The following is a 55,362-nucleotide window of genomic DNA, read 5'->3' as shown; positions in this document are numbered from 1 at the left end:
CTGCCGCAGGACTCCGTCCTGCATACCGGTCCGCTCCGCGGCCCAGAGGGCCGGCTCCGCCGTCCCCGGCTCGGATCGCTCCGCGATCCGGCCTAAAAAGCAGCTAGCTAGGGGTGAAGGGGGCCAGTCTCCTGGTCTGGAGTCGGTGGCTTTCTGATAAACCATCAAACAAATCTGATGGTTTATCAGAAATGATGAGCAGCGCCCCCAATTCCGCAAAGTGACGATCCACCCCAACCTACGCTTCAAAATAAGTAGAAGCTAGCTTCTGGGATCACAGCATCCACCCTCTCGACAGCAGACCCAGTCCGCTCGTCGCGAACCAGTGAAACTGCACAGTGCTCCACCAACCCACGCAGACACAACGAGCCAGCACGACCATCACTCCACCCAGCCAACCCGCACAACCCGCACAACCCGCACAACCCCAGGTAACCAGCATGACGACTACTCAGCTCCACCGACCGGCGACACCTCGCCCGAGCGAAGGACTCTTCCACTGGATGCGTCCTCTTCAGCGTGGGCCGTAGGGTTGTCTGTGTGATCGACACGGTTGTCTTCGATGTGGGTGAGACGGTCACCCGTGATGACCGGTACTGGTCTTCGTGGGCCGACTGGCTCGGCCAGTCACGGCATACGGAGCGTTTTCCAACCTCGGGGTGTTGGCCGCGAGTTGGATGGCTCGGCGAAACAGCGAAGCTCCTGGTAGACGGGTTCTCGACCAAGATCACCCGTGTCCACCAGGAGCTTCGCGTGCTTGTCTACCCGTCCTCTATCGATCTGTCCAGCCACACCCTGCGATACCTGAGCAGGCAACTCGCCGCTCGGCAGCGTGAGATCGGGACGCGATGGCAGAGCCTGCCGACGGGCCGCCAGGCTCTGCTGGCCCTGGCTCATCTGCGATGCGGTGACACCTACGCTCAGCTCGCCGCCGGGTTCGGCATCGGGATCGCGACCGCCTTCCGCTACATAAGAGAGGCCGTCGAGGTACTGGCGCCGCGGCGCCGCCCCTGGCCGAAGCGATGGAGCACACATCCGGACCAAGGCATTCGTCATTCTCGACGGCACCCTGCTGCCGATCGACTGCGTCGCCGCCGACACCCCGTACTACTCAGGAAAGCACAAACGTCATGGCATGAACGTCCAGGTCCTCACCGATCCGTTCGGACGGCTGCTCTGGGCCTCGCCGGCGCTGCCCGGCTCAACCCACGACCTGACCGCCGCCCGGCAGCATGGAATCGTCGAGGCCCTCGCCGACGCAGGGCTCAAGTGCTGGGCCGACAAGGCGTACCAAGGGGCCGGCGGGACGATTCGGGTTCCGTTCCGGGGCCGCCGACTCAAGCGGTGGAAGCGCCGGCACAACACACCACCCACGCCAAGACCCGCTGCCTTGGCGAACAGGCCATGGCCGTCTTGAAAGGCTGGCGTCTCCTTCGGAAGCTCCGGTGCAGCACCAATCGCATCACCGACATCGTGAAGGTCGTCGTCGTGCTCCACCATGCCTCAACCTGATGTTGGAAAACGCTCACTGTCGTTACCCCACTCACGCCCCCTGCCAAGACGCATCCGGCGGGGGTTCGAGTTTGCTAACACAATTCACCACAAGGGTCTCGGGATGAGTATCACTCACCCAACAACGAATGTGCGGGCGGCACGACCTCAGACGGTTTCAGAATTGGCCACATTCGACCTTTCTGAAAAAATCATGAACTACGTTGCCCTGGATGAAAAGGTAACAATAGGGCCATCTTCAGAACCAATAATCCGAACATCGAAACCCCGGTGAGGAAATTCGGCAGACAACGCAGCACTCCACGTTTTTGCAACACACGCGGCAAAGAATTCCTGCGCCCGCCAGTCCTCTTCAACATCATCCGAATCGACAATCTGCCAGACTCGCAGCTGATTCAGCGTCGCCTCGATTTTTCGAATGTTACCGGAGAGACTCTCGCGCCAGGATTTAAAATTCGACTCTTCGTAAGCACGATCCCACAGCACACATCCCTCCACTTCGACAAAACGCGGCCAGAAAATCCGAGAGAATGCCACCATAATCCCCAGATCGCCATGACCTTTCACATAGTCTAGGTAATCAACCCCCCCTCCCCACTCCTCCACCCAGGACTTAATACCAGGGTAATCCATCGGGTCATTCAAGGTTAGCTCCTCGCGTCACTTGCATAGAGGGTCAGTCATTCGAGCCACCGAGAGAGATGGTGGCAACCAATAGAGATCCAGAAATTCAGATACCTCAGGCGCCCGCCATTTTACTGCGGGCGCCTGAGGTGGTGCACTTCTACCAGTATTCAATTATTTATGACTGGCTTGCATTTCAGCCATCCATATTTGACTCAGCTTAGCGGCAGCCGCATAGCTCTTCCTCGGGGCGCAGAGGCCGCGGCAGCTTCTCCCAATTGCGAAAAACCTGGCCCGTTTTTGGATTGACATGCTTGGCCATATCGAGAATGTGTGGGGCCGGTATTCCGGCATGCGGTGCCGAGCCAGGATCAAGGTCCGCGCGCTGATAAATTGCGCCCTCCTCATCATAACGCGCATACGCAGTAACCGTCCCATCATCTTTCTGACGGAAAAGCGTTTCACCAGGGTTAGCAGTCTTGGGAAAGCGACCGCTGACCTGCCGCGCACCCGAGAGGCTCAATCCCCCTGTATCGCAGTTGTGAACCAGTACCGGCGTGGCACCCGCCAGCACATAGTACGTGTGGATTTCGCTGATGGTCAGGTCGTGGGTGCGCTGGCGCTTGTTGTACTGGTGGACGGCCGCGACGGTTACGGTGTCCGCCTTCGCGGTCCGCAGCGTCATGCCCGGCTTGAGGTCGCCGGCTTCGATCCAGGCGCCCTCCGAGACCGACCAGAACGGGTGGGTCGTGGTGGAGGTGAGTTCCTCGGCTGTGCCGTTGCCGGTGGTGAGGTTGAGGTCGACGAAGTGCTTGTCGTCCTCGGTGGTGATGGTTCCGGCTACTTCCCGGACCGTCGTTCGGCCTGTTTCCGGGTCGGTGACGATGATCCGGTCGCGGAGCTCGACCTTCTCGATCGGTTTGGTGGAGCCGTCCGCCATGAGCACCTTGGTGCCGGGCAGGAAGCTGTGTTTCTGGCCCGTCATGCATCCTGGGCCGTCCGCCGAATCGCCCTTGCGGACCATGGACTTGGCCTTGGCGCGTGCTGTCGCGAGGGCTTCCTCGGCCTTGCTGAGGGCCTTGGAGTTCTTCCGGACCGCGTTGACGCCGCCGATCAGGTCGTCGACGAGCCCGACGACGCGCTTGGCGAGTCTTGCTCCCTTGGCCCAGTTCCAGGGCGCCCCGTACTTGGCGAGGATCTTGCCTGCCAGGCCGCCCGCGAAGCTTCCGGCGACGTTGAGCAGGGTCTCACCGCACGATCCGAGGTCTCCGCTGGAGAAGCAGTCGAGGGCCGCGTCGACGCCGATCAGATCCTTGACGATCTTGATGAGTGCCTTGGCGGTGTCCTTGACCTGCTGCTTGGACTGGACGAGGTTCGCCTCGGCCCGGTTCCTGTTGTCCTGGGCGTGGTTCTGGTTCTTCTGGGCGGACGTCTCGTTCTTCTTGACTCCTCCGCCGTTGCAGGAGCTCGGGTGCGACTGGCAGTAGGAGACCTCTTCGGGGTCCCTGAGCCCGGTCGGGTCGCTGCTGGTGAAGGGGCGGTTGTGTGAATAGGCGTAGGCGTTGAGCTGCTGTGGGTCGTTGTGGTCGATGACCGGGTCTGGCGAGATGAATTTGCCGAGGAGCGGGTCGAACTGGCGGGCGCCGATCTGGGTCAGCCCGGTCGACTCGTCGATGGTGCCGCCGACGAAGCCCTTCTCGCCCGGCCAGGCGCCCTTGTCGGGCTGGGTGCCGCGCGGGGCGCCGTAGGGCTCCATGCGGCGTTGGGTGTGGGTGCCGGTGGCGGGGTCGATGGCGAGTTCTGCGGTGCCGTGGTGGTCGGAGGCGAGGTAGGTGAGCTTGTTGTCGTTGGTGCGGACGGCGATGGTCTGGCCCGCGAAGCCGTAGTAGCGGGTCGCCTCGGGAGTCGTGCTGCCCGTCGGGAGGCGTAGTTCCATGCCGGGCAGGTAGAGCGTGGTGGCGTTGGCGTCGCGGCGCAGGACGCGGCTGCCGCCGGCGTCGTAGACGTTGGTCGTGGTGGTGCCGTTGGCTTCGGTGAGCTTGACGGGCTTGCCCGTGATGTCCCACTCGATGCTCTGGGCGTCACCGCCGACGGCTCGCTTGGTGGTGTTGCCCGCCGCGTCGTAGGCGTAGGTGCGCAGTCCGTCGCCGGTGGGGGTGCTGGTTTCGACCTTGGTGACCGCGTGGGGCCCGCCGTCGCCCGGTTCGCCGGGGGTTCCGTCGCCGTCGGCGTCCGCGTAGGTGTAGGTCCGCTTGACGTCCTTGAGCGGGTCGAGTCCGGTGTCGTGGGCGGTTTCGGTGAGGCGGTTGCCGACCTTGTCGAAGGTGTAGGACTTCCAGTACGGAGCGGGGCCTCCCAGCGGGGCGCTGCCCGCGGCACTGGCGCAGGCTGCCGGGCGGGCGCCTCCGGAGACTCCGCCGACGGTGCCTTCGCCCGCTCCGGTGGTCTGGGTGGCGGCCGGGGTCCATGCCCCGGTCATCCGGTACTGGTAGTCGAGGTCCACGCACTGGACGTCGACGGCCTCGGGACGGGCGGTGTCGGCGACGGAGAGCACGTTGCCGTGCTGGTCGTAGGAGTAGCCGACCGACTTGAGCGGGCCGTTGACGCCTTCGACGTCCACGGTGGAGTGGGTCAGCCGGTCGGTGCCCTTCTCGTACCGGAAGGTCTGCTGGATCTTCTTGCCGGTCCCGGTGGACAGGTGGAGGGCCTTGAGCTGGCTGGTGGGGGTGTACTGGGTGTCGGTGACGTAGCTGGTCTTGCCGGTCATGCTGAGAGGGCGTTGCAGTTCGTCGTAGCCGAAGGCGACGGCCTCGCCGGTGAGGCCGCCGGCGGCGGGCATGCCCTGTCCCTTGACCGATCCGTCGGCGTTGTAGCTGGTGGTGAAGACGTAGGTGCCGGCGAGCTTCCCCTCGGACGCGGGCACGGTGTAGGCGGTCTTCTCCACCCGGTACAGCGCGTCCATGTCCTGGGTGATGCTGGCGAAGTACTCGGTGGCACTGGTCCAGCGCAGTGACGCCCAGGGGTGGCCGAGCCAGCCCGCCTTGTCGTAGTAGGTCTCGGTCAGCTTGGTGCCGGTGGTCGGTTCGCCCGACCAGGTGGTGACGGGGCGGCCGAGCGGGTCGTAGACCGTGGAGACCTTCTTGTCGCGGGCGTCGGTGACCGAGGCCGGCCGGTCGAGTTCGTCGTAGGTGGTCCTGGTGGTGCCGGTGTCCGGGTCGTGGCTCGCGGTCTGGCGTCCGAGCTGGTCGTAGTCGTACTTCCAGGTGTTGCCCTCGGGGTCGGTCAGCGAGGCGAGCCGGTCGGCCGCGTCGTAGGTGTACTTGGTGGCGTCGTACTGGCTTCCCGGGCCGCTCGGTTGGGGCGCCGCGGTGCGGTAGTGCCGCAGTTCTGTGACCTTGCCGCGGATGTTGGTGATGCTGGTGGTCGGTACGCCGCCCTGCGGGGGGTCGATGTGGAGCCGGTCGCCTTCGTGGGTGAAGGTGGTGCGCCACTGTTCGACGCCCGCCAGCTGGGCGATCTCCGCGGTGGTGCGTCCCAGGCCGTCGTATTCGGAGAGGGTCTGGGCGCCGACCTCGCCGTTGGCGAAGGTGTCGAGTGTGTCTCTCGGGGCTCCGGTGGCGTTGAAGGTCGCGTTGGACTTCTTGACCTTGCCGGCGCCGTCGTAGAAGACCTCGCCGACCATCCGGCTGCCGTTGGGGCCCTCGGCCTGCTTCTGGCGGGGCCTCAGGAGGCTGTCGTAGAGCTGGTACTCGACGCCGTAGGTGCCGTCGTTCTCGATCTTCTCGGTCTTGACGGAGACGGCGGCGTTCTTGCGGATGTTGTAGGTGTACTTGATGCTCGGGTTCTGGGACTTGGCCCGGTCGGCGTACCAGACCGAGGTCAGTCGGCCCAGGGGGTCGTAGGCGAGGTCCGTGCGCTTGCCGTTGGGGTCGGTCTGCCCGGTGGAGACCCCCCAGGCGGGGAGGTAGTCCGTGGTGGTGACGTGGCTGAGCGCGTTGGTGGCTTTGACCTTGGAGATCAGCCCGTTGACGTCGGTGTACTCGGTCTTCGTTCCGGGCCCCTTGGAGGCGTCCTTCTGGAGGGTGGGGCGGCCGAAGACGTCATAGGCCGTGGTGCCCGTGACCTGGTAGGTGCCGGTGGTGCCGTCGTGGGAGGTGAGCCGCTCCGTGCTGGTGGCAAGGCCGCGTTCCGGGGCGGCGCCGACGGCCTTGTTGTCGTAGGCGGTGCGTTCGTCGGCTATGACCTGGGTCTTGCGGTTCACGGGAGCGTCGCAGCCGGCGGCGACGGTCTCGCTCCGGGAGGGCAGCTCGTAGATGTTGCGGGCGGGGTTGTCCGCGTACCACAGGCGGGTGCAGGTGTTGTCGTTGTCGTCGGCGAGGTCGCCCAGCTCGTCGGTGCGCAGGAGCCGGCCGGTGGGGTTGGGCTGGGCCGTGTCGAAGGTCGAGACGGACTTGCTTCTGCGCCAGCTGCCGTCGGGCAGGTCGGTGTAGCCGCGCGACGTCTCCGTCTTGACGATGGTCGCGTTGCTGGTCTTCGTGACCGGCTTGCCGCTCTCGTCCTTCCAGGTGCGGGTCTGTGTGGCGGTGACGTGTTTCCAGGGTTCGGAGATCGTCTTGGAGACGATCTTCGTCCCGTTGTAGGTCTTCGCCTCGATCTCGAAGCCGGTGAATTCCTTGTGGCCGGTGAATTCGGCGCCGGTGGAGTCGGTGCCCTTTTCCGTTCGGGTGCCGGTGCCCGTGCCGGGGAGTTTGTCGCCGTCGAGGCCCTGGAGGTAGGTGTAGTCGACGCGGGTGGTCATCGTCTGGCCGTTGCCGCCGGTCACCGAGACCTTGCCGTAGCCCTGCCACTGTCCCCAGGTGAGGAGCTTCTCGTCGGTGATGCCGTCGGGTTCGGCGTGGCGCCAGCCGGCGTTGCCCTGGTAGGCGTACTGGGTGACCAGGTCGTCTCCGCCACCGGTCCGGTCGGTCTGCGTGACCCTTTCGACGACGTACTTGTGGAACCAGTCGGTTCTCGGTACGAGTGTGCCGGGCGGGGCCCAGACGACGGGATAGCAGCGCTTGGTGGACTCGCCGGGCTTCGGCAGCGCGGTGGCGGAACAGTCGGCGGGGGCGTAGGTGACGTCCAGCTGGGCGCCGGTCTCGCTCAGGACCGAGACCAGGCGGATGCGGTTGATCGCGTCGACGTTGTCGGTGTCGCTGTCCACGCGGTTCCGTCGGTGTTCCCCGTTCAGCTCCAACGTGGGGAGTTTCGCGCTTCCGCCGACCCTTCCTTCATGGTCGATCTTGGACAGCCACAGGGTCTTGGTGTCGTCGCCGTTGTCCGTGAAGAAGTGTTCGAACTTCCAGGCGTCGACGTCGGCCCACGCGGTGGCGGCGGGGCCGGTGCTCATGCGGGTGGTGATGCCGACCAGGCGCTTGGTGGTCCAGAAGGTCTGGCTGGACTGGGCCGGGGAGCACTTGGTGCCCGGCTTGCAGAGCCTGTCGACCGGGGTGTCGGGCCAGCGTGCGGCGTTGGCGGGGGTGAGCTTCGCCTCGTCGCAGTCGAAGCCCGTGTCGGGGATGCAGCGTTCGAGGGTGTCGAAGACGACCTGGGCGGGAGCCTTGGTGGTGTAGACGGCGTTGTCGCGCTGGCCGTAGTCGATGCGCTTGAGGTAGCCGCCTCGGTGGTAGGCGGTGCCGTTGACGTCGGTCTTGCCGTTCAGCGCGTAGTGGTTGGTCTCGGCTCCGTAGAAGTAGGACATCACGTTGCCGTGGGTGTCCTTGACGTAGTCGAGGTTCCAGCGCCACGCCTGCTTGCAGTGGGCGTTGGCGAAGGTGGCGTTGTAGCAGGGCTCACCCGGGTCGTCGCCGAAGACGGGGGCCGTCCAGGTGGAGGAGGTCCGCTCCTTGCCCTCGGTCCAGCCGGGGAGCTTGTCGCTGCCGAAGTGGTACTCGGTGCCGTCCGTGGTGGTCAGCTTCCAGTGCTCGCCGTCGTTGTCGTTGTTGTCGGCGCCGGGGAGCTTCTCGATCTTCGCACCGCTGTCGGAGGAGAGGTGCCACTTCTTGGTGGTGTCGTCCTGGACGAGCTCGCCGGACATGCCGTTGAGCATGATCGTGGCGTTGTCGAAGGCCCAGCATTGTTCCGCGGAGGTGGTGTGCCCGTCTTCGGAGCAGGGTTTGTAGGCGCGTTCGATGTAACCGGGTTCGTAGCTGAAGCCCTCGCCGAGCCATGAGCCCTGGTTGTTCGTGGCCGCGGTGCGGCCGTCTGCGGACTGGGAGGAGTAGCTGAGGCCGACGGTCGGGGTGAATCCGCCCGGGGTGGGGATCATCCGGATCGGATAGTCCCAGGAGAAGCCGCCCGAGGAATTGGCGACGGACCAGCTGGCCGACGGGGCGAGGGTGGTGGCCTTGTAGTCGCCCTTGGAGGAGGCGTCCCCCGCGGCCACGGCGTACACCGCGGGGGCGCTGCCCGCGGCCGCGGCGGACACCTCGGCGGTCAGGGTGTGCGTGCGGGGATCGTTCTGGAACGGGATTCGCTTGGCCGCGGCATCGCAGGTCTTGCCGCCGGGTGCCCGCGAGGCGGCGCACGCGGGCAGCTCGATCAGCGCGAGCCGGGAACCGTAGCCGCCGCCCGCGGCTTCCTTGAAGGCCGAGTAGTCGAGTGAGAGCTTGACGGGGGCGGCCTGGCGGGCCCGGTCCGTCCGCTCGACGGTCAGAAGAGCGGCACTGCCCCAGCGCCGCGCGGGGCCGGCCCCCAGCGAGGCGACCTTCACCCTGCCCGGGGGTGCCGCCGCCGCGGTCCGCCGCTCCGCCGCGGTCGGCGAGACGGCGATCGGCAGGTCCCCGATGCGCCCCTCGGCAGCCGTGGAACCGCCCTTGCCCGTCAGGGCGGACGCGGCGGCGGCGAGGGTGAGGTCCACGCTGCCCGCCCGCGGCCATGCGGCAGGTCCAAGCCTGTTGGCCATGGTCGTGCGCGCCTTGTCGACAGGGCGCGGCTTCGACTTCAGCTCCGTGCCCTTGATCGGGTCGGGGTTGTCGGCCACCCGCGGCAGACTTCCGCCGCCGACGGCATCGGGCAGGGCTTGGGCGGTGCTCGCCGAGAGGGCGAGCGCCAGGCCGATGACGAGGGTGCCCACCATGTGCCGGGGCAAACGCGAGGCGAGCGGGCGGCCACGCAGGGACATCACACAACTCCGCAGGGGCAGGTTCGGCTGGTTCTTCGAACGGTTGGTGCTGAGCGGTCCGGTGTGGCCGGGCGGGATTTCCTGGGCGCCCGGCCACACGGTCGTGGCATCACATGTCGGGATCCCCGGTGGCCACGTTCATGCGGGTGACCGCGATCGGGTCGACGGCTCCGGCATAGGCGCGTACTTCGTCGATCGCGCCCGCGAAGTACTCGCTGCCGCCTCCCTGGGCGGAGCGGCCGACCTGCAGGCCTCGGGTCGAGGGCCAGGTGGTGTGGTCCATGCCCGTGGCGGTCCGGGTGAGTCGGCCGTCGACGTACAGGCGTACTTCGTGGGTGAAGGCGTCGTAGGACACGGCCAGGTGCTGGCCGCCCACGTCGGTGGTGGGCAGTACCTCTTCATGGCTGATCGTGGTCACCTTGGGCGCTGTGCCGTCCGTGTCCGTGACGGCGAGCTCCCATTGCCCCGTGGTGGCCTGGTACCGGACGGTGACACGGTCGGCGTGCTGGCCCGGGAGGGAGAGCACGGTCTGGGACTTGTCCGCGCTGAGCGTGGTCAGGCGGACCCTGGCGGCCACGGTGTAGCTCTCGGCACCGCTCACGACAGGGGCGCTGGTGTCCGCCCAGGCGTCCGTGCCGTCCAGAGCCAGGTGCCCGGTGTCGGCCAGTGCCGCGTCGTCGAACGGAGTCGCCGGGGTGTAGAGCGCGGCGTCTCCGTGGAGGGTGAGCGGCAGGCCGTCCTTCTGTGTGTTGGCGGACGCCCCGTTCACGGCTTTTTCCAGCGGCCAGTACGCCTTGCGCTGCGGCTTGACGGTCATCAGCTCGGCGACCTGCGCGGCCGGAAGGACCCGGTCGAACACCCGCACCTCGGCCAGATCGCCCTGGAAGTGGTCGCGGTAGCCGCTCTTGGTCAGGGTCCGGCCGAGTTGCAGGCTGCGGAGCGACGACCAGACGGTGTGCCGCTTCGCCGTGCCCCCCAGCTTGTCGTTCACGTAGATCCGCAGCTCAGGACCGGTGGCGGCGTGGGCGTCGAAGACGCCTGTCAGCAGTACCCACTGATTGGCCGTGACCGTGCCTGTCGCGACCGCACGCCAGTCGCTCATGGCCTCGACGTCCTGGTCGGGCGTGGAGAACACCCACGCCTTGTCCACGGCGTCGTACCCCAGGACGAAGCCGGGCTCGCCCGTGCTGTCCTGACTCACCACGGCCATGTCCCGGTCCAGGGAGGCCGGCTTCACCCATGCGCTGACGGCGAAGCTGTTGCCGGTGTCGGCGATGGTGCCCCAGGAGTCCAGGTAGGCGCCTGCCGTGCCGTCGAAGCGGGCGGCGCTGTCGACGCCGCCGCCGGGACCCGGCACCTGGAAGGTGACTCCCGTGCCCACCACGGCCGGATGGCGTCCCGTCTCGTCATGGGCCTCCGTCGCACCGACCTGATCGGCGAGGTTCCATTGACCGGCGGCTTGTCTGCCGTCGGTGACCAGGAACTCGTAGTGCGCGGGGACCAGGTTGGAGTTGTTCGCCCCGTCGTACGCCTCGACCGTCACCCAGTGACGTCCCGCGGCGGTCGGCGTCCAGTCCACGGTGACCCGGGCTCCGGCGGTAGTGGTGATCTTCTTGGTGGCCTCGTCGTCGAAGGTGTAGCGGTACTCCTTCACGTCCTTGTCCGCGGCGGTGAAGGAGAACCTGCCCAGCGTGCCCACGCCGTGGTGCCACTGCTCGTCCGCCGGATACTCCGACGACGAGACGACCGGCGGTTTGGGGCGTGTGCTGTCCCAGACGAACTCGCAGGGCAGCGCCGTGCCGTCGGAGCTCCAAGGGCCCCAGGCGTCGCCGTCGAACGCCCTGGCATCCCACTGGATCGGTGAGTTCTGTGGAATCTGGGGGGTTCCCGCCGGTCTCTGCGTCACCTGGAACGTGAAGGGCGTGCCGGCATTCGGAGCCTTGTAGCCCGTGTCCCCGGTGTAGGAACGCGTCACTCCGGTCGTGTCTTTGAAGGTGACGCGGAACTGCATCTTCACCTGGTCGGTCTGCGTGCCCCCATGGTCCGGGTCGCGTGCCTCCGCCCTTAGCCTCGGCAGTACGTCCGCGTAGGGGCGCGTCGTCCCCGAGACGCACTTGCCGCCCGGGTTGGAGGTCATCAGTCGGCTGTCGACCTGGCTGGGCGGGGTGTTGTACTGGATCTGGAGGTAGGCGTTGCCGCAGACCCGCTTCCATCCGCCGTAGGTCGACTCGTCCTTGGCCCGCAGGCCCAGCGACATCGTCTTCCATCCGCCCGAGGCGGCCGTCTGCATCTCCGTGAGCAGTTCCCCGTTGCTGAAGTGGAGGTTGGCGGCGCTGCTGCAGCTGGTCGGCTGGATCTTGGTGTCCACCGTCGTGAGGTGGTCGCTCCAGTCGTCCTGCGTGTTCGACCAGTTGCTCGCCGAGGTGACCTTGTAGTCCTTGCCGCCGATCCGGTAGAGGTCCACGGGCTCGGCCTTGGCGTCGGCCCAGTACACGTGCTCGACCCGCGCCGAGAACTGCGCGCCCAGGATCTGCTTGCCGCTGTAGGGGGACGTGGGGAACGTGAAGAGCAGACGCCGCACCCCGACTCCCGCGCAGGTCACAGGGTTGTAGTCCAGCGGGCACTTTCCTGCCCCGGCGCTCCCCGTGTAGGCCCAGTCCTGTTCCGTGGGCATGCCCGACATCACCGAGGTCCACGAGGTGCGGGACACGGTCTTGGGGATGGGGTCGATGACGACGGGATAGACCGTGTCCTTGCCCCGGAGCAGCCGGACGTCCGGTGTGAGCGTGATGCGGTTCTTGGATACGGCCGTGTCCACCGGGGCCTTGCGGCCGGCCCGTGCCGCGTCGAGCGCTTCCCGCGGTGCCGTCGCGCGGCCCGCCTTCGTGGATCCCGTGGGCCAGCCGGTGTCCGAGTCCCACATCACCGCTCGTGCCGCTTCGAAGACCGTCCCGCCGACCGCGGCGTCCACGGCGCGTATACCGCCGCTCCCGGTCTCCTGGACCGTCAGCCCCTTGGCCGTCAGGTCGAGTTCGATCCGGCTCAGTTCCGGGTTGGCCGCGGCTTCGGCGCTCTTGACGATCACGTAGTGGCCGAAGCCCTCCGCCTCGGCGCGCACGGCCAGGTCCACACCGGGGCCGACTTCCTCGTACAGAGCCGTGTTGCCGCTGACCTTCGGCTTCGGAAGCGGGCCGCCCGGCCATGTCAGGGCGTATTCGCGGCCCGCCTTGCTCATCCGGGCGAAGGGGCCGCTGCCGCCGTCGGAGAACTCCACCCCGACAGTGGCGGCCCTGGGAGCCCAGCGCCCGTCGTCACGACGTACGAGGGTGTCGTCCACGGCCTGCCATGCGGTCCCCTTCCTGACCCGCACCGGCTGGGTGTACTCCCGCGCGGTGAAGGTGCCGTTGGGGTTGGCGAACACATCACGGCGTTCCTGGCGCAGCCCCGCCACTTCGACCGGCTTGCCCGTGGCTCTGGCCGCGGCTTGTGCGCTCTGCTCGGTCGCGGCCTCCCCCGGGTCGCCCGCGTCGGCCACCGCTGTCCGCGGCTGCGCCGCCGCTGTCTGCGGCTGCACCGCCGCGGTCTCGGCCCACGTTCCCGGGGCCGTACCGAGGCCGGTTGCCAGCAGCACTGTCAGTACGCCCAGTACCGTCCCCGTGTGGCGGGTGCGTCCACGGCCCACGGCTGTCTGTCCCATCACCGAATTCCCGTCGTGTCGCCGGTTCACCGGACCACCGCGCCGAAGGACACCCCGCCCGCGGGAATTCCGCCTTCACCGGGAATCAGGCTCCGGGTGGGCGCGCCACCGCTGGCCACCGACCAGTTGAACGCGTAGACCGCACCGGGCACCGCGCCCGAGGGGTTGACGACGCCGACCAGCAGTTCCTGCGGCGTCGCACCCAGGCTGGTCCCCGCGAACATCTGGTGCTCGGGCACCCCGGGAATGCCGTAGCCGGGGTCGAGCCACGCGTCGGCGGTGCCCAACACCGATTGGACCGGGAAGACCTGCACTCCTCCCTTGTCCAACTGCTCGGCTTCCGGGGAGGTCTCCTTGCCCGGTACTCCCACCGCGAGTTTGACCGTCTCGCCCGTGGCCACCACGGCCGGCGCGGTATTCACCAGGGCCACTTGCTGGCCGAAGAAATCACCGGCGGTCGCCTCGCCGTCCACGTCCGGAAGATTCTGGTGCACCACGTCGTGGATGTGTGTCAACGTCTTGTCCGGGTTGATGCGGAAGAGCCCGACGGCCCCGGCGTCGGTCACGGTGCCGATGTCCTCTCCCGGGACGCCCACGGCCAAGACGGCGCCCCGCGGGCCGTTCTCGGTGGCCGCGCGCGTGTCCGTCAGCGCTACGGACGTGCCGAACCGGTCGTACGCCTCGGCACCGGCGTCCCCGGAATCGGCAGCGGTGTTCTGCCCGAAGCCGAACACCGGGTCCGGGATCCCGTTCGTGTTGATCGAGGGCCGGAAGACCAGTACGCCCCCGGAGAACGCCAGCCGCCCTACCGCCTCACCCGGGGCACCGACAGCGATATAGCCTGACGTCGCCGCGATGGAGGCACCGAGTCTGTCGTGGGGATCGGAAACGGCCCAGACACCCGGGCTGTCCTCCGTGACCGGAACGGTGGCAAAGCCTGCCCCGTGAACGTAGAAGAACATGCCCGCATCGATGCCGGCGACGTCCTCGCCCGGGGCACCGATCACCAGGAACGGAATTCCCGTCGTCGATTTACCGGCCGCCAGCGCGTAGCCGGAAAGGTCGCCGGCCTGGGCGACGCCACCGAGTTTTTGGCCTTGGGCGAACTCCACACCCGCCTTGGCCCCGAACCCCGTGGGAGAGCCGTAGAACAGCTGCACCAGGCCCGCGTCGCGTACGGCTCCGACATCCTCGTAGGGAACTCCGACCAGCAAGTCGCTGCAGCCGTCGCTGTCGACGTCCGTCACCGCGGTCGAATAGCCGAATCTGTCATCGGCCTCAGCTGTGTCCGCGACCCAGGAAACATCCTGGTGGATCTGCGCGGTACCGGCATCGTTCCCGTACACCACCGTGACGCTTCCGGCCTCGGCGTGCCCGCTCACCACGGCATCCGGATCGGAAATCACGGTGTCCCGCGCCCCGTCTCCGTTGAAATCCGATTCCGCCCCCGCGCAAGCGGCCTGCGCCGCGCCGTGGGCCCACCCCGTGCTCAACCCGATCAGCGCGACGGCAATGCCCGTCACCGCCAACCAGGCAATCCACTCCCCTATACGGAAGTTCCGCCCCCACACCACAGTCGCCCCCGAGCCTTCACAAATATGGCGGCCCAGTGAAGACCGCCTCGGGAAGCTACTACAGATCAGCCACCGCACCCGTCGCGGAGAACACCAGGAAGCTGCACCTGCAACTTCCTGCCCCCACCATGTATCCGATATATACGCATCAGGAGCTAAATACTTACCGTGACCCGCTCGGCTGAAAATAAATCAGCACTGGCCGATAAAATTCACAGAATGGCGCATTCGCGCACGCTGCCCCATCCGGGGCTTCTCGCACGTTCGCACAGTGAAATCTTCCAGGAACCGGACATCCCTTGGTGAGGGTCGGCGAACGACGCTCGGGGCGGCTGTCGGTGGCCGGGCCCGGCGCGCTGCGGCAGTCCTGGGGTGGGACCGGCTGAACACGCACGCCTCGCACCGGGCGCGCAAGTCGATGCCCGGGTCGTGAAAGATCCCGTCCTCCTCGAACGTGTCGGCCCAGGCGTCCGCATCGCCCTACTGCGAGGCGTTGGAGAGCGGATGAGCCCCTGGACTCGTCGCCATCGGCTCCGGCCCCAAAGCCGTTCGTCCTGGCCGGACAGCATCCCAATGAGCCCGTCGGTCTGCTGGCGGCCTGGGAGCTGATCCGCCTGGGAGTAGGCGGGCAGGGCGGGGGCGGGGGCGGGGGCGGGCGGGGAGTCACTGGAAGAGTTGGGTGATTGTGCTGGTGAGGACTGCGGACAGGGCCAGGACCGCGGTGAAGGCGGCGGCGGCTCGGGTGAGGGCCGTGGGGTAGGTGGCGCCGTCCAGACGGGCCAGCTTGCCCGCGGCCGCGGCCGCCAGCACAGCGGCCGTCAGGACCAGGCCGATGACGGCCAGCAGCATCGCGATGGAGAGACCGGACACGGTCGACTTCCCTTCACTCGGGCGGTGATGACGTGGTCCAAGGTCCGCGAAACCCTGTCCGGCGGGGTCCGGACGGACGATGATGGACATCTCCGGACACCACCGCCCGGCCGGGGGATGCCGTAGCCCGGCGGGGGAAGCTCACGAAGGGTCAGGGGAGCATGGGTGCTGGGGAACTGTCGGCGCTGCGGGTCCGGCTCAAGGACGCCCTCGCCGCCTCCGGGCTGAGCGTGACCCAGCTCGCCCGCCGGGCCGGGCGTTCGCGCACGGTCGTCTACCAGGCTCTGCGCGAGGGGGATCCTCCGCCCAGTGCGGCCACCGTCGCCGCCCTCGCCCGAGCCCTGCGCCTGCCCTTGGAAGAACTGCTGGAGGAACTCCGCGCCGCCGCCAGTGCCGCTGGTGAGGACGGTGAGGGCGGTGGGGCCGGCGACGGCCCGTCCCGTGGCGGAGGTACGGAGCCCGGGGGTGCGGGGCCCCTCGGCGGCGGCGAGCCGGGCGGTTCGGGACCGGGAGGGGCGCCCGGCCAGGTCACCAACAGTGTGTCGGGGACGGTGTACGGCACCGTCGTCCAGGCCGGATCGATCGGCACCCTCATCAGCCAGGCCCCTCCCCCACCGGCCCGCGCGGACGTGTCCTGGCCGCTGCGGATCGGCGCCGTACCGGACCTGGCCACCGCCTTCCAGCCCCGGACCGTCCTGCGGGAGCAGATCGACCGGGCCCAGGGCGCCGCGGGCACGGTCGTGCTGAGCCAGGTCCTGTCGGGCGGCGGCGGAGTCGGCAAGACCCAGCTGGCCGCCGCCCTCGCCCACCGCGCCGGGCGCGACGGCACCGACGCCGTCGACGTCGTCCTGTGGGCCGATGCCACCAGGCTCGAACAGCTCCTGGGCACGTACGCGGAGGCCGCGCTCCTCGTCCGGGCGCCCGGCGCGGCAGGCAAGGACGTGGAGGCCGACGCACGGGCGTTCCTCAACTGGGCCGCCACCACCGGCCGGTCCTGGCTGATGGTCCTCGACGACGTCACCGAACCCGCCGCCCTGCGCGGCTGGTGGCCGCCCACCGGCGCCCGCGGCGACCGTGACGTGAACCGTGAGGGGCGGGCGTCGGACGCACGCGGTGGCGGGGTGCGGCACCGGGCGGTGATCACCACCCGGCTGAAGGGCGCCGACATCGGCGGCGGCGGACGCCGCGTCCTGGACGTCAGCACCTTCGCGGCCGCCGAGTCCGCGGCGTTCCTGCGCGAACGGCTCGCCGACGCGGACGCCGAGCACCTCCTGGACGAGTCGGTGGACGAGGTCGGGGCCGTACTGGGACACCTGCCGCTCGCCCTCGGGTACGCGGCCGCGTGGATGATCAACGAGGACCAGCCCTGTGGTGCGTACGTCGCGCACTTCCGCGACCAGGAGCAGCGGCTCGGTCAGGTCCTGCCCGCCGACGGGAGCGGGGAGGCGTACGACCGCGAGATCGCTGCGGCGCTGCTGCTGTCGCTGGGGGCGGCGCAGCGTGCCGAGCCGGTCGGGCTCGCCGCACCGGCTCTGGATCTGGCGGCGTTCCTCGACCCGGCCGGGCATCCCGAGGACTTCTGGCGGACCGACGCGGTGACCGGCTACCTCGCTCGCGCCCGGTCCGTCGGCGCTGCCTCCAGCGGTCCCGGCCCGGTTGTCGGCCGGGGTGACGGAGCGGTTGACGGCCGGGGTGCGGGTGATGCGGTCCTGCTGGAGCCGGGGGCCGCCGGGCGGCGGGCTGCGGAGGAGGAGGCCGATTCCGTCGGTGGTGGGGGCCCGCCGGTGGATGCGGCGACCGCGCGCAGGGCGATGCGGCTGCTGTACCGGTACGGGCTGGTCGCGACCCGGCGGGATGATCCGCAGCGTGCCGTACGGGTCCATGCGCTGACCGCGCGCGCCGCACGCGAAGCCCTTCCCGAGGAGCACGAGGGCACGGTCGTGCGGGCTGTTGCCGACGCGCTGCTGGAGCTGTGGCCCGAAGAGGACCACCACGACATGGCCCGAGCCGCGGTCCTGCGCGCGAACACCGATCACCTGTGGCCCCTGGCAGGCGACCACCTCTGGCGGTCGGACAGCTATCGCCTTCTCTACCGCGCGGGAGAGAGCCACTGGCACAACGGGCTTCCCTCGGCGGCCGCCACCTACTGGGAGCACCAGGCCGCCGCCGCGGAAAGACTGCTGGAGGCCGACCACCCCTACGCTCTGGCGGCTCGTGCCAATCTCGCTGCCAGCTACTGGAGCGTCGGGCGCACCGACGAGGCCATCGCCCTCGAAGAACACGTCCTGGCCGACCGCGTACGCGTCCTCGGCGACCAACATCCCCACACCCTCACCACCCGCGCCAACCTCGCCACCAGCTACCAGCACGCCGGACGCGTCGACGAGGCCATCGTCCTCGAAGAACACGTCCTGGCCGATCGCGTACGCGTCCTCGGCGACCGGCACCCCCGCACCCTGGCCTCCCGCGCCAACCTCGCCATCAGCTACCGGCACGCCGGACGCGTCGACGAGGCCATCGCGCTGGAAGAACACGTCCTGGCCGACAGCGAACACGTCTTCGGACCCGGGCACCCCGACACCCTGACCTCCCGCGCCAACCTCGCCACCAGTTACCGGACCGCCGGGCGCGTCGACGAGGCCATCGCCCTGGCGGAGCAGGTCCTGGCCGACCGCGTACGCGTCCTCGGCGACCAACATCCCCACACCCTCACCACCCGCGCCAACCTCGCCACCAGCTACTGGACCGCGGGGCGGCGGGAGGAGGCGGTGGGGCTGCTGGAGACGGCGGTCGAGGGCTCCCGGCAGGTCCTGGGCGACCAGCACCCCGACACGGTGGCCCGGGGGAAGTGCTTGCGGCAATGGCGGGAACAGGGCCAGTCCCTGCCGTGACCGGCGTGCGGGGGGCGTGGGGGCGTGGGGGCGTGGGGGTCATCGAGGCGGGCGAGATCCCCGCGCGCAACGGGGCGCGCGCCTTGTCGACAGCAGCGTGCTCACGTTACGTAGCGGCAGTCGGTCCGAGGCGGCGGGCCTCCATCCGTGTGGATTCCGGGACGGTAGGCCCTCAATGGGCGGTACTCGCAGCGCACGAACTCTCCACATGATCAAAAAATCTCACTATGCGTGTCCTTCCTTCGCCTCTGTACGGGGCGACAACAGTTGTGGCGCTCGCGAGTTCGCTCGTTCTGCTCGCCTCGCCCGTTTATGCCAGTCCGCAGCCGGACGAGCCGCCCTACGGCGGCCCGGACCACGGCACACCAGAGGCTCCGAAGATTCCGGGAATTGCGCAGATCTCAGGAGACCAGGGAATCGCCCAGGCCCCGGACACCTATCCGGCCCTGCCGCTGGACAACCCGTACGGCCTGGACACCAGCAACCTGCGGCCGTCGCAGATCATGGCATTCACGCAGATCGTCACGCAGATCCTCACGCAGATCACGGCGTTCCCCGAGGCACAGCCCGTGGGAATCCCCGGGATTCCGAAGCCCCCGGACGTGCAGCCCGTTGCCCTGAAGCCGCAGGACACGCCGTACGGCCCCAGCACTCCAGAGGGCCCTGGCAATCCCGACGAGCCCGGGGCAACGGCGGACGAGCCGGGGGCAGCGGAAGAGCCCGGTGCGGCGACGGACGAGCCCGGTACGTCTGCCTGCGACGAGCCCGGCGGACCGGACGATCCCGGCCTCCCCGACTGCAACACTCTTGCCTCTCCCGACGAGCCCGGCAGCCCCGACGAGCCGGGGGCCACGGCGGACGAGCCCGGCACGCCCGACGAGCCGGGCACCACCGAGCCACAGGTCGATCCCAACCAGCCCAACCAGCCCAACTTCCCCAACGAGCCCTGCGTACCCGGCAACCCCGACTGCAGCATCCCGACCCCGCTCGACGAGCCCGCCGCACCCGACGAAACCGGAACGACGGACGAACCGGCAGCCACGGAGCAGCCCAGCACGCCCGACGAGCCCAGTACGCCTGACGCACCGGCAACGCCTGACGCACCGACGACACCCGACGCGTCGGCGACACCCGACGCGCCAGCTACACCCGACGCGCCAAGCACTCCCGACGAGCCGGGAACGCCTGACGCACCGGCGACGCCTGACGCGCCAGCAGCAACGGACGAGCCCGTTGCACCCGACGAGCCCGGGACGCCCGGCTGTGACGATCCCGGCGCACCGGACGAGCCTGGTCTCCCCGACTGCGAGGCCCCGGCCTCCCCCGACGAGCCGACGGCACCCGAGACGCCGACGGCACCCGACGCGTCGACGGCACCCGACGCGCCAGCTACACCCGACGCACCGGCTACACCCGACGCACCGGCGACGCCTGACGCGCCAGCAGCATCGAGCGAGCCCGTTGCACCCGACGAGCCCGGCAGCCCCGACGAGCCCGGGACGCCCGACACGTCGACGACCCCCGACACGTCGGCGACGCCTGACGCTCCGGCAGCAGCGGACGAGCCCGGCATGCCCGGCTGTGACGATCCCGGCGCACCGGACGAGCCCGGCCTCCCCGACTGCGACGCCCCGGCCTCCCCCGACGAGCCCGGCAGCCCCGACGAGCCGGGTTCTCCCGACGAGCCGGGGGCACCTGACGCACAGGCGGCAGGGGACGAGCCCGGCACGCCCAGCAGCGCGGACGAGCCCGAAGCCTCGGCGGACGAACCGGCCGCGCCCGACGCGCCCGGCCACCACAGTGATCCGGCACCGGCTACCTCGGGTGACGAGCACGGGGAGCACAGCGGCCACGGCAACGGGCACGGGCACGAGCACGGCCTCGCGGACACCGGTACGTCCAGCGGGATGCTCGCCGCACTCGGCACGTCAGCCGCCGTACTGATCTCCGCGGGCGGCACCCTCGCCCTGCGCAAGCGCCGCAGGAGCTCGTAAGACGGGCATACGCGGAGCCGCGGAGAAAGCGACGAAGGGGCCGGGCGGCCCAACAGCCGCCCGGCCCCTTCCGTCTGCCGCCACACCCCATACGCCATACGCCACACATCGCTGTACCGCTGTGCCGCGTCCGGTTCGGCCTCGGCAGTGGCGGTGGCCGTGGCAATGGCGTTTCGAACCGGGGCAGGACACCCGCCCCCGGCCCCGGTCGGACTCTTCTGTCTACGGTCGCGGTCGCACGGTTCTCGAACCGGTGGCGCCGGGTTCGGCGGGGGCCCAGGTCGGTCTGGCCTTGGCCACCGCCTGGTCCGGTTCGGCCATGGTGACGCCCCACGTGTTGTTGTCGGCGCCGATGCGGACCTGGATGTCCTTCATCTGGCCGGTCTTCTTGAAGTAGAGCACGGCGACCTGGCGCACCGAGCCCTCGTCGTAGAAGTCGGCGGTGACCTCGCCCTTGGCGCCCTCGCCGAAGGCGTCGACCCAGTTGCGCGCGGTCTTCCTGGGCGAGCCGTCCTCCACCGCCAGGTCCGCCAGCCCGCCGACGTCACCGTCGGCGAGGCGCCACACGACCTGCTGGACCACGCGGAGGGTGTTGTGGCTGGGGTATCCGACCACGCGCAGGGGTTCGTGCTGGCTGTAGTCGGTCTGGTAGTCCAGTTCGTCCTGAGTGACGGACGAGCAGCCCGCCAGTGCGAGACACACGACTGTCACGACTGACACGGCTGGGACGACTGGGGCGAGGCCGGGCGACTTCCTGGATTTCACTTTCACCTGATTCAAGGGCGTATGACGAAGTAGATCCGGAGCATTCATCTGCCCTGGTGGAAGGGTGTGCGCGGCCCTGTGGCACCATGCCGATGACTCGTGGATTGGTCCAGACAAATCTACGTATGCACCATGTCATCACCGCAGGGGGGACCCATGACCTACTTCAAGCGCGGGCGCGTGCTCCAGCGCTCCCTCGTCACCACCGCGATCGCCGCCGCGCTCGCCACCACCGCGGGCACGGCCGTCGCCGCCGACCAGCCGGGCACCGGCGCGCAGCGCAGCGCCGCCGAGGCGGCCCGCACCGCGGGCGACGTCCAGCGGCCCGCGCAGGCGTTCAAGGGCGCACAGGCCGCCCCGCGCGTCGCCGCTGCCGCGCCCGGCCAGACGATCACCAACCCGGTGCTGTACGCGGCCCACAAGAAGAACAAGTACCTCTACCAGTACTTCGCCAACGCCCGCGGCGGTCTCAAGACCCCGGCGAAGCTCGTCAAGTCCCCCTACGACTGGGCGACCGCGGTCGCCCACAACGACTGGGACCACGACGGCTTGCGCGACGGCACCTGGAACCTCCACAAGAACGGCCAGCTGATCTACGCGTCGAGCGGCTACGCCTACACCGTCGCCACCGGCTGGCAGAACTACACCAAGGTCATGTCCCCCGGTGACCTCGGCGGCGGCGCGGGCGGCGACTTCCTGGCCGTCGACAAGGCCGGTGTGCTGTGGGTGTACTGCGGCAACCTGGTGGGCGACGTCACCCCGCGCGTGCGCGTCGGCACGGGCTGGGGCCAGTACACCGAGATCGCCGGCCAGGGCGACCTCACCGGCGACGGCAAGACCGACGTCGTGACCCGCGACAAGCAGGGCAACCTGTGGCTGCACGAGGGCACCGGCAACTACCGGGCCCCGTTCAGGCCCCGCAAGAAGGTCGGCGCGGGCTGGAACGCCCACAACCGCATCCTGAGCATCGGCGACCTGACCGGTGACGGCAAGACCGACATCCTGGCCCGTACGAAGGCCGGTGACCTCTACCGCTACTCCGGCACGGGCAGGGCGAGCGCCCCGCTCCTCAAGCCCGTGAAGATCGGCGCCGGGTTCAACGCGTTCAACCTGCTGTAACGGCTCCTCCTCCGGGGGTCCGGCCACGGGCGGGGTGCCCTCCCCCTGGCCGGGCCACCGGAACGCGCGAGCCTCCTTCCAGGGCAGTTCTGACATGGCCCTGTCCCGTGTAGTGTCGGCGCCGGGGGATGCGATGTACTTCGATGAGAACGAACCGCAGTCGGTCCGCGAGGAGCGCTTCGCCGCGCCGACATGGGCCGAACGCAGAGCGGCCCGCGGAGCCGCGCGGCTCGACCTGCGCGCGGCCCATGTCGGCGCGGCGATCGTGACCGTCGTCCTGGTCGTGCTCGGCTGGGCCGGGAAGCCGACCGCCTTGGCCGTCGTCGGCGGGATCTTCCTGCTCTGGTTCGCCATCGCCCTCACCTGGGCGCACATCGACGAGGACCGCGGTCGGCACGCGCTTCAGCGCGCGTACAACGCCACCTTCGGCTGGGCCGACAACATCTGACGTGCCGTGTGCGGGCAGCCGCGGCGGGCCGGGCCCCGCTGCCGCACCGCTGCCGTACCGCTGCCGTCCTGCGGACGCCCCGCTGCCGTCCCCGGCGGATGCTTTCAGGGCTGCCGGGCGTTCCGGAGCCCGCCGGGGGCTTCCCCCGGAAGCCTGGAGGGGGACGCCCCCGGCGGGAGGCGGGCTGGGTGGGGTCAGCCTGCCTGAGGAGACGGACCGGGTGGGGTCAGCCCGTCTGGGAAGGGAAGAGCGCTGCCATGCCGTCGATCGACTCGGGGTTGTACGCGACGGAGCAGACCGGCACGCGGGAGTCGGTGGCCTCGATGACCTTGGCCGTCCACACGGGGCCGAAGCCGCCGTACAGTTCGATGAGTTGGATGCCCTCGTCCACCAGGGCCGCCGCCACCTCGGGCGCCCGGGAGGGGTCCGCCATGCCGACCAGGACGGCACGGAACCCGTCGCGTTCGATCACGGACCGGTCCCGGTCGGGGTCGAGCCCGCGTCCGGTGAAGAGGAATCCGAACGCGTCTAGGGCCATGCTCATCGCTCCTTGATCCGCTGGGACAGCCGGGGGTCATTCGTCCTCCAGCGGGTAGGGCGCGAGGTCCGGTCCGGCGGGGGCGGCCGCGCGGTGGATGGCCGCACGGTGGATGGCAGCGCGGTGGATGGCCGCCGCTTCGAGGAGGAACGCGATCACGTCGTCCCGCTGTGCGCGGACCGCGTCTGCCACCACCTCCGCGTCGCGCTGGAAGCGGGCCTGTCCGTGGGTGGCGACCGTGCCCTGGTTGTCCCTGGTGATCAGCAGAGCCCGGTCGGCGGCGACGCCCGCGGGCCGCGTGGCCAGCGGCAGGACCAGCGCGGCCATCTGACGGCTGGCCGGGTGGAGCACGCGTACGGACACGCTGTGCCGCTCGGGGTGGATCAGGAACGGACGGACCCGGTCGGCGGGCGGTGGCACGGTCGCCGGTCGCGGCTCCGGGCGCACGGTGAACGACCGGAACACCACGTCGTGCCCGCGTCGCGGGCTGAAGCGCAGGTAGTCGAGGCGGACGGCGTCGTCGTCGAGCGTCCAGGTCGCCAGGACCCGGCTGGGGGCCGGGGTGCCGTCCGCCCGTACGCGGTACGGGTAGGCGTCGACGCTCACGCGCACCGCACCGGCGACCGCGGCCGAGCGGTCCAGACGCAGCGGTTCGCTGTGCAGGAGGTAGGGGTCGAGGACGACGACGCCGTCCGGCCCGCGGTACACGGCCGCGACGTGCCGTCCGTCGACCGGGTACTCGGCGGCGACGCCGGTCCGCCCGGCCACCATGCGTCCGGCGGCGAAGGCCTGCCGGGCGCCGGACGTTCCGAAGCACGGCGGGGCCGCCCGGGTGCCGAAGCGCTCGTGGAGCGGCGACGCGCTGTTGTACGGAATGCCGAAGAGGACCTCGTCGAGGACCTCCTCCTGCGCGGCGGCCAGCAGCGCCGCGTCGAGGGGGTTCACGTGCGGCCTCCCGGGAAGAGCGCTGCGGCCCGCTCCGGCTACGGCGACCGGTCGTCGATCCGCATGCGCTTGTGGCACGTGAACTCCCCCGTTGAAGACGGTGACGTACGCATCGGCGCTTCCGATGCGCCCGCCGCACGGCCTCCCAGACTCCGTCAGCCGGCTCCCCCGGCTCCAGTCACTTTCAAGGACTTCCAAGCGACGAAGCGACGCGAGGAACACGGGCGGCCCTGCGGGGAGGAGCGTCTGCGGCTCGGGCCGTGGTCGGCACGGGCATTCCCGGCGGCGCGGCTTCTGACGCCTCGGCTTCCGACGGCGCGGCTTCTGACGCCTCGGCTTCCGGCAGCTCGGCGCGCTCGGTCACGACAGTGCGTCCATCAGTGCCTCTCCCTTGAGCGTGCGCAGGATCCGGACCTCGCGTCCCTTGCGTTCGCGGCAGAGCAGGCCCGCCCGTTCGAGCTGTCGGCAGTGGTAGGTCACCGTGCCCGCGGTGCATTGCAGCAGGTCGGCCAGCTTCCCCATGGAAACGGGCTGGTTGCCCTTGCGCAGGATCACGGCACGCAGTTCGCCCAGCATCATCGCGAGGGTGTCCGTCGGCCCTTCCCGCCGGCTCCCGCCTCCCGCCAGGAGCGGTGCGAGTCCGGTCACCGGGTAGCCGATGCGGGCGTGTCCGTCGTCGACGCGGTAGACGCAGGCACGGGTACCGGAGACCAGCGGCATGAGCGTCAGTTTCCGTATGGCGACGCTTTCGACGCGAGGTGCGTTGTCCGGCAACCTCAGATTTCCGTCGGCAAAGGAGATGCGGGGGCTGAGGTTGGCGAGAAGCGCGTCCATGGTTCCCGTGACCGAGGCCACCCCCACGCGTTGGATTTCTCGTTCCAGCAGGGGTTCGGCTTGATTCCACAGAGGGGCGACCGAGCCCCACACCGTACGGATCAGGCCGGAATACGCGGCCAAGAAGCCGGAGGGATCATCGGCGACTTTCCGCCAGGCGGACGGCAATTCGCCGCCGAACGTCCGCTCCAGGTCGGCCGACAGGGAATCCGACGTCATGTCGGAAATCCTCTCGGTCTCGCCCCGCATCGCGTTCGCGCCGATCCCGTCCGGCGAGAGGACTTGCGGGATCCGCAGGGATCCCGTGGAGCCGAGGGGTCCCATGGCGTTCCACAGGCGCTCGGAACAGGACTTCCGCAGCAGTGCTCGGCGGCCCACCGGAACCCCTTGCGGGACCCCGAGCAGGTCCCCCATCAGCGATAGAACAGACATTCCGGGAATGAGCTGGACAAGCACCGGCATATCAAGATTTTCCCCTAAGTGAAGGGTGCCGCCGTCTTCCACTCCATCCCCCCTGTTCAAGATTCGATACGCACTCACTCCCCCGCACGCCAAGGCCGAATTGGGCTCGAAAGACTGGTTTGCACGGGCTGTACAGTAACATTTCACTGCTGCGAAGCAAGGCGGCCTCCGCCCCGAACTCACCCTGCTCCCCGCGGACTTGGGGGATCATGGAGCGCATGTGGTTACTGGGTGTCCTCGTCGGCGGCTTCTGCGTCCTCCTCCTCCCCGCCCTCACCGCCCGAAAGCTCCTCGGCATGGACGCGGGCCTCGTCCGCGTCGCCCTCTCCGGCTTCATCGGCCTCAGCGTCGGCGGCGGCATCCTCGGCCCCCAGCTCGACACCACGGACGAGCGGGCCGCGCTCTCTTCCGTGATGCTCGGGATCGGCCTGCTCACCAGCATGGTGACCCTCGTCGTACTCGACGTCCTCGTCCCGCCCGGCGGCGTCCGCCCGCTCACCTGGGCACAGTCGCTGCGCGGCCGCGTCACCCGCGTGCGCCGCTACTCCTCCATCGTCCGCATCGCGGGCCGCCACGGCCTCGGCCCGTACCTCAGCAGCCGCGGCGGCACCGCCGACGCCCGGCACGAACTCCTCGCCGTGGAGCTGCGGCAGGCGCTCCAGGCGGGCGGCACCACCTTCGTGAAGCTCGGCCAGCTGATGTCGACCAGGCGCGACCTGCTCCCCGAGGTGTACGTCGAGGAGCTGAGCCGCCTCCAGGACCAGGTGCCCGCCGCGCCCTGGCCCGAGGTCGAAAGGACGCTGCTCGACGCGCTCGGGGCGCCGCCCGACGAGGTGTTCGCCCACTTCGAGCGGCTGCCGCTCGCCGCCGCGTCCGTCGCGCAGGTGCACGCGGCCGTGCTCAAGGACGGCACCCGGGTCATCGTGAAGGTCCAGCGCCCCGGCATCCGGGAGCAGGTGGAGCGGGACCTGGACATAGTGAACCGGCTCGCGCGCTCCCTGCACACCCGTACCGGATGGGGCCGCGGCCTCGGGCTCCAGGACCTGGCGCGGGGGTTCGCCGTCGCGGTCCGCGAAGAGCTGGACTTCCGCGTCGAGGCCAGGAACATGACCGCCGTACGGCAGGCGGCCGAGGCCCGCGGTGACACCACCGTCGCCTTCCCCGTCCCGCACGAACGCCTCAGCAGCGCCCGCGTCCTGGTGATGGGCCGCATCGAGGGCGTGCCGCTGGGCAGCGCGCGGCCCGACGACGAGGAGCACGGGCGGCGGCTCGCCGAGACGCTGTTCACCGCGCTGCTCAACCAGATCGTGTACGACGGCGTGTTCCACGCCGATCCGCATCCGGGCAACATCCTGCTGACGCCCGAAGGCACCCCCGCGCTCCTGGACTTCGGCTCGGTCGGCCGCATCGACGCGGGGCTGCGCGACGCCGTGGCCGCGCTGTTCCTCGCCGTCGACCGGGGCGACCCGGCCGCGCTGCGGGACGCGCTGCTGGAGGTCACCGACCGGCCCGAGGACGTGGACGAGCAGCGGTTGCGGCGCGCGCTGGGCCAGTTCAGCGCGCGGCACCTCGGGCACGGCGCGGTGCCCGACGCGGAGATGTTCACCAGTCTGTTCCGGATCGTCGCGGACTTCCGGCTCGCGATCCCGCCGGAGGTCGCCGCGGTGTTCCGGGCGCTCGGCACGCTGGAGGGGACGCTCGGCCGGATCTGTGCGGGCTTCAACATGCTCAGCGCCTCGCGCTCGTACGCCTCCGGGCGCATCGCCCACCAGCTCGGCGCGGACTCCCTGCGGGACACCGCGCGCGACGAGCTGATCGCGATCCTGCCGGTGCTGCGGCGGCTGCCGCGCCGCGTGGACCGCATCGGCAGCGCGCTGGAGGAGGGGCGGCTCGGCATGAACGTCCGCCTGCTGGCCGACCCGCGCGACCGGCAGGTGGCGGGCGAGCTGGTGGGCAGGGTGCTGCTGACCCTGCTCGGCATCTTCTTCGGCGTCTCGGGCGTCCAACTGCTCGGCACGGCGGGCGGCCCGATGACGACCCCGGACCTCAGCCTCTACGCCCTGATCGGCTACCACCTGCTGGTGCTGTCGGCGGCGTGCGTCCTTCGGACGCTGTTCCTGCTGAGCAAACCGCTCGCGTAGGCGCCCCCACGGGGGCGCCTACGCTTCTGCGGGGACGGCGCGTGCTCCCCGCTCCTGGCTCAGAACAGTCCCTTGAACCCGTTCCAGCCGCTGGCACCGATCAGCACTCGGCCGCCGTACGCACCGGCCCCGTTGGCGGTGTAGCGCCACAGCTTTCCCGCGGTGTCCCGTGCCAGCAGGTCGGCGCGTCCGTCGCCGGACAGGTCTCCTGTCCCCACGAGCGCGGAGTAGCCGCCCCAGCCGCCGCCGATCCGCGCCCGCGCGGCCACGGCGCCGGTCGCCGTCCCGCCGTACCGCCATGCCACTCCGGCGGAGTCGACCGCGAGCAGGTCGCCGCGGCCGTCGCCGTTCAGGTCCCCGGCCCCCGCGATCCGCTTGTACGCCTTCCAGCCGGACCCGATCCGCACGCCCGGCTTCAGCCGGTGACCGGCGGTGCCCGCGTAGAGGTACGCGTCGCCGGTGGTCGCCCGGCGGACGACCAGGTCGACGAAGCCGTCCCCGTTCAGGTCGCCGGGCGACACCAGCTGGTCGTACTGGCCCCAGCCGGAACCGATCAGCGTGTACGGCGAGGAGGCGGTGACGACCTTCCCGCAGCCGGGCCGGTAGGCCCGCAGCTGGTCGCCGACCCGTGCGAGGACGTCCCCGCAGCGGTCGCCGTCCACGTCCCCGAAGGGCACGAGCACGGCCGAGGCGGCGAAGTGGCCGCCGGTCCCGGCGGTACGGGAGGCCAGCGTGCCCCTGCCCGTCCCCCGGTGCAGCGAGACGGCCCCGGCGGAGTCGGTCGACAGCAGGTCGCCGAACCCGTCGTTCCCGGCGGCGTCCCGCCACACCGCGGCGCCGCCGCTCACCGACACGGCACCGGACACCGCGAGGGCGGCTCCCTGCCCGTCGGCCGGCTTGACGGCCAGGGTCCAGGTGTAGGCCCCGTTGCCCACGATCCTCCCGCTCGCGTCCTTGCCGTCCCAGGACGCCGCGATCTGGCCGCGCGCCTCTCCCCCGGTCAGGGTCCGCACGGTCTTCCCGGTGGCCTTGTGCTTCAGTGCCAGCGTCCACGAGGCGCCCGGCTTCGACAGCCACCACCGGGGCTGCCAGGCCCCGGCCCTGACGTCGGCGGCCGCGGGGGCGTCGGTGTCGATGACGTCGATCCTGGAGGCCGGGACGCCCGACGGGACGATCCGCACCCGCCGGTCCCCGCCGGTGTAGGCGACGTGGCCGCCGAAGCGGTCGACGGTCCAGCCCGCCCGGCGCACGGTCCGGTCCCCGAGCTCGGCGGCGGTGGCGACCACCCGCTGGGGCAGGTCAGCCTCCTTGCCGCCGGCGGGAAGGCCGTCGTGGAAGTCGACGAGGGTGAGACCGGCCGTGTCCGAGCGGCGGACCAGGTAGCCGTCGCCCAGGAGCGTCTCGTCGGCGCCGAGCTTCAGGGAGTTCTTGGTCTGCCGGTCGTACACTCCGGCGCCCTCGAAGTCGTTGTGGGTGTTGCTGCACCGCCAGTACACCCAGCGGCCCACGGCCTGGAGGTCCCTGGGGACGCAGCCCGCGTCGAAGGTCTCACCGGCGGCGCCCGTCAGCAGGTTCTCCGACGCCACCCGGGTCGATTCGCCCGAGGCGGGGCTCTCCCACTTGCCGAGGGCGCTCCACAGCGTGTTGCCCCAGACGGAGGCCCCGACCAGGTCGCGCTTCTTGAGCACGCTGCCGGTGTCGCCGTCCTTGAAGTGCAGGACCGCCTGTTCGAAGCCCCAGCCCTGGTTCACGACGCCGAACCGGCCCGAGAGGTCGGCGAGTTTCGGGTTGCCGAGCCCGGTGGCCACCCGCGGGCCCCACGGGGCGGCGCCGTTGCGGTAGAGCATGGTGGAGTCCTGTTCGGTCGCGGCCTTCCGGCCGTGGTGGCCGTCGCCGCTCGCGAACATGCTCACGCAGTGGAAGTCGTCGACGGAGCCGCAGTCGTCGTCCCGTCCCGACACGACGGCGTCGACGCTCGACCTGATCTCCTCCGGACGGCCCGAGGTCTTCAGCCAGGTGCTGCGGTACCCGCCGATGGTGGTGTACGGGTTGTAGTGCTGCGAGTCGTCGGCCGTGGTGAGGATGCCGCTGCCCAGGGCGATGCCGGCGGGCTCGGCCTCCCGGTCCTCGATGTCGGCAAGGCGCTTGCGGGCGACGGTGCCGTCCGCGGCGCGGGTGAAGAGGTAGTAGCCCCAGTCGAGGGCTCCGTAGTCGGTTCGCTTCTCCGCACCGGCCACCAGGACCGAGCCGTCGGGCGTGCGGTGCAGCGTGGTGGCGGCGACCTCCAGCAGGGTCTTGCGGTCTCCCGACGCCTCGTGCAGGACGAGGGCGTTGCCCCGGTACTCGCTGTTGCCGGGGTTGGGCGGGGACACGGTGAGCAGGTCGTCGCCGAAGCGCCGGACGACGTCGTTGTACGACGTGTCCCGCAGGTCCAGGGTGACCGGCTCCGCGTCGAGGTCGTCGCGGCGGTACACCTGGGCGTCGGAGTTGCCCGGGGCTCCGAGGTGGAAGACGGTGTCTTGGTCGAAGGAGACGCTCTCGCCGCTCGTGGCGAGCGTCTTCAGGGCGCCGGTGGCGAGGTCGACGACCCACCACCCCTGCGACATCGTGCTGTTCTCCCACTTGATGGCGCGGACGGCCACCGACCGGGCGTCGCCCTCGCCGACCGTGAGGTTCCACCCCTCCGGCAGGCCTTCGACCTTCCGGTCCCGCACCTCGCCGTTCTCCAGGCGCAGGAGGTGCAGGCCCGTCGTCGCGTCCTCGGCGCCGGTGCGGGTGATGACGGTGTCGCCGTAGGTCGCGACGTACGTCTGGCCTTCCGGGACCGGGATCGTGGTCGACGGTCCGCCGCCGACCCGCTGCTGGAGCGTCACGTGCGGGGACGGGGACGGCGCGTAGAGGGCGACGGTGTCGGAGCCGTGTCCGAAGTCCGCCGGGTACTGGGAGAAGCGGAACTCGTCCACGTCGTAGTCGAGCGGCTCGGGCAGCCGGTGGTCGAGGACGGTCGCCGCACCGGTGGCGTAGTCGATCCAGCGCAGGCGGTCGTCGCCCTCCTGGGCGGTGAGGAAGCCGGTGCGGCCCGCGTTCAGGACGATGGTGGCGCGGGGCACGTAGCGGGCGCCGGGGCCGACGACGACGGGGTCGGCGGACGCGCCGGGGTTCGTGGCGGGGTTCGCGGCGACGGCCGTCCCCGCGGCGGTGCCGATTCCGGCGGTCACGGCGAGCGTGACGGTGAGAGCGATGCGGCCGAGCGCGCGCTGACGGCGTCTGGCCCGCTGGTGCGGCGGACGATTCATGGAAATTCCCCTCCCCAGGGCATTCGACGCGGGGGAGTTGGTGCGATCACCGGCACGTCCCCCGCGCGAGCTGAGGCGACATTAGCAGGGCGGAATCGCGTTACGGCAGCCGGTTTCGAACACGTTCAACAACTGGGCGCAGGTGCTGCGGCCGGTCCGACGGGAGCGTCTTTGCCGACCGTGGCGCTCCGGTGCGCCGACCCGGCGGCCACCGCGCCCAACCGTCGCGCGTACGGGCAGAAGTGAGGGCGGTTCAGGGTTGGAGGCGGCTCGCACCGGCCCGCAGGCACTCCGTGCACTTCCGTTGGCGATGAGGATAGGGTGACCCTCGAACGATCTGTCGATCGACCTGCTGATCCGATCGCCCTGACAACACGACAGCCCCCGGACCCTGAGCCGGTCCGAGGGCGATCATCGAGTCGAGAAACCGAGTAAGGCGGTGTCTCGTGTTGGAGCGTACCCGCACCCGCACGCACGTACACAGTGAGCCCGGCCTCCACACCGCGTCCAAGGCGGCGGAGAGCCGGAGCTTCTCGCTGGGCACATCGGGCGGACGTCTCACGCCGCGCACGGTCCTCGTAGAGGAGGGCCGGATGCCGTAGCGACTCCGGGCGGGCGCTCCCCTTAGCGGGGGGAGCGCTCCTCGCCCTTCTCGCCGTCGTCGAGTTAGCAGCTCCACGACCGGCTGTCACCGCTCCGACGGAGTTACCAGCCCCGCCGAGCGAAGAACCAGACCGTCAGGCCTGGATATCACTGCCTCCCAGCAGCAACGGCCCCGAGGGGCCTTCGTCATCCCTGGACAGCGCCAGGGAGAACTGGAGTACATCTTGCAGCACTGCCATGGCATTTGTCAGCTCGGCGATCGTCCCGCGTCGTCTCCCCGGGCTTCTTCGCCCCCGCCCGCCCACCGCACGGCGCGCGCCGCGACAGCGGAACACCGCTCGGCCGCCACGGGCGGTTTTCCGCCGGATCCGGCGTGAAGGACGGTCCCGCCCGGCGACTGTGAGTCGTTCTACGTAGGTGTGTCCGATACCTACGAACCACTCGCCCGACCCTTTCGCGACCACGGCAGTCGGGGACGACACCCCCGCGAGCCGTGGCGCGCCCGTTCATGTCCGCACGGCCTTCCCATCCGGGCGACGGATGAGAAGCGGTTTCAGCACGCTGCCAACGGCTCGTCATCCCGTGGCCGGCGTGCGGGGGATGCGTGTCCAGTTCTCTGCCTCTCGTCACTTCGGGCCTCTCCGGGCCCTCCTCCGGCCCGCCGTACCCGCACCGTGCCCGACAGGGCGCACGGCACCAGCGGGTCAAGGTGCCCATGCGCCTGGTGGAGTCCGCGCACTACGCCGACGTGGCGCTCTCCGTCTACATCAAGGTCAAGGCCCTGGGCCGGCGTCCTGAGGGGTGCACCGCGGGCACCCGGACCCTCGCCTCGTACCTCGGGCTGTCACGCTCCTCCGTGGAACGCGGCATCGCCCAGCTCCGCAGGCCGGGTCCGGACGGCGTCGTCGAACTCCCGGTCAACCAACGGCGCTCGCTGCCGGGCGGCTGCGGCACCACGGCCCGGCGCCGGGTGCGCCCGATGTCCGGGGACGAGCGCTTCGTCTGGTTGCCCGTCGCCGTCTGCGAGGACCTGACTCCCCGGCAGGTACGGGCGTACGCGGTGCTCCGCTTCGCCGGTCTCCAGGGCGTCCCGCTCACCGAGGGCGAACTGGCGGGCCATCTGCGCCACCACTCCGGTGCGCGCGCGAGCGCTCCGCTGTCCACGGCGGCCGCGGGGAGGATCGTCGACTCCCTTGAGGCGGCCGGTTGGGTGACGGTACGGCGCCGCGCCGGAGCTCAGGGTCGGCACTGCTTCATCGCCCACGACTCGGCCGCCGCACCGGTGTCCCCCGAGCCGTCTCCGTCCTCGGACGGCTGCCCTCCGGCCGTGGACTCTGGTGAGGGATCGGGTGCACATCCTGGTGAGGGGTCGCTCGCGAACAAGGAAGACCACAGAACTGACCGACCCGACGACGAGAGCCGCCCTGCCGTACCCGCCGTAGGCGAAACACCGGTGGTAGAGGGCTCCCGTTCCCGAGAAGGTTCCCCTTCCCGGAAGGGCGCACGTTCCCCCGACGGCTCCCGTTCCCGGAGCGAGCGGATGTCCCGGCGTCCGTACACCGGGCCCCCGCTGACGCTCCATCCGCGGATCACCGAGGTCCTCGAACCGGTGCGGGTGCTGTACGAGCGGGTGAACACGTTCATGCAGCGGCGCATCGCACGCGAGGTGGGCCGCCAGCTCGACCTCGGCCACGACACCGCCCGGCTGCGGCACCGGCTGACCCTGCGCTTCGCGAACGTGGCGACGGACGAGATCGGGGATCCCGCCCGATGGCTGATGGGGGTCGCGCTGCCCCGGTGGGGCTGCGGCCACCACTCCTGCGAGGCGGGCGTGATCTGGCCGTCGCGGGAACCCTGCGGGACGTGCGCGGACAACCTGGCCGCGCGTCGGCACACCGCACACCGGCACACCGGGCGGGAGCACGCTGGGCGGGAGCACACCGGGCCGGTCCGGCCGCCGGTGTCCTCGAACGCGCCCGGTGCCGTGCCGCGCTCCTCCTGCCGCGACTGCGGCTGCCGCATTCTGCTGGCCGGTCCCTCGCTCGCCGACGAACTGTGCAGATCCTGCCGGGAGTCGCGGAGCACACCGGCCGCCCCACCGGCACGGGCCTCCCCCGCCCCCTGTGCCGGGTGGCGGGGACAGACCTGTCGTCGGCCCGCCATCGCGGGCCGCGCGGTGTGCGTACGGCACCGCGCCGAGCAACTGCGGGGACAGACCACGTACCCGTACCCAACCGACCCGTACATGCCCACACCCACGCCCACGCCCACGCCGATGTGAAGGACCCCGTTCCCGTGTCTCTCCCCGCACGTCCCCGCCGTCTCGCGCCGCTGCTCGCACTCGGCGTCGCGGCGACCCTCCTTCCCCAACTCACCCCTCAGCAGGCCGCCGCCTCGCCCGCGCCGGGCACCACTGCCCAGCAGCTCGCCCCCTACGCACAGCAGCGGCTCGCCTGGGGGCGGTGTCCGGTCGAGGCGCCCGCCACGATGCAGTGCGCCACGCTCAAGGTTCCCCTCGACTACCGCCGACCGGACGGCAGGCACATCGACATCGCGATATCCCGGCTCAGGACGAGCGTGCCGGGCAAGCGGCGCGGGATCCTGACGTTCAACCCCGGTGGCCCCGGGGGGCCTGGGCTCGACTTCCCCGTGATGGCGGCCGGTGAACTGCCCCGCGAGGTCACCGAGCAGTACGACCTGATCGGCTTCGACCCCAGGGGGATCGGGGAGAGCACGCCCGTCACGTGCGGGCTGCGGGGCTCCGACCTCCTGTTCCCCCGCCCGACACGCACCAGGGCCGAGTTCGACGCGAACGCGGCCTGGGCCAGGAAGGTCGCCGAGCGGTGCCGGGCCACGGCGGGCGCCGTACTGCCGCACATCACCACGCGCAACACCGCGCGGGACATGGACGTCATGCGGGCGGCCCTGGGCGAGCGGAAGCTCAACTACTACGGCCTCTCCTACGGCACGGCACTCGGCGCCGCCTACGCGCAGCTGTTCCCGCACCGCGCGGACCGGTTCGTCATGGACAGTGCCATCGACCCGAAGCGGATGTGGCGCGGGATGTACCGGGTCCTGGCGCCGACGGCCGAGGACGCCTTTTGGCGGTGGGCGGGGTGGACGGCGGAGCGTGCCTCCGAGTACCGCCTCGGGAGCACACCGGAAGAGGTGACCCGTACGTTCTGGCGGCTGGTCGAAGGCGCGGACCGCGAGGCCGTCGAGCTGGACGGGGCGACGTACGACGGCACGGGGGTGCGCAACCTGCTGCGCGCGAAGTTCGTCAGGGTCCGCGCGAGCGCCGAACTCGTCGTCAGACTGCGCGAGGCGGCGGCGGGCCGACCCGCGGCGCCCCCTGCCGCCAGTACGTCTCCGGGCAGTACGTCTCCGGGTCCCGCTGTCGCCCGCACCGGCGTCCCCGACGACAATCTGGCGATGAGCCGCTGGGCCGTCGTGTGCGGGGACGGCTCCGACTGGCCGCGGGACCCGGAGGCGTACTGGCGCGACGTGACCCGTGACGCGGTCCGGTACCCGCTCTACGGGGACTTCGTCTCGGGGATCTCCCCCTGCGCCTTCTGGCCGAAGGCCGCCGAACCCGCCGTGGCGATCGACAACCGGGTTCCCGCGGTGATCGTGCAGAACGAGTGGGATCCGCAGACTCCGCTGTCCGGAGGGCAGAGCATGCACCGCTCCTTGAAGGGTTCCCGCATGGTGACGGTGGCCGGAGGCGAAGGCCACGGCGTCCGCTTCTACACCGACACCCAGAACGCGTGCGCGGACCGGCAGGCCGATGCGTACCTGGCCACGGGCCGTCTCCCTGCGACGGATGTCACCTGTGCACGGGAGGAGCGGGCGAACTGAGACCCGGCCGCGGGGAGGGGGTCCCCGCGGCCGGGAGCCGGTGGAGCGAGCGGCGCGGCGCGGACCGGAACCGGGGGTGCGGACCGGCACCGCGGGGCTGCGCGGCAGGAGCAGGTGCTGGGAGGCTCTCCGGCCCCTGCCGCGCGGCGCTCGCTCGCGGGGAGGTCATGAACTCTCCCCGGGCGTGGGCCGGGCGCGGATCTGGTAATTCCGCGACCGGCCGGAACGTACTGCCGGTCCCGGTGGGTGCTAGCCACCGGCCCGACGGCACCGATGTTCAGAACACTGGCCGGTATCCGCTGTGCGCTCGCTCCCGGGCCGAGAAAGATGCGAGACTCATCTATGTTTCCCTCTTCGCAAGGATCACCAGGATCACCAGGGCCGTCAGCGCGTTGCCGGGGCCGTGAGCGGATGGACCCGGTGGGCCGAACGAGCTTTGCCCGAACGAGCCTTGCCCCATGGAGCTCGACTCGGTCGAAGGAAAGCCCGCCCGACTCCCCCCCCGGGCGAAAATGACACTATGCCAACTTCACCCGGTGAACAAGTGGCTACTATTCACCTGCCCTGCCAGCCGCCCGTAGGAGCACCGCCTTATGCCTGTACGCCACTTCGACGGCCATCGCCTGAGGTCAGCGCGAGTGGCGGCGGGTTTCCGGAACCAGGCCGCTTTCGGCAAGGCCGTGGGAGCCTCCCGTTCCGCAGTGGCGACCTGGGAGAACGGCCGGGGCCCCGATCCCGAACGGCTTCCCGCCGTCGCCCGCGCCCTGCGGTGCGACATCGACCGGCTCTTCCCCCGGCACGGCGTGCCCGATCTGGCCGACCTGAGGTGTGACGCCGGGTACGCGCAGTACGAGGTGGAGCGGCTGGTCCACAGCAAGGACGCGGTGGGTGACGCCGAGCGCGGCATGCGGCGGCTGACGCCCAAACTCGTATCGGAACTCACGCGCCTCTACGGGGTGTCCGAGGAAGCCCTGCACGCGGCGCAGGACCGCAGCTTCGGCGCTCAGGCACCGGCTCCGCCGACGATTCCGGCCACGCTCGCGGCGAAGATCCAGTACTTGCTGGAGCACCTGTACCAGGGAGACTCGCGGCCGCCGTCGGACGCCGACATCGCACGCGGGATCAACCGTGCGGCGGGCGCCGAGGTCGTCTCGGAGCAGGACGTGAGCGATCTGCGTACGGGTACGGTGACCGAGGCGCCGGCCGTCGTCAGGGAGGGCCTGGCCGAGGTGTTCGGCGTCACCGCGATCTACTTCGAGCCGGACCAGCGCAAGATCGTCTGGACCGTCGTGGAAGGTCTGCGCATGCTCAGCCACAAGCGCAAGGGAGACCTCGTCGGCATCGCGACACGGGGGCTGAACGAGGGCGAGGACCTGTCACCTGAGCTGCTGGCTCTCGTGAACGACATCGTCGACAGCCTTCCGGAATGGGCCCGCGAGGGCCGGGACACCACCCCGTAGCCCGATGGTCAGGCGGCTTTGGCGGGCAGCGTGCGCAGGGCCTGTGACAGGACGACCAGGTACTGGACGTCATCGGCTTCGCCGCCGCTTCCCCCCATCACCCACAGGGGCGTTCCGGAGGCCGTCGCCGCCCGGCCGCGGTGGACGTCTCCTGCCGCACGGCGCAGGCGCGACGCCAGTTCCGTCGGCTCCACGGCCCCGGCCGCCGGGCTCTCGGCCAGGTGCGGGCCGATGCGGAGCAGGCCGTCACGGCATTCGATGATCCGGCGGGCGTAGCGGAAGGTCGCGCCCCCGCCCCGGCCCGTCCGGGGCAGCACGATGTCGGGAAAGGCGGAGGACAGCAGGTGCCACAGCGGCTCCAGCTGCCGGTAGGCCCGCCGGTGCGCGTGCCGCAGTCGGCACGCGGCGCAGTACGCGTGCACGCCGGGCCAGGTCACCCCGGCGACGAACACCGGGGTGGAGGAGGCCAGTACGACTGCCGTGTACAGCGTCAGCCGGTCGGGGACCGATCCCCCGCCGAGGCGGATGAGCGCGAAGACGGCACGGACAGCGGTGCAGACCACCATCACGGCGAGGCCGACCGTCGCCACCCGCAGACCGGTGGCGGCCGCGCCGTTGGACATGCGCGCGTAGTGGTGGGTCCTGAGGCCGGCCCCGGTGAGCGCGTAACACATGTACAGGCCGATGCCCAGGTAGAAGACGAGGACCTGCGGCACCGTCATCACGGCCTCTTCGAAGGTGCTGTGGAGCACGGCGTGCCGGGGCGCGCTGACCGCCGCGGCCACGACCAGGGCCACCGCCCCGCAGAAGACCAGTGCTTCGCGTCGCGTCCTGCGGCGGATCGCCGCACTGTACTCGGCCGAGTACAGGTAGAAGACGAGCAGGGTGAAGCACGTCGCCATGGCCATGACGTCCTGTACGACCTTGGCGGTGCCCACGGTCACGGCGGAGTCGACGATCCGCTGCCCGGCGTAGGTGCTCAGCGCGTAGGTGCCCGTCACGCATCCCAGGCAGTAGGTCAGCCAGCGCAGCGGAAGGTTCCGGGGCGCCCGGACGAGCTGGTACAGCTTCCAGAGGGTCGCGGCCGTGAGCACGGTGGAGCAGACCGCGAAGAATGCGTAGCGCACGTCACAGCCAACCGCGGTGGTCGCCGATCGCGGAATGGACGCGCCGCAGTTCCGGGTGGCCGGACGCGGTGGGCGCGACCTCGTCCAGGACGAACGCCCAGGCCGTCACGATCGTGGCGGCCTTCTCCGCCTCGCACTCCTGGTCGTCGTCGTAGGCGCAGCGGGCCAGGGCCTGGCGGACCGCCCCGTCGTTGAGTCCGGGCACGGTGAAACCTCCGTTCCCGGCATCCGACTTGTGGGCGCCGTAGATGTGCCCCATCACCTCGTGCAGGATGATGTGGCGCCGGTGCATCGGGGTCGTGCGCTCCTGGTAGACGATGACGTCGCACGTGCGGGTCTCCAGCCACAGACCCTGCGGGCCGGGGACGGGCAGGGGATGGGGGCGCAGGAGGATCTCGCGGCCGCGCTTCCTGGACACCGCGTCGCACAGCGCCTCGACCGTCAGTGGCGGGTCCACTTCGAGGTCGCGCAGCTGACGGCGCAACCGGCGTTCGAGTTCCCGGTCGGCCGCGCGCTCGCGGCGGGCGGCCCGGAGTCCGTCGCTCAACCGTCGGAGCGACCTGCCGAATCCGCCGGATCCTCCGGCTGATGGGCCGTCCCGCTCTTCCCGTGGAGGGCCGTCGACCGGCATCGTCACCTCGCTGTCTCCTGCGCGGACGATGACCGTCCGTACTCCTGCTTCCCCGTGTCAGTGAACCGACTGGCGGGGGTGACCGGTTGCCAGCGGGAGCGCGCTTCTGGGATGCCGGGCCGGGAGCGGGAGGCCGACCACGGCTCGGCCGGTGTTCCGGCGGGCAGGCCGACACTGCCTACGGCGCAGATAATCTCACACAATCCGAAGCCCGAGAGGCGTACGGTTCGGCCCTGCCCGCCGGGCTGGCAGGTAGGCGGGCTGGCTGGACTTCGGATCAGAGCGGGAGCGTTATTCCGAGTTCCCGCATCGCGGTGGACGGCGGGCCCCCTTCGGAGCGTTCGGTCTTGCGGCCCTTGCTGCGTGCGGTGAGGGTGCGCGGGTCGACGGCTTCGGCGGGGGCGCTCTTGGCGTACAGCCCCTCGGGTTCGGTGTCGCGGTCGTGGGGCAGCAGCCAGAAGACGCGGCGGCGGAAGGTGCCCGAGGAGCGCGACGCCTTGGCCTTGGTGCCCAGGACCGCGTAGCCGACCATGCGGCCGTCGCGGTGGTAGGCGGGTTTGCCACGCCGGGTGGGCAGGCGGTCCAGGCTCTGGCGGACGTAGTCGAGCCCGTCGGGGTCCTCCAGCCAGACGATGTCGGATTCGTGGGCGAGTTCGTCGTCGGTGATCAGGGCGCTCATGGGGTCTCCTCCACTGCCTGTTCTTCGGCGAGCAGCCCGATGCCCGGGTAGTACTTGCGGGAGTTGGACAGGACCATCTGCTTGGGGGAAGCGAGGCCGCACAGTTCGCGGGCGCGTGCGGCGAAGGCGCGGGAGGTTATGGCGGGGGCTCCTTCGTGCTGGCACCAGGTGCGGTACGCGGCGTACAGGCTGGCCTGCTCCGCCCGGTGGTCGGGGTGCAGGGCGCAGGCCTCGTCGAAGAACCGGCCGGTGTGGTCCTCGGTCTCGGCGTACGCGGTGGTGGCGATGCGGACCTTGTCGGGGCCGGAGAGGTCCTTCTCGCCCGAGAGGTAGCGGCGGGCCCCGTCGATGAGCCAGTTGAGGATGCCGGGGCCCTCTTCGGTGACCAGGAGGTCGGCGAGGTTGTCGATCTTCCGGTCGTCGGGGACGACCCGCTCGAAGGGGATCAGGCGCATGCGGCGCCAGAACGCGAAGCCGCCGGTGCCGACTTCGGGGCGGTGGTTGCCCAGCAGCCAGAACTTGTGGGTGGGTTCGAAGGAGAAGAAGTCCTGCCGCATGCGGCGGGCCTTGACCCGGTCGCCACCGGTGAGGTGCTTGAAGCGGGCTTCGTCGAACTTGTCGCCGGGCTTGATCTCGGAGCAGACGATGACGCGGCGCCCCTGGAGCTCGGCGAGGTCCGTGGGGTGGCCCTCGAAGGGCCGGGCCATGAGGAAGCCTGGCGGGGCGGCGTCCGCGTAGTCCCCCAGGAGCTTGATCAGGACGTCCAGGAGGACGGACTTGCCGTTCTTGCCCGAGCCGAAGAGGAAGGGCATGACCTGGCCGCCGACGTCCCCGGTGACGGAGTACCCCAGGAGCAGCTGCAGGAAGCTGATCATGATGGTGCCGTCGGGGTCGTCCCCGAACGTGTCGGTCAGGAAGCGGTCCCAGCGCGGGGTGCGCATGGGGGCCGGGCTGGTGGTCGTCGAGCGGGAGTGGAAGTCCTTGTTGGGGTCGGGCGTGCGGACCAGGCCGGTGCGCAGGTCGACGATGCCCGCGGGCGTGCACAGGGCGTAGGGGTCGGCGTCCAGCAGCGCGGCCTTGAGGACCATGCCGGGGGCGGACTTGGCCTGGTCGAGCATGGCGTGGATGCCCGCGGTGCTCAGCGCGCGCTTGCGGTGCTTGCCGAGGTCATGGGGGCTGTACTTGCCCCGGGGGTCCGTCTCTGCGATGGCTTCGCCGAGTTCGCCCGCCGCCCACAGGACGGTCTCGTCCTCGTCCGCCTGCCAGCGGGTCGTGTCCCACCGGTACCAGCCCAGGCCCGGGACGTGGCGGTAGTCGCGGGAGTAGAGCTGGATGAACAGCTTCGCGTTGCCGCGGTCGGTGAGGGTGTCGGGCAGCAGCCCGGCCGCGGTGGCCGGGCCCTGGGGCTCGGTCGCGCTCTGGGCGGGCAGGGGGGCCGCCGGATTGTGGTGGGCGAGGATCTGAGCGGCGACCGCGTGCGCGTCGAAGCCGAAGAGGAAGTCGGGGCTGCCGCTGCTGGGGTTGTTCACGTGCGGCTCCCGGGGTGCAGGGGACGTCGGGCTCCGGCGTTCATGCCGCTGCGGATGATCTGCGCGGCACGCTGCTGCTGTCCGGGGCGGGCGAGTTCGGCGGTCTCCTGCAGGGCTCGTTCGGCGGTGTGCTGGCTGAGGTGTCCGGCGGCGACCAGGCCGCCGGCGGTGAACGCGGCGCGGTTGAGCTTGTCGGAGAACCCCGCGCCTTCGCTGACGGTGGAGCAGTCCGCGACGTCGGCCAGCAGGCGCGTGAGCACCCGCAGTGCCTCGTCGCGGCCGCCGCCTTCGGCCTGGACCGCCTGCCGGGCCCGGGGCGGGACCGGGCGCGGCGCCGGTACGGAGGTGGGGGCGGCGGGCAAGTGCCCCGTACGGTCGAGTTCCTGGGCGAGCCAGCCCGGGAGCGGGGCGGGCAGCCGACTTTCGCCGACGGGCTGGTAGGTCCCGGCCGTCGTGGTGGTGCCGGGGGCGATGATGTAGCCGCCGTTCGCCCGTACGTCGACCTGCCAGGCGAGCCCCCGGCCCGCGCCGCTGCCCGAGGAGGAACGCCAGCGGCTCCCGTCGGTGGCGCGGTACCAGATGTGCAGCCCGCCCGAAGGCGTCCGGACACGCAGGGTTGACGCGTCGTCGGCCGGGTTGGGCTGGGCCCGCAGCGCGGCCAGGACGGCCAGGGTGTGGTAGCCGGTGGTCATCGCGGTGGTGTCGACGGCATCGGCGATCGTGATGCCCGGGAGGAGCAGTCCCGGGGCGGGCTGGGGGGCGTGATGGGCGTCGACGTCGATGACGACCAGGTCCGCCGGGCCGCAGGAAACCCCGACGCCCATGTGCGGATGACGGCCCCACCACTGGTCGATGCGTGCGGCGTCCAGGGTGGCGGCGCGGAAGCCGTGGCACCAGCGGCCCGCAGCGGGGCACGGGCAGTTCTCGTGGGTGTGGCCCGGGACGCGGCACGCGGCGCAGTTGCCCGCGGGCGTCTTGCGGCCGGGGACGAGCGGGTGCACGGGCCAACCGCGGCCCGCGCACAGCCGCGCGATGGCCAGCGGCTCGGCGACCGACGGGCCCAGCTGCTCTTCTGTTGGGTCGCCGGTTGAGTCGCTGGGGGAAAAATGCAGGTCAGACAACATGTACTCCCCTCCTCAGCGACTGAAGCGACTCAACAACGGACACAGATTAGCGAATGTGCCGGGGAAGGACCGACACCCTCCCCTTCCTCGTGAGTCTCGTGTCGCCGCATTGACGCCTGCCGAAGGGGGCGACCGGCGGCAGCGACTGAACCGTAGACGCAGCGCTTCAGTCGCTGCGTTGAGTACACCAGAAAAACCGCAGGTCAGAGCGGTGCGAAAAGAAAAACAGCGACTGAAGCGACTCAAGCCTCCTATCTATGACGCACACGCGCGCATCCAGAAGTCCTCCATATACTCCAGCCAGAGTCGCTTCAGTCGCTGTCTGATCGGGTGCACCTCTCTGACCTGGTCTTTTATCAAGCGACTGAGCAGAGACTGAACGGTGCTTCAGTCTCTGGGTTTCAGTCGCTGCCGCCTCGGCGCGATTTCCGCCAGCGACTGGAGCGACCGAGCAGCGACTGAAGCGAGCGACCGAAGTACGGGGCACGGAAGCGGGGCGCGGAAGTCGCCGTACTGGACGACCGTTGTGAACCCGGTGGTCATCCGCGGTGCCTCCGGCCCAGGCGCCGTCAGGCGGTCAGGCTACGGTGCGGGCATGGTGAATTTCGTACTGGTCGCAGGGGCGCGGCTCGGGGCGTGGGCGTGGGGCGATGTGGCGCCGTTCCTGCGTGCGGCCGGCCACGGTGTCCATCCGTTGACGCTGTCCGGTCTTGCCGACAAACGGGGTGTCCCTGCGGGGCAGGCGACCCACGTCCAGGACATCGTCGCCGAGGTGGAACGCCAGGACCTGCGTGACGTGGTGCTGGTGGGGCACAGCTACTCGGGCATCCCGGTCGGACAGGCGGCGGAGCGGATCGGTGACCGCCTGGCCCGTGTGGTCTTCGTCGACTCAAGCGTTCCAGCGGACGGCGCGTCATTTCTCTCCGCCTGGCCGGACGGCGGGGCGGCGGTGGAGGCGTCGATCGCCGAGAACGGAGGTTTCTGGCCGGTCCCGCCAGCTGCTCACTTCGACGGCGAAGGACTCACCGACGAGCAGATCTCACGCCTCGTGCGCGGCTCAACGCCGCATCCGGGTGCCACGCTGACCGAGCCCGCCGTGCTGGCGGGGCCGCTCGCCGGGCTTCCGGCGACGTACGTCCTGTGTGTGATGCCGGGGACCGAACCCGACGACGCCGAGCCGGACGAAGATGTGGCCGAGCTGCTGAACAGCGAGCGCTGGCGGCTGGTCAGGATGGACACCGGCCACTGGCCGATGTTCTCCCAGCCGCGCGAGCTGGCGCAGGTTCTCCTCGATGCCGCCGAGGAGCGAGAGCGCCTCCACGCGGTCTACCGGTAGTCGGCGCCAGGCTTGGACTCCGGTGTCGGACCTGGGTGTGACACGCGGAGTCAGGAACCCGGCGGGGTGAGGGAATCGGAGCGCCCGTGGGTCGGGCGCTCCTCCCCCGCGAGGTTCGGGGGCAGGTTCTTTACCGCGGTAAAGAACCGTGCGGCAGTAACCCATGTCTCATATCGGCTGTTCTTGGATGTCCCGCGCAAAGCGGGCCGATGGCATCTGGGATGATGCTCTCTGCCCGAAGTACCGGTACCTCACGGGAAGCACACGGAGCATCAGATGCCAGCCAGTGTTTATGTCGTGTCCATCGACCCACAAGCCTCCACGGTTTGGTGGGCCAACCGCATCACCGACCTGCCCTTCGACTTCTCCCAGGAGCACGAGACTCCCGAGAACCTCGCGGTCCTCAAGGACGCGGGCGCGCGCGTGCACGTCGTCGCCAACCAGAAGGGCGGAGTCGGCAAGACGACCACGACCCTGAACCTCGGGGCGATCGTCGCCGACGTCCTGAAGGGCCAGTCCAAGGGTCTCCAGCACGTCTTCATCGACACCCCCGGCAGCCTGCAGGACGAGAACCTCCTCCTGGAGGCCCTCAAGTACGCCCACGACGTCATCGTGCCCATGCCCCCCGAGGGGCTCGCGTTCGACCCCACCGCCCGCACCATCCAGAAGGTGATCGAGCCGACGGGCCTCCCGTTCAAGGTCGTCATCAACAACTGGGACCCGCGCGACGGCCAGGCCGACCTGGAAGACACCAAGGCCTACATCGACGCGCAGGGCTGGCCGCGCACGGAGAGCGTGGTGCGCCGCTACAAGGTCCACACGCGGGCCTCCGTCGAGGGCCGGGTGGTCACCCAGTACCCGAAGAACCGGGTCGCCATGGAGGCGCGGGAAGACTTCTTCCGGCTGGCGCTGGAGCTCGGGTACGGGGGCCGGGCCTGATGACCGCCGGACGCCGTACCAGTCTCGCCTCGCTCGCCGGCCAGCGCGTCGATGACGTTCCGGGCAAGAGCGATCCCCTGCTGCTGACGCTTCCGCTGTCGAAGCTCGTCCCGACGCGGTTCAACCCGAGGCGCAACTTCGGGTCCGACGACGATCTCAGGCAGTTCGGATCCGTCCTGAAGCGCCGCCAGTTGCAGCCCGCGGTCGTGGTGTCGCGCGCGAGCTACCTCAAGTTGTGGCCCGAGGAAGAGGGGCACCTCGGCTCCGCCTCGTACGTGATCGTCAACGGGGAGCGGCGGTTCCGGGCTTCGCGGAAGGCGGGCCTGCCCACGCTGAACGTCGTGCACAACGAGACCATCGCAGCGACCCGCGCCGAGTTCCTCGACGCCCTCCTGTCGGAGAACAACGACCGGGAGAACCTGGACCCGATCGAGCGGGCGATCGGTGTGCAGACGATGGTCGATCAGCTCGGTGGCAAGGGCAAGGTCGCCGCGTACTACAACAAGTCGGCGGGCTGGGTCACTCAGCAGATCTACCTGTTGAAGCTGGCGCCCGAGCTCCAGGCCCTGGTGTCGGCCGGTGAGCTTCCGGTGCGGGAGACCCGCGACCTGGTGAAGCTTCCGCATCAAGAGCAGTGGTCCGCGTGGGAGCGCAGGGTCGCCGACCGGGAGGCCGAGAAGGCCGGGGCCCTCGTGGTCGAGGACGGCGGGGACAGCGGGCACGGCGGGGACAGTGGTGACGGTGGTGACAGTGCGACGGTCTCTCAGCAAGCACCGGCCGAGACCGGAGAGCTTTACCGCGGTAAAGCCGCTCCCCCGGCCGACAGCGCTCCCCCGGCCCACAGTGCTTCGGCGGTGGCCCCGGTAACGCCCTCGGCGGCGGCCCCGGTAGCGGTGGTGGTCCCGGCGGCTGCGGAGGCGGAGGCCGCTGAAGCCCCGGCACAGCATGTTCCGGACCCGCGGAACGAGCCGTCCGCGCTGCCCGACGCACCTCCGTCCGCCGGTTTCGCGGCTCCGGCGGAGCCCGCTGCGTCCGCTGTGTCCGCCGCCGCGAGCCTGCCTTCGGTGGCTGTCGTCGAGGCGTTGCCGTGGGGCAATCCTCTGTGGTTCGACATGCAGCTGCGCAAGCACATGACGGAGGAGAACCGGCAGAAGCTGGTCTGGCTTCTCCAGGGCACGGGCAACGCCTGATCGGACCGCGAAGCACGGAGGGGCTGGGCACGGCGCACGTCGCCGTGCCCAGCCCCTTCTTCCTTCTTGGCTGCTAGCGACGGTCCTTGGCCGGGAGTTCGGGCAGGAACGCGTCGAGGACCGCGTTCAGGAAGTCCGACCGGGAAGGGAAGCCGTACGCCGTGCTGTAGGCGTCGTACACCGCTAGTTCCTGGCGGCTGGGCCGGAACGACTGCTGGGCGCTGTCTTTGACGGCGCCGCGTTCGGTACGCCGCTCCGGGACCTCACCGAACAGTCCCTCCGCGTCGTGGTCCTCCTCCTGGAGCGGTTGCTGCCGCAGGCGTACGGTCTGGCGGAGCGCGGCGAACCGGTCGTTCTTCCTGGCCTGGAGCATCGCTCTGCGGACGACGACCGCGTTGGTGGGCTCGTGGCCGGTCGCCTGCTGCTGGGCGCTCTGGTAGCGGGCGAACCTCTTGCGTACGGTGCGGTCCACCATGACCGTGCACTGGGTGGCGTCCTGGCCGGGCGCCCCCAGCTGAGGGATCCTCACCACCACGGGCTGTTCCGCCGCCACTCCCCCGGCGGCCGCCGGGGCGGGCACCGGGGCGGGCACCGTCCGGACGACGGAGGACGGCCCGGCCTCGGGAGGCGGTGCGGCCTCGGAAGGCGGCCCGGCCTCTGAAGGGGGCGTGGCTTCCGCGGGCGCGGCGGGCTGCGGTTCGGGTGCCGCGGAAGGCTTCGCCGCGCGGCGGCGGGGCTTGGGGGTGAAGGCTGCCGCAGCGGCGGCACCGAAGGCGTCCAGGTCCTTGTCGTTGTCGGGAAGGCCGCCGTCGACCTCGGTTTTGCGGGTTGCCATGGGTCTGCTCCTTGTCCGGTGGCGGTCAGCTGTCCTGGTCCAGGGCGGCCTTGGCCTGCATGATTTCGATGGCCAGGCTCTGGTAGTCCCCCGCCAGGGCACGGACGGAGCGGCGCAGGCTGGTGTCGATGTCCTTGCTGCTGCGCAGCTCCTGGGGGGTCTTGCCCGCGGTGCGGCAGGCGACCGCGGCGGATTCGACGTGCCGGATGGTCTGCTCGAAGACGGGGGCGGCGCCCTGCAGGTCCCGGGTCAGCTGGTCCTTGATGTTCGACTGGACCTTGGTGGCGGAGACGTTGGAGGCGAAGACGACGACGCCCAGGAGGCGGAGCCCCGGGTTGAGGCCGCGGGCCAGTCCGAAGCGCCGGGCGACGGTCCGCAGGCCTTTGCGGGAGGAAGGGTCGGACTTCGAGGGGATGAGCACGAGGTCACCCGCGGTCAGCGCCTGGAGCTGGAGGGGCTCGGAGCCGGGGGCCACGTCCAGGACGATGACGTCGTACTGGTCGCGGACCGCGTCGAGGGCGGCGGCGTACATGCCCATCCAGGCGAGCTGGTCGGCGGGGTCGCCGCTGCGTGCGGCGAGACGCCGTTGGCAGTAGAGCTCCTCGACGATCTCTTCGAGGACTTCACCGCCGGGGACGACGTACAGGTTGGGACGGGCCTGACCGGTGGGAGTGAGGGGTTTGCCGTCGAGGATGGCGGCGGCCTGGGCTTCGCCGTTGTCGGAGAGGGCGGAGGCGTTGAAGCCGAGGTCCTCGCCGTTGTTTCCCTGCTCGTCCATCTCGATGAGCAGGGTGCGCAGCCCGGCGCTGGACCAGGCCGCGCACAGGGTCGCGGACAGGCTCGACTTGCCGACGCCGCCCTTGCCGTTGCTGACCACGATGACCTTGGCTTCGTGGAGGCCTTCGGCCATGCGTTGGGCACGGCGTCGCAGCGCCTTCTTCACCTCGGTCAGGTCGACGAGGTCGAGTGGGAGGGTACTGGTGGTCACCTGCCCCACCTCCAGTCACAAAGCGGACAATAGTGCTTTTGTGACGTTAGGTGATCTCTGGTGCATTCCTGAGCAGGCGCCCATCAGCGTGTCGGTGTGAGTTCGGCCGACAGCCCGGTGGCGCTCAGGTCTGCGCCCCATGTCCGGCGTACCGTCGTGCACAACGCCTAGCACGCTACATAGGACGGCTCGTAGTACGGCTCGTAGTGCGGTCCCGTGCACAGCTCCACACCGCACGGGCAGCACACTCTGGCAGTGCTGGGCTTTACCGCGGTAAAGCTCCTGAGCCGGGAAGCGCGCCCCGACCGAGGCCCCACGGCTTTACCGCGGTAAAGATGGCAGAGCTGGAGCACACCCGCAGACCACCCCTGGACTGGCCCGGTGCGCCCTCTGCGCGGACGGATCACCAGACCGTGCCGAAGTACCGGGTCCACCAGGTGGGCCGTACCGCGAACGGTTCCAGTGCGCTGGGGCCCTCGTAGTCGCTCTCCAGCAGTTCCTCGGGGATGCTCACGTAGCCGAGTTCGGCCCGTTTCACGGTGGCGAGGTCCGCGGGATCCAGCGCACCGTCCTGGCGGGCGTCTTCGGTGCCGAAGTAGGCGCCCGGGTTGTCGGCGCAGACCTCGGCGAGGGAGCCGAACTTGCTCACGCAGACGACGATCCGCGTCCCGCAGATCGTGGCGTCCGCAGGGACGTGGACGCGGCCGTACTCGCTGGAGTCCTGGGTGTCCCGCTCCGACTCGCACCGGGTTCCGAAGTCCGCTTCGAGGCGGCGGACCAGCCCTTGGAACGCGAGGCCGGTCGCGACCCGGTCGCAGTGCAGCGGCCGTTCCAGCCGTTCGGGGTCGTCGTGTTCGCGCAGGAGGGCCAGGAGTTCCGCCTCGTTCGTCGCCACCCGCCATCCTGTCGCCAGGCAGGCGGCAAGCAGAAGGCAGGGGCCCCGGTCCGGGCTGAGTGCAGGACGGGCGGTTCCCGCTCGCTGGTCAGGTGGGAATGTCGGCGCGGTCCAGGACGGCGGTCATCTCGTCCTGGGGGAGAGCGGGGTTGGCACCGGCGCTGGAGGCCAGTTCAGGGACATGGAGTGCTTCGCGGAGTCGGTGGAGCGGGAGGCGCGGGTCCTCGGCCGCCGCCTGGCGCGTCCAGACCGCGGAGTCGTGGCTGAGTCGTTCGATGAGTGCGGGTGTGGCGGCCGGGTCCCGGACGGCCAGGCGGCGGTAGTCGCCGTCAGGGTGGTCCGCGTAGCGGGCGGCGAGGCCCTCGCGGGGGAAGCGCGGGTGTGTCTCCGCCATCCACGCGGAGAACGTCCCGCCGAGCCGGGCGAACACACGCATCAAGACCTCCTCCGGAGTGTCGGGGTGGTACACGCCCAGGAAGTTCTCCACCTGAGGGTCCCCGGTGCGGACGAGCAGGTCCAGAAGGTCGGACGGCAGGTGCGGGCTCCGGGCGGCGGTGCGCCGGAGCAGCGGGTGGGCGGAGGTCGCGGCGCGCCGCAGCACATCGGGGTCGGCGAGTCCGTCCCGTACCCACTCCACGTCCTCTCTGGCGAAGTCCGACACGGTGAAGTCGATGGCCATGCGCCGGGTCTCGTCCAGTTCGGGCCTGAGGGAGACGGCGAGCCGTACGTCCTCGTCCAGGTCAGCGGCGAGCTGTGTCACGAGGTCGGCGGGCAGTGACGGGTTCTCGGCGAGGGCGGCCTGATGTGTCCGCGCGGCGAAGTGCCGTTCGGCGTCGGCGCGGTGGAGGCGTCCTCGGCGCAGCGCCTCGGCGATGGACTTCGGATCACGAAGGAGCTCGGTGGTGATGTCGGCGTTCTGTCGGCACTCCCGCAGCGCGGCGGCCCGCCGGACCTCGGGAGCGGCGTCGGTGAGCAGGGCGGACCGCTCGTCCGGCCGTAGCGTCTTCCACGCGCGCACCGCGATCCGGCGCGCTGCCGGATCGCGGTGCGCGGCCAGCGAGGCCACGAACGACGGCGCCAGGTGGGGCGAGTTCAACAGCGCGTCTCGTACGGAAGGGTCGGGGTCCTCCAGCAGGTGGGCGCACACGCCGTCCGGCAGCGGTGCGACCGCCGTGCGCCAGTTGTAGTCCTCCGGTCCGGCCGCGAGAGCGGCCCGCACCTTGGGGGAGGGGTCCTCCACGAGCCGGGCCCGCTGTGCGGGCTCCGCTCGCACGCTCGTCGCGAAATGGATCCGGGCGTGCGGGTTCGGGTGAGCCAGGATCAACGCGATCGCCGATTCGGGGAGTCCGGGCCGTTGGACGGCGTGCCGGGGCGGACCCCCACCGCCGTGGTCAGTGGCGAGCAACCGCAGCAGCAACGGTGTCGGCAGCGCGGGGTTGCGGGCAACGCCGTCCAGTGCGGACGCGTGGAACGCGACCATGATTCCCCCTGATCCCCTCGAAGGTCTCCGCCGGTGCCGGGGGAGTGGCGCAGGACATTACCCGTCGGCAGTGCGCGCTCGGGCATCGCCTCTCTGCCACTTTGTCTCCCCCTTCGGCTTTACCGCGGTAAAGCCGAAGAGCGGTGAAGTGGTCAAGTGGTGGAGCGGTGGAGCGGTGGAGCGGTCAGCCCGGGAGGCCGACTCCCTCACGCATGCGGCGGCTCCGGCGGGGAGATGCTCCTGGGTATGAAACGGAGCCGGACGCGTGCTCTGGTGCTCGCACTGCTGGTTGTTGCCTTCGTCGGCTTCGCCCTGCTGTTGTGGCAGGGCCCGTGGTGGCTGGACGGCGACCGGCTGCGTCGGCGGGACCTCCAGCCGGCCGATGCCGTGGTGGTCGCGGGGTTCCGTACGACGCTGGTCGCCCTCGGCGCCGGTGCGGTCGCCGGGGCAGGCATCTACTACACCGACCGTACGCTGCGGCACACCCGCGACCGGGACCGCGAGCAGGCCGAGATCGCCCGGGACGGCCAGGTGACCGACCGCTATGTGGCGGCCATCAAGCTGCTCGCGTCGGAGCGGACCGTCGAGCGCCTGGGCGGTATCCACGCGCTGGAGCGGATCATGCGGGACTCCGCCAAGGACCACTTCACGGTGGTCGAGGTCCTCGCGGCGTTCGTCCGGGACCAGGTGTGGATCGCGCCGGACGCGGAACCGTCCCCCACGGCACGGCCGTTGGACTCCACGGTACGGCTGGAGGAGTCCGTCCAGGCCGCCTTGACGGTCCTCGGGAGGCGGCCGCTCCTTGAGGAACCGTTCCGCATAGATCTACGGCGTACGAACCTGCGCGGAGCGGACCTCCAGAACGCCCGGCTGGAGCGGGCGCGCCTCGCCGGTGCGCGCCTGGAGGGAGCCGACCTGACCGGCGCGCACCTGGAAGGCGCCTGGCTCAGGGAAACCCGACTCGGCGGCGCCTGGCTCAACCACGCCCACCTCGACGGGGCTTACCTGCGGGGAGCCGACCTACGCGGTGCCAGGCTCGACGGGACGCGCCTCACGCAGACGCGCCTGTTCAACGCGGACCTGTCGACAGCGGGCGGTCTCACTCAGGAGCAGGTGGGCGAGGCGGTCCTCGACACGGAGACGAAGCTGCCTCCCGCGCTGACGAACACGGTTCGAGCAACGCCGTGAACAGCCGCGGTGTTCACATGGTGGTCTTCTTGGGGGCTGCGGCTTTACCGCGGTAAAGCCGCAGCCCCCAAGAAGACCACCGACGGAACGGGCTCCGGAACACGGCCGGACGCACCTCCCACAGTCGGTTGCAGTCAGTTCACGGGATTCATCGACCTGAGCGCTTCACCGGTGCCAGACTCGTCGTATGACGGCGCAGGGGGCTCCGCCCGAACTCGCACACTATTACCCCGGGTGGATCTGGGACGACCAGTCCGTCGGGCACATGAAGAGCCTGCTGCTCTTCTTCGACGGGTTCGCCCTCCTGCTTCCCCGGGAGCACTTCAGCACAACGGTCGCGCAAGAGGCGGAGCTTGCCCAGCCCTTGCGGCAGGCCGGACTCCTGCACAACTTCGAACCGGCCGGCTGGCTCGACGAGGACATCGCCCGCACCGTGCGCGCCGCGGCTTCGCACGACAGCCGCGCGCAGGGCACCGAGGACGCGGAGGCCACTGATGCGATCACGATCGGGCACCTGACCGGCAGCTCGCTGAGCATCGGATCCGGGCACTTCGCATCCCGTACCGACAACGTCCAACGCGTCGTCGAGGAGATGCTGCGCGCCGGGAGCGTCCTGCGGCGACGGCCGGACCTGGGACCGGACATGGTCGACATGCCGGTCCGGGCACGCGCCGCTGTGCTCCTGAAGGTCGGCCTGGCAGCCCAGGCGAAGGTCTCCAGCCACCGGATCCACCTGGTCGGCGACCTGACCCGGGCCTCCCGGACACCGGGCGGCAAGGCAGAAAGGTCCGGCCAACTCCTGCACCAGGACATGCTCGACGTCGGCGTGGACCTGTCCCGGGTTCCCCTGGACGAGATCCTGGACTACCGGAGCGAACACGGCCCGACGTACAAGGCCTATGCCCGCGGCCTCCGGGACTTCGTACGCGACCTTGAGACCGCCGACCCCGCCGACCGTCCGCGCATGCTCCAGGACCGGTCGGAATCGATCGCGGACCACGCCGCGCAACTGCGCCGGGCCCGCCTCGCCTGGGGGCGCCCCCTGACGGCCCTGGCCTGCGCGGGCGCGGGAGTCGCCTGGACCTTGCACCAGGCCGACGGCTGGGGAGCCTTCATCGCGGCGCTGGGAGCCGCGGCCGGCTTCGCGCGGCCGCCCCGCCCGGAATCCCCGTTCACCTACCTGTTCGAGACGCGGAGACTGGTGTAACGGACCCAGGGCTTCGGGGTCCGGGGTCCGGGGTCCGGGTTCCGGTACGTGAGGGCAGGGGCCGACGAGATCAAGCGTCCTCTTCGGGGCAGACGTGGCGAAGGACTGTCTCGTACTCGCCCGAGGCCACGAGCCCGTCGATGACCTTGGCCATCGACGGCACGCCCGCGTCGCGGACGATCAGGCCGTCCCACATGTTCGCTCCGTCGCGCTCTCTCACGCCGCCCCGTGAATCACGCCGCCTCATGAACTGAGCCGGGCGGCCGACCAGTACACCATGCTCCGGAGGCTGGACGGGGCGGGACGGGACGGGGCGGGTGGGGGAGCGGGTGAGGGATGATGTGGACATGCTCGCCTACGTCTACCGTGTCACGAAGTACGACCCCGCCGACCGCGATGAACACGGGTACTACACCGGGCCGGAGGACACCCTCAGCGACCACGGCGAGGTGGAAGCGGCGTACCTTCGGGCAGTTGCCGTGTTCGCCGGGGAATCGGGCGTCGAGCGTCTGGCCATCCGCGAGCCGGGCATTCCGTCCGTCGCGCACTTCGGGGTCGAGCCCGCGGTGGAAGGCTACGGACTGGACGGACTGTTCCCGCCCGCCACCGCCGCAACCGGCGTCGCCGCCACCGCCGACGCCACCGCCGCAACCGGCGCCGCAACGGGACCGGGTCTGCCGCCCGGCTTCCACGACGGGGCCCGCGTCCCGCTGCGCACGGCGCTCGAACTGGTCAGGGTCATGTTCCGCGACGACGGGGCATGGTGCCGACTGGAGGCCGAGGACGTCTTCGCGGTGCACGTGGGCTACGACCAGTACCTCTACATCGGCAGCAGTCGGCCGTGCGAGGAAGCGCTCGCCGCCACCCGCGCGCTCGGCCTGTTCCCCGAACGCATGGCGTCGTCCCCGTACGACTTCGACCCGGAAGTCGAAGGTACGGGCACCGCGTGGCCGGCCGACGACGACTTCTGGGACCGGCTGGGCCGGGCGGCCGCCTCCGGCCGCGCCGGAGTGCTGGAGGAGACGATCGTCGAAGGCGCGACACGATGGCACCGCCTCACCCCTGACACCATCGGTACGGTCCGTGCGGCCCTCGCGCCCCGTGCCCGTCTGACCGTGCGGCCGCCCCTGTCCCGCGACATCGCCGCAGTGCTCGCCTCCTTCCCCGCCGACGGCCTCGTCGAGGGCGTCTGGCAGGACCGGGACGGCCGCATCCACAGCGCCATCCGCGACGAGGAGGAGTTTCCCGAACTGGCCTCCCGGATCTCCGCCGCCTCCGCCGCCGTACTCATCTCCCCCTACGAGGGCGATGACCTGCCCCTGTACGCCGCCGTCATGCCCGACAACGACGGTGTGGTGCGGGCGCGTTGGGGGGCCGGGGAAGCCATGGATACCGCGCGGCAGGGGGACGAGCCGCACTGAGCCCGATGTTCGAGACCTTCGAGATGTTCGAGTTGTCCGAGATCTTCGAGATGTTCGAGGAGAAGGCCGCGATCCGGGCCGGGCCGTGCGCATCCTTGCCATACTGGCCGCCGGGGGTGGGGGGATGGCGGAGCAGCGGCCGTCGCGGCAGGAGCTGATCCGGCGTCGCCGTCGGAGCGGATTCGTCGGTCGGCGCGGGGAGATGAACGCGTTCCGGGAGAATCTGGGCCAGGACCCGGAGAGCGACGACTACCAGTTCCTCTTCCACGTGCACGGCAACGCCGGTGTGGGCAAGACCTCGCTGGTACGGCAGTGGGAAGCGGTCGCCGGTGAACAGGGCGCGACCACCGTGTACCTGGACGACAGCGTGCACAGCGCCGTGGAGGCGATGGAGGAGATCGGCGAGCGGCTCGGCCGTCAGGGCCTGGAGCTGCGCCGGTTCGACAAGCTGCTGGCGACGTTCCGCCAGCGCGCCCACGAGGCGCAGTCGGCGCGGGAGACCACGCACGCGGCCACGGAGGACACCGGCGCCGCACAGCCGCCAGCGGGCTCGGTCCCGGGCTCGGGACCAGGTTCGGCCCCGGCCTCGCTCCCGGGCTCGGTCGCCGCGCAGGTGGGCCTGGTCGGTCTCGGAATGGTGCCGGTCGTGGGGGCGCTCGCAGGCGCCGTCGATCCGCAGCAGCTGGCCCAGGGGGCGGACCGGCTGCGGGCCGTGCTCGGCGCGCGGCTGCGCTCCCACGACGACGTACGGCTCGTCATGGACCCGGTGCGCGCTCTGACCCCGGTGTTCCTCCAGGACCTGGCCGAGGTGACCCGGCGGCGGCCGCGGGTGGTGCTGTTCTTCGACGTGTACGAGCGGACCGGGCCCGTACTGGACGAGTGGCTGCGCGACATCGCGTTCGGCGAGGTGCACGGCCCGCTGCCGGCCAACGTGCAGATCGTGCTGTCGGGACAGGGCCGTCTCAACGCCCGGTGCTGGGGCGACTGGCTCGACCTGGTCACCGAAGTGCCGCTGGAGGTGTTCACCGAGGAAGAGGCGCGGGCCCTGCTCGCGCTGCGGGGCGTCACCGACGAACGGGTCGTCGACGTCGTACTGCGCCTGTCGGGCCGACTCCCCGTGCTGGTCCACACCTTGGCGCAGGCGCGCCCCGACTCGGCCCGGACCGTGGACGACCCGTCGGGAACGGCCGTGGAGCGGTTCTTGAAATGGGAGACGGATCCCTCCCGGCGGACCGCCGCCCTCGCCCTGGCCCTGCCCCTGCAGTTCGACGAGGACGTCTATCGCGCCGTCGCCCCGCCGGAGGCCGCCGAACAGTACTCCTGGGTGCGTCGGCTCGCCTTCGTCACCGACCAGGCCGGGCGGTGCCGCTACCACGACGTCGTACGCGCCCCCATGCTGCGGCTGCAACGCACCCAGTCTCCCGCACGGTGGCACGCCGCGCACGAACTGCTCGCGCGGACCTTCCTCACCTGGCGGGAAGAGCGGGAGGAGACGGTGCCGGCCGAGGAACACTGGGGCGACACCGTCTGGCGCGAGCACCGGTCGAACGAGACGTACCACCGCCTGTGCGCCGATCCGCGCCGCGCCCTGCCGGACGCACTCGCCCAGGCCGTCCACGCCTGCGAGCAGGGGAGCGGCCCGGCCCGGCGCTGGGCCCAACTGCTGGCGCGGGCCGGGGCGGACAGCGCGGACGAGTGCCTGGCCCGATGGGGGGAGCGGCTGACCGCCGCGTCCCAGGACGACGCCTCGGCGGTCATGGCCGTCCTGGCCGCGCTGCTCGCACACCCCGGTCTGGACACCGAGGGACAGCAGCGCACCCGAATCGTCCGGGGGCGGCTCCACCGGCGCGCGGAGCGGTACGAAGAGGCGCTCGCCGACTTCACCTCGGTACTGGTACCGGAACCGCGGCACGCGGTGGCGCTGGTGGAACGCGCCGTCACCCACCAGCAGGCGGGGAACGCCGACGACGCCCTCGCCGACATGGACGAGGTGATCCGCG

Annotated in this window: 37 protein-coding genes and 1 pseudogene (1 of these 38 cut by a window edge); 18 read left to right on the top strand and 20 right to left on the bottom strand. The window is 70.5% G+C overall.

All coding sequences use genetic code 11. The annotated features are described in order from the left end of the window. The first annotated feature begins 753 nt into the window (after window positions 1-753). A pseudogene (locus ACIBNE_RS39690) lies at window positions 754-1,512 on the top strand (transposase family protein). A gap of 198 nt (window positions 1,513-1,710) precedes the next feature. Here ACIBNE_RS39690 and ACIBNE_RS39685 read toward each other — a convergent pair. From ACIBNE_RS39685 to ACIBNE_RS39665, 5 genes are all read right to left on the bottom strand, one after another. Further along, window positions 1,711-2,157 carry a hypothetical protein gene (locus tag ACIBNE_RS39685; protein WP_399280713.1) on the bottom strand — a complete coding sequence of 149 codons (447 nt, stop codon included), beginning with the start codon at window positions 2,155-2,157 and terminating at the stop codon, window positions 1,711-1,713. Between the two features lie 199 nt (window positions 2,158-2,356). Beyond that, entirely contained in the window at window positions 2,357-9,298 is a 6,942-nt protein-coding gene (locus ACIBNE_RS39680; RefSeq protein WP_399280711.1) for a polymorphic toxin-type HINT domain-containing protein, read from the bottom strand. Between the two features lie 109 nt (window positions 9,299-9,407). After that, window positions 9,408-12,995: a LamG domain-containing protein gene (locus ACIBNE_RS39675; RefSeq protein WP_399280709.1), complete on the bottom strand. Its 3,588-nt coding sequence runs from the start codon at window positions 12,993-12,995 to the stop codon at window positions 9,408-9,410. A 26-nt stretch (window positions 12,996-13,021) separates the two neighbouring features. Beyond that, complete coding sequence (locus ACIBNE_RS39670; protein ID WP_399280715.1) at window positions 13,022-14,518, bottom strand: FG-GAP repeat protein; 1,497 nt, start codon at window positions 14,516-14,518, stop codon at window positions 13,022-13,024. Window positions 14,519-15,232: 714 nt separating this feature from the next. Further along, window positions 15,233-15,439 carry a hypothetical protein gene (locus ACIBNE_RS39665; RefSeq protein WP_399280707.1) on the bottom strand — a complete coding sequence of 69 codons (207 nt, stop codon included), beginning with the start codon at window positions 15,437-15,439 and terminating at the stop codon, window positions 15,233-15,235. Window positions 15,440-15,600: 161 nt separating this feature from the next. On the opposite strand from ACIBNE_RS39665, the gene ACIBNE_RS39660 reads away from it, so the two are divergent. Both ACIBNE_RS39660 and ACIBNE_RS39655 read left to right on the top strand, forming a co-directional pair. Beyond that, a complete protein-coding gene (locus tag ACIBNE_RS39660) occupies window positions 15,601-18,330 on the top strand; it encodes a tetratricopeptide repeat protein (RefSeq protein ID WP_399280705.1) in 2,730 nt (909 codons plus the stop codon). Between the two features lie 227 nt (window positions 18,331-18,557). Next, window positions 18,558-20,324: an LPXTG cell wall anchor domain-containing protein gene (locus tag ACIBNE_RS39655; RefSeq protein WP_399280703.1), complete on the top strand. Its 1,767-nt coding sequence runs from the start codon at window positions 18,558-18,560 to the stop codon at window positions 20,322-20,324. A 222-nt stretch (window positions 20,325-20,546) separates the two neighbouring features. On the opposite strand, the gene ACIBNE_RS39650 is transcribed toward ACIBNE_RS39655, so the two are convergent. Continuing rightward, window positions 20,547-21,035 (bottom strand): hypothetical protein, encoded by a 489-nt coding sequence (locus ACIBNE_RS39650; protein ID WP_399280701.1) that lies wholly within the window; start codon window positions 21,033-21,035, stop codon window positions 20,547-20,549. Window positions 21,036-21,245: 210 nt separating this feature from the next. Here ACIBNE_RS39650 and ACIBNE_RS39645 point away from each other — a divergent pair, with 210 nt between their 5' ends. Both ACIBNE_RS39645 and ACIBNE_RS39640 read left to right on the top strand, forming a co-directional pair. Further along, on the top strand, window positions 21,246-22,208 hold the full coding sequence (locus tag ACIBNE_RS39645) for an FG-GAP repeat domain-containing protein (protein ID WP_399280699.1): 963 nt from the start codon (window positions 21,246-21,248) through the stop codon (window positions 22,206-22,208). A 133-nt stretch (window positions 22,209-22,341) separates the two neighbouring features. After that, on the top strand, window positions 22,342-22,656 hold the full coding sequence (locus ACIBNE_RS39640) for a hypothetical protein (RefSeq protein ID WP_399280697.1): 315 nt from the start codon (window positions 22,342-22,344) through the stop codon (window positions 22,654-22,656). 226 nt (window positions 22,657-22,882) lie between these two features. Here ACIBNE_RS39640 and ACIBNE_RS39635 read toward each other — a convergent pair whose 3' ends face one another. The 3 genes from ACIBNE_RS39635 to ACIBNE_RS39625 all read right to left on the bottom strand — a co-directional run bounded on the left by ACIBNE_RS39635 (window position 22,883) and on the right by ACIBNE_RS39625 (window position 25,477). Next, entirely contained in the window at window positions 22,883-23,200 is a 318-nt protein-coding gene (locus ACIBNE_RS39635) for a DUF6506 family protein (protein ID WP_399280695.1), read from the bottom strand. Between the two features lie 30 nt (window positions 23,201-23,230). After that, on the bottom strand, window positions 23,231-24,139 hold the full coding sequence (locus tag ACIBNE_RS39630) for a hypothetical protein (protein WP_399280693.1): 909 nt from the start codon (window positions 24,137-24,139) through the stop codon (window positions 23,231-23,233). Between the two features lie 360 nt (window positions 24,140-24,499). Continuing rightward, a complete protein-coding gene (locus ACIBNE_RS39625; RefSeq protein WP_399280691.1) occupies window positions 24,500-25,477 on the bottom strand; it encodes a hypothetical protein in 978 nt (325 codons plus the stop codon). A gap of 176 nt (window positions 25,478-25,653) precedes the next feature. Here ACIBNE_RS39625 and ACIBNE_RS39620 point away from each other — a divergent pair, with 176 nt between their 5' ends. Beyond that, window positions 25,654-27,576 carry an ABC1 kinase family protein gene (locus tag ACIBNE_RS39620; protein ID WP_399280689.1) on the top strand — a complete coding sequence of 641 codons (1,923 nt, stop codon included), beginning with the start codon at window positions 25,654-25,656 and terminating at the stop codon, window positions 27,574-27,576. A gap of 59 nt (window positions 27,577-27,635) precedes the next feature. Here ACIBNE_RS39620 and ACIBNE_RS39615 read toward each other — a convergent pair whose 3' ends face one another. Beyond that, on the bottom strand, window positions 27,636-30,872 hold the full coding sequence (locus ACIBNE_RS39615; RefSeq protein ID WP_399280687.1) for an FG-GAP-like repeat-containing protein: 3,237 nt from the start codon (window positions 30,870-30,872) through the stop codon (window positions 27,636-27,638). 446 nt (window positions 30,873-31,318) lie between these two features. On the opposite strand from ACIBNE_RS39615, the gene ACIBNE_RS39610 reads away from it, so the two are divergent. The 4 genes from ACIBNE_RS39610 (at window position 31,319) to ACIBNE_RS39595 (ending at window position 36,793) form a co-directional block, all read left to right on the top strand. Continuing rightward, entirely contained in the window at window positions 31,319-31,474 is a 156-nt protein-coding gene (locus tag ACIBNE_RS39610; RefSeq protein ID WP_399280685.1) for a hypothetical protein, read from the top strand. 716 nt (window positions 31,475-32,190) lie between these two features. Then, the gene (locus ACIBNE_RS39605; RefSeq protein WP_399280683.1) at window positions 32,191-33,756 is read left to right on the top strand and encodes a hypothetical protein; all 1,566 of its coding nucleotides are present in this window, start codon (window positions 32,191-32,193) and stop codon (window positions 33,754-33,756) included. A gap of 14 nt (window positions 33,757-33,770) precedes the next feature. Beyond that, window positions 33,771-35,333: an alpha/beta hydrolase gene (locus tag ACIBNE_RS39600; protein WP_399280681.1), complete on the top strand. Its 1,563-nt coding sequence runs from the start codon at window positions 33,771-33,773 to the stop codon at window positions 35,331-35,333. Between the two features lie 593 nt (window positions 35,334-35,926). After that, window positions 35,927-36,793 carry a helix-turn-helix domain-containing protein gene (locus ACIBNE_RS39595; protein ID WP_399280679.1) on the top strand — a complete coding sequence of 289 codons (867 nt, stop codon included), beginning with the start codon at window positions 35,927-35,929 and terminating at the stop codon, window positions 36,791-36,793. An 8-nt stretch (window positions 36,794-36,801) separates the two neighbouring features. Here ACIBNE_RS39595 and ACIBNE_RS39590 read toward each other — a convergent pair whose 3' ends face one another. The 5 genes from ACIBNE_RS39590 to ACIBNE_RS39570 form a co-directional block, all read right to left on the bottom strand. After that, window positions 36,802-37,920: an MAB_1171c family putative transporter gene (locus ACIBNE_RS39590; protein ID WP_399280677.1), complete on the bottom strand. Its 1,119-nt coding sequence runs from the start codon at window positions 37,918-37,920 to the stop codon at window positions 36,802-36,804. Between the two features lies 1 nt (window position 37,921). Next, the gene (locus tag ACIBNE_RS39585; protein WP_399280675.1) at window positions 37,922-38,467 is read right to left on the bottom strand and encodes a hypothetical protein; all 546 of its coding nucleotides are present in this window, start codon (window positions 38,465-38,467) and stop codon (window positions 37,922-37,924) included. A 361-nt stretch (window positions 38,468-38,828) separates the two neighbouring features. Next, window positions 38,829-39,230, bottom strand: a complete 402-nt coding sequence (locus ACIBNE_RS39580; protein ID WP_399280673.1) for a DUF6009 family protein — start codon at window positions 39,228-39,230, stop codon at window positions 38,829-38,831. Continuing rightward, a complete protein-coding gene (locus ACIBNE_RS39575) occupies window positions 39,227-40,759 on the bottom strand; it encodes a phage/plasmid primase, P4 family (RefSeq protein ID WP_399280671.1) in 1,533 nt (510 codons plus the stop codon). The genes ACIBNE_RS39580 and ACIBNE_RS39575 overlap by 4 nt, the downstream gene beginning before the upstream one ends. Further along, complete coding sequence (locus ACIBNE_RS39570; RefSeq protein WP_399280669.1) at window positions 40,756-41,883, bottom strand: bifunctional DNA primase/polymerase; 1,128 nt, start codon at window positions 41,881-41,883, stop codon at window positions 40,756-40,758. Before ACIBNE_RS39570 ends, ACIBNE_RS39575 begins: the two co-directional genes overlap by 4 nt. A gap of 595 nt (window positions 41,884-42,478) precedes the next feature. On the opposite strand from ACIBNE_RS39570, the gene ACIBNE_RS39565 reads away from it, so the two are divergent. From ACIBNE_RS39565 to ACIBNE_RS39555, 3 genes are all read left to right on the top strand, one after another. After that, window positions 42,479-43,219 carry an alpha/beta fold hydrolase gene (locus tag ACIBNE_RS39565; protein ID WP_399280666.1) on the top strand — a complete coding sequence of 247 codons (741 nt, stop codon included), beginning with the start codon at window positions 42,479-42,481 and terminating at the stop codon, window positions 43,217-43,219. Window positions 43,220-43,495: 276 nt separating this feature from the next. Further along, window positions 43,496-44,158, top strand: a complete 663-nt coding sequence (locus ACIBNE_RS39560) for a ParA family protein (RefSeq protein ID WP_399280664.1) — start codon at window positions 43,496-43,498, stop codon at window positions 44,156-44,158. Further along, the gene (locus ACIBNE_RS39555) at window positions 44,158-45,348 is read left to right on the top strand and encodes a ParB/RepB/Spo0J family partition protein (RefSeq protein WP_399280662.1); all 1,191 of its coding nucleotides are present in this window, start codon (window positions 44,158-44,160) and stop codon (window positions 45,346-45,348) included. Before ACIBNE_RS39560 ends, ACIBNE_RS39555 begins: the two co-directional genes overlap by 1 nt. A 73-nt stretch (window positions 45,349-45,421) precedes the next feature. Here the strand turns inward: ACIBNE_RS39555 and ACIBNE_RS39550 are convergent, their stop codons facing one another. From ACIBNE_RS39550 to ACIBNE_RS39535, 4 genes are all read right to left on the bottom strand, one after another. Then, complete coding sequence (locus tag ACIBNE_RS39550) at window positions 45,422-46,183, bottom strand: hypothetical protein (RefSeq protein WP_399280660.1); 762 nt, start codon at window positions 46,181-46,183, stop codon at window positions 45,422-45,424. Between the two features lie 25 nt (window positions 46,184-46,208). Beyond that, window positions 46,209-47,171 carry a ParA family protein gene (locus ACIBNE_RS39545; RefSeq protein ID WP_399280658.1) on the bottom strand — a complete coding sequence of 321 codons (963 nt, stop codon included), beginning with the start codon at window positions 47,169-47,171 and terminating at the stop codon, window positions 46,209-46,211. A gap of 403 nt (window positions 47,172-47,574) precedes the next feature. Next, complete coding sequence (locus tag ACIBNE_RS39540) at window positions 47,575-48,066, bottom strand: hypothetical protein (protein WP_399280656.1); 492 nt, start codon at window positions 48,064-48,066, stop codon at window positions 47,575-47,577. A gap of 88 nt (window positions 48,067-48,154) precedes the next feature. Beyond that, window positions 48,155-49,546, bottom strand: coding sequence for a Mucin-2 (locus tag ACIBNE_RS39535; protein ID WP_399280654.1), 1,392 nt, complete (start codon window positions 49,544-49,546; stop codon window positions 48,155-48,157). 246 nt (window positions 49,547-49,792) lie between these two features. On the opposite strand from ACIBNE_RS39535, the gene ACIBNE_RS39530 reads away from it, so the two are divergent. Together ACIBNE_RS39530 and ACIBNE_RS39525 are read left to right on the top strand one after the other, a co-directional pair. Then, window positions 49,793-50,734 carry a pentapeptide repeat-containing protein gene (locus ACIBNE_RS39530; protein ID WP_399280652.1) on the top strand — a complete coding sequence of 314 codons (942 nt, stop codon included), beginning with the start codon at window positions 49,793-49,795 and terminating at the stop codon, window positions 50,732-50,734. Between the two features lie 187 nt (window positions 50,735-50,921). Further along, window positions 50,922-51,941, top strand: coding sequence for a hypothetical protein (locus tag ACIBNE_RS39525; RefSeq protein WP_399280650.1), 1,020 nt, complete (start codon window positions 50,922-50,924; stop codon window positions 51,939-51,941). Between the two features lie 70 nt (window positions 51,942-52,011). Here the strand turns inward: ACIBNE_RS39525 and ACIBNE_RS39520 are convergent, their stop codons facing one another. After that, on the bottom strand, window positions 52,012-52,137 hold the full coding sequence (locus ACIBNE_RS39520; protein WP_399280648.1) for a hypothetical protein: 126 nt from the start codon (window positions 52,135-52,137) through the stop codon (window positions 52,012-52,014). 151 nt (window positions 52,138-52,288) lie between these two features. Between ACIBNE_RS39520 and ACIBNE_RS39515 the strand changes: the two genes are divergently transcribed. The 3 genes in view from ACIBNE_RS39515 to ACIBNE_RS39505 are tightly spaced (at most 44 nt apart) and all read left to right on the top strand, a layout consistent with a single transcriptional unit that may run on beyond the window. Continuing rightward, window positions 52,289-53,362 carry an RNA-binding protein gene (locus ACIBNE_RS39515; protein WP_399280646.1) on the top strand — a complete coding sequence of 358 codons (1,074 nt, stop codon included), beginning with the start codon at window positions 52,289-52,291 and terminating at the stop codon, window positions 53,360-53,362. A 5-nt stretch (window positions 53,363-53,367) separates the two neighbouring features. After that, window positions 53,368-53,520, top strand: coding sequence for a hypothetical protein (locus tag ACIBNE_RS39510; RefSeq protein WP_399280644.1), 153 nt, complete (start codon window positions 53,368-53,370; stop codon window positions 53,518-53,520). A gap of 44 nt (window positions 53,521-53,564) precedes the next feature. Further along, window positions 53,565-55,362 carry the 5' portion of a tetratricopeptide repeat protein gene (locus ACIBNE_RS39505; protein WP_399280642.1) on the top strand. 1,118 nt of this gene lie beyond the right edge of the window, so only the first 1,798 of its 2,916 coding nucleotides appear in the window; its start codon is at window positions 53,565-53,567; its stop codon lies off the right edge, out of view.

Source organism: Streptomyces sp. NPDC050504 (genome assembly GCF_044458065.1).
Classification (GTDB): domain Bacteria; phylum Actinomycetota; class Actinomycetes; order Streptomycetales; family Streptomycetaceae; genus Streptomyces.
Note: the sequence above shows the minus strand (reverse complement) of the source record. Positions and strands in the feature narration are given on the sequence as shown.

What these genes read in the sequence shown, in the direction of transcription:
- ACIBNE_RS39595 (WP_399280679.1), top strand. Translation starts at nt 35,927, where the DNA reads ATGCCTGTACGCCACTTCGACGGCCATCGCCTGAGGTCAGCGCGAGTG.
- ACIBNE_RS39555 (WP_399280662.1), top strand. Translation starts at nt 44,158, where the DNA reads ATGACCGCCGGACGCCGTACCAGTCTCGCCTCGCTCGCCGGCCAGCGC.
- ACIBNE_RS39605 (WP_399280683.1), top strand. Translation starts at nt 32,191, where the DNA reads ATGCGCCTGGTGGAGTCCGCGCACTACGCCGACGTGGCGCTCTCCGTC.
- ACIBNE_RS39640 (WP_399280697.1), top strand. Translation starts at nt 22,342, where the DNA reads ATGTACTTCGATGAGAACGAACCGCAGTCGGTCCGCGAGGAGCGCTTC.
- ACIBNE_RS39560 (WP_399280664.1), top strand. Translation starts at nt 43,496, where the DNA reads ATGCCAGCCAGTGTTTATGTCGTGTCCATCGACCCACAAGCCTCCACG.
- ACIBNE_RS39570 (WP_399280669.1), bottom strand. Translation starts at nt 41,883, where the DNA reads ATGTTGTCTGACCTGCATTTTTCCCCCAGCGACTCAACCGGCGACCCA.
- ACIBNE_RS39550 (WP_399280660.1), bottom strand. Translation starts at nt 46,183, where the DNA reads ATGGCAACCCGCAAAACCGAGGTCGACGGCGGCCTTCCCGACAACGAC.
- ACIBNE_RS39620 (WP_399280689.1), top strand. Translation starts at nt 25,654, where the DNA reads ATGTGGTTACTGGGTGTCCTCGTCGGCGGCTTCTGCGTCCTCCTCCTC.
- ACIBNE_RS39635 (WP_399280695.1), bottom strand. Translation starts at nt 23,200, where the DNA reads ATGAGCATGGCCCTAGACGCGTTCGGATTCCTCTTCACCGGACGCGGG.
- ACIBNE_RS39565 (WP_399280666.1), top strand. Translation starts at nt 42,479, where the DNA reads ATGGTGAATTTCGTACTGGTCGCAGGGGCGCGGCTCGGGGCGTGGGCG.
- ACIBNE_RS39580 (WP_399280673.1), bottom strand. Translation starts at nt 39,230, where the DNA reads ATGAGCGCCCTGATCACCGACGACGAACTCGCCCACGAATCCGACATC.
- ACIBNE_RS39655 (WP_399280703.1), top strand. Translation starts at nt 18,558, where the DNA reads ATGCGTGTCCTTCCTTCGCCTCTGTACGGGGCGACAACAGTTGTGGCG.
- ACIBNE_RS39515 (WP_399280646.1), top strand. Translation starts at nt 52,289, where the DNA reads ATGCTCGCCTACGTCTACCGTGTCACGAAGTACGACCCCGCCGACCGC.
- ACIBNE_RS39615 (WP_399280687.1), bottom strand. Translation starts at nt 30,872, where the DNA reads ATGAATCGTCCGCCGCACCAGCGGGCCAGACGCCGTCAGCGCGCGCTC.
- ACIBNE_RS39520 (WP_399280648.1), bottom strand. Translation starts at nt 52,137, where the DNA reads ATGTGGGACGGCCTGATCGTCCGCGACGCGGGCGTGCCGTCGATGGCC.
- ACIBNE_RS39660 (WP_399280705.1), top strand. Translation starts at nt 15,601, where the DNA reads ATGGGTGCTGGGGAACTGTCGGCGCTGCGGGTCCGGCTCAAGGACGCC.
- ACIBNE_RS39675 (WP_399280709.1), bottom strand. Translation starts at nt 12,995, where the DNA reads ATGGGACAGACAGCCGTGGGCCGTGGACGCACCCGCCACACGGGGACG.
- ACIBNE_RS39645 (WP_399280699.1), top strand. Translation starts at nt 21,246, where the DNA reads ATGACCTACTTCAAGCGCGGGCGCGTGCTCCAGCGCTCCCTCGTCACC.
- ACIBNE_RS39525 (WP_399280650.1), top strand. Translation starts at nt 50,922, where the DNA reads ATGACGGCGCAGGGGGCTCCGCCCGAACTCGCACACTATTACCCCGGG.
- ACIBNE_RS39535 (WP_399280654.1), bottom strand. Translation starts at nt 49,546, where the DNA reads ATGGTCGCGTTCCACGCGTCCGCACTGGACGGCGTTGCCCGCAACCCC.
- ACIBNE_RS39510 (WP_399280644.1), top strand. Translation starts at nt 53,368, where the DNA reads ATGTTCGAGACCTTCGAGATGTTCGAGTTGTCCGAGATCTTCGAGATG.
- ACIBNE_RS39530 (WP_399280652.1), top strand. Translation starts at nt 49,793, where the DNA reads ATGAAACGGAGCCGGACGCGTGCTCTGGTGCTCGCACTGCTGGTTGTT.
- ACIBNE_RS39680 (WP_399280711.1), bottom strand. Translation starts at nt 9,298, where the DNA reads ATGTCCCTGCGTGGCCGCCCGCTCGCCTCGCGTTTGCCCCGGCACATG.